We start from the raw sequence: 55888 nt of genomic DNA on the forward strand, positions 1-55888 counted from the left end.
AGCCCGTACGAGGCGCCCTGCGCGGCCAGCAGACCGTACGTGCCCGCGCACATCCCGAGCAGGCCGCCCAGGGTGAGGACGGTGGTGGTGTGCCGGACGGCCGGCGGTACCTGCGCCGTACGGCCGTAGCCGCGGGCGTCCATCGACGCCGCGACGGAGACCGAACGCTCCAGGGCGCCCTCCAGGACCGGCAGGCCGATCTGGAGGACCGCCTTGATCCCGCCCGTGGGGCGTCCGCGCAGGCGGCGGGCGGTGCGCAGGCGCATCACGTCGGCGACCATGTTCGGCGCGAAGGTCATGGCGACGACGACGGCGACCCCGGCCTCGTACAGGGCGGCCGGCAGGGACTTCAGGAGCCGGGCCGGATTGGCGAGGGCGTTCGCGGCGCCGACGCAGACGAGGAGCGCGGCGAGCTTCGCGCCGTCGTAGAAGGCGAAGACGAGCTGCTCGGCGGTGACCCTGCCGCCGAAGCGGATGCCCTGCGCCCAGGCGGGCAGCGGCACCTCGGGGAGGACGAAGAGGACGTGCGTACCCGGGATGGGCGAGCCCAGGAGCATCGAGAAGAGCAGGCGCAGGCCGACGACGACCAGGCCGAGCTTGAGGAAGGCCCCGTAGGAACGGGCCCAGGGCGCGTCCGTGCGGCGGGCCGCGACCACGAAACCGGCGACGCCGACGATCAGCCCGAGGACGAGCGGGTTGGTGGTGCGCGACGCGGCGGTGGCGAGCCCGAGGGCCCACAGCCACCAGGCCCCCGCGTGCAGGGCGGTGGCGCGGCTGCCCTGCGGCGCCTTCCATCGTTCGTACGACGACCGGCGCGGGGAGTCCGCCGCCCCGGGCCCGCTCCGGCGGGGCGGGGGCACGGGGGCGGGTGCGGCTCCGGTGGGTCCTCCGGCAGGTCCGCCGGCGGGTCCTGCGGTCGGTTTTCCGGCGGGTCCTGCGGTGGGGCCGGTCGCGGGGTGCGTCATCGGCCCCGGCGGCGGGACTGCCAGACGCCCGCGGCGGCCAGGACCGCCACCAGGGCGATGCCCGCCAGCAGTCCGGCGGACGGGCCGCCGCCACCGCCGCCCGGGGCGGACCCGGACGGTGCGGCGGACGGCTGCGCCGCACCGGTGTCGGCCATCTGCTCACCACAGCCGTGCTGCGGGTAGCCCGCGATCGCGCACAACAGCGCCGCGCTGTTGTAGCGCAGTGGCTTCGCGACCGCCGCCAGCGCCTCGGCCGTCGTGGCCTCCGGCGCCACCTGCGCGCATGCCGTGCGCGGGGCCTCCTGCGGTGCGACCTCGCCCGACGGGGCGTCCGCCTGCACACCGAAGTCGATGACGAGGGCCACCCGCTTGCGGCCCTCCACCGCAGCGGTGGCCCCGCACACGGCCTGGAAGTCGGCCGCGACCCGCGGCTTGGCCGCCTCGGCCGCCGCGTCCTTGCTCACCGCGAAGCGGAACCCCTGGACGGAGCCGTCCGCGGGGCGGGCCAGCGACGGCCCCTGCGTGGCGTACGACCACTGGCCGCCCGCCGCGCCGTCCCAGAATGACCAGTAGCGGTAGCCGGCCGCCAGGGCCGGAGCGGCGGCCAGCAGGGCCAGGACGGTGCCGAGGGCGAGGGCGAGGGCGAGGGCGAGGGCGAGGGTCGCGGCGGGCAGGCGGCGGCGCATCAGAGCCGGTTCTTCTTCCGGCGGCCGCTCAGCAGGATGCCGATGCCCACGCCGGCCGCGGCGCCCGCACCGATGATCCACCACAGGTTCTGGCCGCCGGAGGGCTCGGCCTTCTCGCTCTCCACCTCGGTCGCACCGGTGTCCGCGCCCTGCGGGGCCGGGCCCGTCGCGTTCAGCGCGGCCACGAGGTCGGTGCCGCCGAAGGACTTCGGGTCGGTGCCCGTGGCGTGCGCGGCCAGGATCAGAGTGCCCAGACCCGCCGGGGAGTCCTTGGACCACTCGGCGGAGTTCGACTTCAGCCACTCCAGCGCGCCCGCCGCCGACTGCTTGTGCCCGGCCGCGGCCAGGGCGATCACCGCGTCGACGGTGTTGCCGGTGTCCGCCGTCGGCTGGTCCGCACCCGGGGTCACGGCCGTCAGGTGGCCGTCCTTCTTGAGGGCCTCGGCCAGGTAGCCCGCCGCGCCCTGGGCGGCGGCCGCGACGCCGGCCGCCGGGTCGGCGCCGGCCGCTGCCGGGCAGGTCAGCGGGGTCGCGGGGGTGTCCGTACCGGACGGGACGACGGCCGTGCCCGTGCCGAGACCGGCCAGCGTCGCCGCTGCCGTGGCATCGGCGTTCGCGAGCAGCTTGCCGTCGACCGGCTGGAACGCGAAGGCGCCCCGGTCGGCGGCCGGCTCGGCGTCGCAGCCCAGCTGGAAGGAGAGCAGCGCCTCGTACGGGGACTTGCCCGCCTTCGACTTCGTCTCGGCCGGCTTCTCGCCGGCCGCGGTCAGGGCGCTGATCACGATGGCGGTCGAGTTGGCGTCGGTGCCGCTGTCCATGGCGCCGCCGGGGTTGGAGCTCCAGCCGCCGTCCTCGTTCTGGACGGACTTCAGCCAGCCGACGGCCTTCTTCACCGTGTCGTCGTGGCCGCCGAGCGCGGTCAGCGCCTGAACGGCCGCGGCCGTCGCGTTGGAGTCGATGTACGCCGTCGCGTCGCAGTCCTTGGTGGTGTCCGCGCGGAAGGCGGCGAAGGAACCGTTCGCGCACTGCTGGCCGACCAGCCAGTCCACGGCCTGCGCGGCGGGCTTCACGCCGACGGTGTCCTGGGCGAGCAGGGCGAAGGACTGCCGCCACACGCCGTCGAAGCCGGGGTCCTTCTTGCCGTAGAGCCCGGAGGGGATGACCGGGGGTGCGGAGGGGGAGGGCGGAGCGGTGTCGGCGAGGGCTGCGGGGGCGGCACCCACGCAGAGCACGGCGGAGGCGGCGAGCGCGGCGGCGCTGCGGCGGACGGTCATGGGGAGGGTGCCTCTCCTGCTGGGGAGACCGGGGCAGGCACGCACAGGCACCGGGCTCCGGCTCCGTTTTCCTCGACGGTGCCGGCCGCCGGGAGAACCGGCGGCACGAGCCGCGCACTCCGGTACGGGGCATTCCGGCTTCCCGCCCGGATGGTGCCGGGGGCGGGTCACGGTTGCGGGTCAGCGCCGGAATCGCACCGGCTTCCCCCCGTACGGGGTGTGGACGACCGCCTCACTCTACCGGCCCGTAGCCCCCGGGCCCGGGGGGTGTCGGCCGGATCACGGCCGGGCCCGGTGCCCGGCCGTGCCGCGCCGGCGGCCCCGGCCCCGGGGGCCTCTCCTCCGGTCATGCCGGGCCCGGCGTGACATGCCGGCGGACCGGCAGGATCCCGCTCAGACCGCGCGGTACGTCACCGGGTCGGTTCCCGGGACCGCCTCGGCGCGGCCCTGCTTCACCAGCCGCCGCAGATGCGCCTCCGCTTCCGAGACGGCGATGTTGCGGGAGCCGTACGGGATCTGCTCCCAGGGCCGGTTCCACTCCATCCGCTCCGCGAGCCCCCACGGGGTCAGCGGCTCGGCCAGCAGCGCCCACAGCCCCGACAGGCGTTCGTCGTGGTGGTCCAGCAGTTCCCGGACGCGGGCGGGCGCGTCGGTGAAGGCGTGCTGGTGGGCCGGCAGCACCTCGGCGGGCGCCAGGCGGCCGATGCGTTCGAGGGAGTCGAGGTAGTCGCCGAGGGGGTCGGTGACGCGGGGGTCCTCGGGCGCCTCGTAGAGGCCGATGTGCGGGGAGATCCCGGGCAGCAGGTGGTCGCCGGAGAAGAGGCGGCCGTTGCCGGGGAGGTTCGCCGGATGCTCTTCCTCCAGGTGCAGGCAGACGTGTCCGGGGGTGTGGCCGGGGGTCCAGATCGCCCGCAGCCGGCGTCCGGCGAGGGGGAGCAGCTCGGCTGGGACTATCTCCCGGTCGGGGACGGCGGCGCGCAGTCCGGGCAGGGTCCGTGCGCGGCCGCTCGCGCGGGCGGCGCGCAGCGGGGCGATGTGCTCCTCGGGGGCTCCGGCGGCGGCGAGTTTCGTGCTCATGTAGTCGAACCACACCCCGGGCTCGGAGGATCGGGTGCGTACGACGACCTCGGTGTCGGCGGCGTGCATGGCGATCCAGGCGCCGGACGCCTCGCGGACCTGGCCGGACAGCCCGTGGTGGTCGGGGTGGTGGTGGGTGATGACGACGCCGTGGACGTCGGCGATCGCGATGCCGAGTGCGGCGAGGCCGGCGACGAGGGTGTCCCAGGACTCGGGGTCGTCCCAGCCGGTGTCGACGAGGACCGGGCCGCGGTCGGTGTCGAGGACGTGGACGAGGGTGTGTCCGAGAGGGTTGTCGGGGATGGGCACCTTGATCCCCCACACGCCTCCGCCGTGATCGGTGACCTGTGACGTGTCCTGCGGCATGAGCCCTCCGCCTGTCGACCGCCGTCCTCCGACGAGAACGCGTTCCAGTAGTAGCCCAAGTCGACCATCTCCACGGGATTCTGGCCAGTCGTTGGATCTTTTCGCTCTTCCGTCCTGGCCGTGGACTCCTGGAACTAGAACTGGTATCAGTTCGGGAACGCCAAGCCGCAGGAGGCCTCAGCCATGACGGAGCTCGTGGAACACGGAAAACTGTTCATCGGCGGTGAGTGGACGGATCCGCTGGGCACCGACAGGATCCGGATCGTCTCCCCCCACACCGAGCAGGTCATCGGCTCCGTCCCGCACGCGTCGAAGGCGGACGTCGACCGCGCCGTCGCCGTCGCCCGCCAAGCCTTCGACGAAGGGCCCTGGCCGCGGATGACGCTGGAGGAGCGCATCGCGGTCGTCTCCCGCATCAAGGACGCCATCGCCGTCCGCCACGAGGAGATCGCCCGCTCGATCAGCTCCCAGAACGGCTCCCCCTACTCCTGGAGCGTCCTGGCCCAGGCCCTCGGCCCGATGATGGTCTACGACGCCGCGATCACCGTCGCCCGCGACTACCCCTACGAGGAGCACCGCCAGGGCGTGCTCGGCCCGATCCTGGTGCGCCGCGAGCCCGTGGGCGTCGTCGCCGCCGTCATCCCGTGGAACGTCCCGCAGTTCGTCGCGGCCGCCAAGCTGGCGCCGGCGCTGCTCTCCGGCTCCACGGTGGTCCTCAAGCCCTCCCCGGAGGCGCCGCTGGACTCCTACATCCTCGCCGACATCGCGCGCGAGGCCGGGGTGCCCGAAGGCGTGCTGTCGATCCTCCCCGCCGACCGCGAGGTCAGCGAGTACCTCGTCGGCCACCCCGGCGTAGACAAGGTCGCCTTCACCGGCTCGGTCGCCGCCGGCAAGCGCGTGATGGAGGTCGCCGCCCGCAACCTCACCCGGGTCACCCTCGAACTCGGAGGCAAGTCCGCCGCCGTCGTCCTCCCCGACGCCGACGTCGAGACCGCGGTTGCCGGGATCGTGCCCGCCGCCTGGATGAACAACGGCCAGGCGTGCGTGGCCCAGACCCGCATCCTCGCCCCCCGCAGCCGCTACGAGGAGGTCGCCGAGGCCCTCGCGGCCGCGGCCGGCGCCCTCGTCGTCGGAGACCCGCTCGACCCGGCGACGCAGCTCGGCCCGCTCGTCGCCCGGCGGCAGCAGGAGCGCTCCCTGGACTACATCCGCATCGGCCAGGAGGAGGGCGCGAAGGTCCTGGCGGGCGGCGGCCGCCCGGCGGGACTCGACCAGGGCTGGTACGTGGAGCCCACGCTCTTCGGCGACGTCGACAACACCATGCGGATCGCCCGCGAGGAGATCTTCGGCCCGGTCGTCTGCCTGATCCCGTACGGGGACGAGGCGGAGGCCGTACGGGTCGCCAACGACTCCGACTTCGGCCTCAGCGGCAGCGTCTGGACCGGCGACGTCGAGCACGGCATCGACTTCGCCCGGCGGATCCGCACCGGCACCTTCAACGTGAACACCTTCAGCCTGGACATGCTGGGACCGTTCGGCGGCTACAAGAACAGCGGGCTGGGGCGGGAGTTCGGCCCGGAGGGCCTGAGCGAGTACCTGGAGCACAAGATGATCCACCTGCCCGCGGGCTACGAGGCCGGTGCCTGATGGGCGACCGCTGGCAGGTCGAGGTCGACCGGGGAGTGTGCATCGGCTCGGGCATGTGCGTGAACCACGCCCCGGACGGCTTCGTCCTGGACTCGGCCCGCCAGTCCCACCCGCGCCGCCCGCAGTCGGACGCGAGCGAACCGGTGCTCACGGCGGCGGAGGGCTGCCCGGTCGAAGCCATCATGATCACCCTGGCCGGCACCGGCGAACCGGTCTTCCCGCCGGAGGAGTAGCGTGGCCGTGGGGCGGGGGCGGGGGCGGGGCCCACGCCCCACGGCCGGGGCCGTCAGAGCCCGTACGGGTACACCTCAAGCCGGGGCGGCACGAAGGAGATGCGCCGGCCGATTCTCAACCCGGCGCCACGGCAGGTGACTTCGACCAGCACCACGTCCGAACCGACCCTGAGTACCACCGCGGGGTCCCCGTGCCCGCCGACGCTCAGCACCTCACCGGTGACGACCACGCCGGCCGGACCGAGCTGCAGGTCGTACGCGGCCGTCGGCGGCGCGGGACCCCACTCGGTGAGGGGGCCGGGGACCGTGAGCTCCACGAAGGCGTCGGTGCCGGGTGCGGGAAGCCGGTCGCCCATCCAGTGGGCGACCGCGCTTCCGTGCCCGTCAGTGCAGCGGAAAGCGACCCGCCCGTCCTCGAAGACCCGGTTCACGAAGACGCGCACGCGGGGTCACTTCCGCTCCGCGGCGCTCCGCTCGACGCAGAACTCGTTGCCCTCGGGGTCGGCGAGCGTCACCCACCCGGTCCCGTCCGGCCTGCGGTGGTCGCCGACGACGGTGGCGCCCAGGGCGACGATGCGCTCCACCTCCTCGTCGCGCGTGCGGTCCTGCGGCTGGAGGTCCACGTGCACACGGTTCTTGGCGCTCTTGGCGTCGGGAACCGTCACGAAGAGCAGCGTCGATCCGGGAGCCGTGACCAGCGCCTCGGGGTCCCCGGGGAAGTCGTCGTCGGCGAGAGAACCGTCCAGGACGGCGGCCCAGAACCGCCCGAGGCCGTAGGCGTCGGAGCAGTCAACTGTTATGTGTCGTACGAGAGAAGCCATGGGCGGGACTATCGAACAGCCCGCCGACCCCTGTCCACCGAGATAGCCGCTCGGCGCGCGAAGCCCCACCCTCTCCCGGCGGACCAGGGGTCAGAGACGCCGGACGGGCGCGGCGGCTTCTGCCGACCCGTCGGCTCGGCCGTGCCGGGCGCGCCGGCTCCACACCGTGTGTCCGACGAGAGCCACGGCGGCGACGCATGCCCCGACGCGAGTCACGTTCCAGCTCAGAGCGAATACCGCCCCCTCCGAGTCGGCCTCCACCCTCAACCGCTGAGTCGCCTCGAAGAAGGCGGTGAGAGGAACAACCAGACGGAACAGAAGGCCACCGACTCCGGGCGTTCGCGCTACGTTCCCCATGAGTCCCACGGGCGCGCCGAACACGAAGGCTGCTGTTCCCCACAGAAGAATCTTCCCCTGGCCGGAGGTGTCAGGCTCCATTCCGGCCGGAACGGAGGTGGCTGCTTCCATTCCCGCAGGAATGGTGGGATTCATATCCTTGAAAACGTAGTACGTGACCACGCCGATGGCCAACCCCAAAGAGGCCAGCAATGCCGACTCGATCTTGGATCGACGGGAATAGCCCACCATCAATGCGTAGCAGGCCCACGGCCAGCCGCTGGAAAAAACAATACTCACGGCGACGCAAAATGGATTGTCCCATTTCCCGGCAACGGGGCCCGCGAGGCCAAGTAGAAGGCCTGCTCCGAGAGACGCGGCGACAGGCGCGACGCGAGCACGGGTCAAGGGTGTGATTGTTCTTCCCCCGTTCGATGGGTGAGCCCGACGTGGAGGTGGCGTCACTCCGGGCTGCACGGGCAGCCGGACAGCCCCGGAGTGACTCACCAACCTATCGCACACTCCGAAGAGTTGCTGCTTGGTGCGGCGATCGGAACCTCTGCCCGGGCGTGACGCGTACCGCCCGTGAGCTTCACCGTGGCGAGCGCCTTCGTCTGCTGGTAGTAATTCAAGTAGCATTACTTGTCGATTACCCCGGGACTGACCCCTTTCGAGTGCCAGCCGTAACGCAGGTGCCACCGTTGGACGGGCTGAGGCGTTCCTGCGACTGCCGGCCTATGCCCAGCCACAGGGGCCCGCGCGCGCCGTCTGACAGGAGCGCGTAGCGATTGACGGCGGCTTATGGCCAGCCACACGGGCTCGCTGACGCCGTTGTCGAGGAGCGCGTAGCGATTAGTGGCGCCCTGGGCTCTGCCCGCGCATCGCTGGCCGCCCCGTCTCCTGCTCGATCCCCCGGCCCGTTCCTTTGGGGGTTTGCCGGCAGTCTTTCGTATTTCCGGGGGGACGGTCGGTCAAGGGTGGAGCGCAGCGACATCACGTAGTGACGCGACGAAGGGGCGCCCTTGGGGGACGACACGGAGAGACGATGGGACTGACGGGAAACCCCCAGGACATCTCTGATCCCGACCGACGCGGACACCGACCCCCACAACCGCCGCCGCGCCTTCCACCCCCGTCCGGCCGGAGCCTCCGCCCCCGCCCCGCCGACAGCGGTCGGTTCAGGACTTTTCCGGGGACGTCAGGTCGATCAGGCGGCAGACCGTTTCGATGTCGATCTTGACCTGGGCGATCGAGGCGCGGCCCGACAGCCAGGTGATCAGCGCCGAGTGCCAGGTGTGCTCGATGACCCGGACCGCCGAGAGCTGCTGCGCCGTCGGCGGGTGCTCAAGGCCCATGGCGTCCAGGATGATCGCCGTGGTCAGGCGGGACACGGTGTCGACCTCGGGGCTCACGCTGCGGTCCGCGAAGGTCAGTGCCCGCACCATCGCGTCGGCCAGCTGCGGCTCCCGCTGGAGCGCGCGGAAGGCGCGCATCAGGGTCTCCGCGACCCGGGCCGCCGGTTCGTCACCGGCCGGCGGGCGCTTGCGCAGCGTGGTGTGCATGTGCTGGAGCTGGTCCTGCATGGTGGCGACCAGCAGGTGCACCTTGGACGGGAAGTAGCGGTAGAGCGTGCCCAGCGCCACGCCGGCCGCCTCCGCGACCTCGCGCATCTGGACGGCGTCGAAGCCGCCCCGGCTGGCCAGCTGGGCACTCGCGTGCAGGATCCGGCGGCGGCGTGCCTCCTGGCGCTCCGTCAGGGGAGGCGACGCCGGTGTGGTGACGGCCTTCACTTCCGCTGTCATGTGTCCCGTTCCGTGTCGTTGCGCGGGCTGTCTCCGGGGTGATCCGCAGCCAGCATGGCAGGCGCCGCAGTCGTGGCGTGAATCACCTGCTCCACCTCTTACGGTGTGGTTTCCGGCCGGTAGATTCAATGCTCTCGGACGGATCAAGTCTGAAACTTGTTCTACATTATCCGAGCGGTTACGCTCCGGCGAAAGTGCAGCGAGAAGGGGGCCGAGAGTGACCGCTGAGGCCGTGGTGACGAGCCCTTTCGCGGGTTCCGCCGACGACGGCGAGCGTCCGCTGCGCATCGCCCTCCTCACCTATAAGGGGAACCCGTTCTGCGGCGGTCAGGGCGTCTACGTCCGGCACCTCTCGCGCGAGCTGGTCCGCCTGGGGCACTCCGTCGAGGTCATCGGCGCACAGCCCTACCCGGTGCTCGACACGGGCGCCACGCTCACCGAGCTCCCGAGCCTCGACCTGTACCGCAGCCCCGACCCCTTCCGTACGCCGGGACGCGACGAGTACCGGGATTGGATCGACGCCCTGGAGGTCGCGACGATGTGGACCGGCGGCTTCCCCGAGCCGCTGACCTTCTCGCTGCGCGCCCGCCGCCATCTGCGCGAGCGGGCGGGACAGTTCGATGTCGTCCACGACAACCAGACCCTCGGCTACGGCCTGCTCGGCGACCTCGGCGCGCCGCTGGTGACGACGATCCACCACCCCATCACCGTCGACCGCAAGCTCGACCTCGACGCCGCGCAGGGCCGCGTCAAGCGAGCCTCCGTACGCCGCTGGTACGCCTTCACCCGCATGCAGGGCCGCGTGGCCCGCAGGCTGCCGTCCGTCCTCACCGTCTCGGGATCCTCCAAGCAGGAGATCGCAGACCACCTCGGCGTCCAGGACGAGCGCATCCACGTCGTGCACATCGGCGCCGACACCGACCTGTGGTCGCCCGACCCGTCGGTGGCCGAGGTCCCCGGCCGCATCGTGACCACCTCCAGCGCCGACGTCCCGCTCAAGGGCCTGGTGTTCCTCGTCGAGGCGCTCGCGAAGCTGCGCACCGAGCAGCCCGACGCCCACCTCGTCGTGGTCGGCAAGCGCGCCGAGCAGGGCCCCGTCGCCCGCGCCATCGAGACGTACGGGCTCCAGGACGCCGTCCGCTTCGTCAAGGGCATCACCGACGCCGAGCTCGTCGACCTGGTGCGCAGCGCGCAGGTCGCGTGCGTGCCGTCGCTGTACGAAGGCTTCTCGCTCCCGGCGGCCGAGGCCATGGCCACCGCCACCCCGCTGGTCGCCACCACCGGTGGTGCGATTCCCGAGGTCACCGGTACCGACGGTGAGACATGCCTCGCCGTGCCGCCCGGCGACGCCGGCGCGCTGGCCGCCGCGCTGGGCCGGATGCTCGGCGACCCGCAGCTGCGGGCCCGTGTCGGCGCCGCCGGACGCGAACGGGTCCTGACCCGTTTCACCTGGGCCGCAGCGGCCAAGGGCACCGCCGCGCACTACCGCGCCGCCATCGAGCAGGCCGCCCGCGCCCGCCGCGCGCGGTGACCTTCCGCCCCATCCACACCGTCCCCACCCCCGTACACCCCCGCGACCGCGAAGGCAGGACCCCGTGCTGACCGTCGATTTCTCCCGGTTCCCGCTCGCCGCAGGCGACCGCGTACTCGACCTTGGCTGCGGCGCAGGCCGGCACGCCTTCGAGTGCTACCGGAGAGGCGCCCAGGTGGTCGCCGTCGACCGCAACGGCGAGGAGATCCGCGAGGTCGCCAAGTGGTTCGCCGCGATGAAGGAGGCCGGTGAGGCCCCGGTCGGCGCCACCGCCACCGCGATGGAGGGCGACGCGCTGGCGCTGCCCTTCCCCGACGAGTCCTTCGACGTCGTCATCATCTCCGAGGTGATGGAGCACATCCCCGACGACAAGGGCGTGCTCGCGGAGATGGTCCGCGTCCTCAGGCCCGGCGGTCGGATCGCCGTGACCGTGCCGCGCTACGGCCCGGAGAAGATCTGCTGGGCGCTGTCCGACGCCTACCACGAGGTCGAGGGCGGCCACATCCGCATCTACAAGGCGGACGAGCTGCTGGGCAAGATGCGGGCGGCGGGCCTCAAGCCGTACGGCACGCACCACGCGCACGGGCTGCACTCGCCGTACTGGTGGCTCAAGTGCGCCTTCGGCGTGGACAACGACAAGGCGCTGCCGGTGAAGGCGTACCACAAGCTCCTGGTCTGGGACATCATGAAGAAGCCGCTGGCGACGCGCCTGGCGGAGCAGGCCCTCAACCCGCTCATCGGCAAGAGCTTCGTGGCGTACGCGACCAAGCCCCACCTCCCCGTCGGCGCGACCCAGTGAGCTCGCCCGGGCGTACCGAACACCTCGTCCTGGACGGCGTACTGACAGCGGAGCAGGCCGCCGAGACGGTCGCGGGCATCCTGGCGGTGCAGCGCGACGACGGTGCCATCCCGTGGTTCCGCGGTCACCACCTCGACCCGTGGGACCACACCGAGGCGGCGATGGCGCTGGACGCGGCCGGCGAGCACGAGGCCGCCGAGCGGGCGTACGCCTGGCTGGCCCGGCACCAGAACGAGGACGGTTCCTGGTACGCGGCCTACGCCGACCGGCCCGACGGTGTGGACACCGCCGAGCCGCAGGACGCGAGCCGCGAGAGCAACTTCACCGCCTACATAGCCGTCGGCGTGTGGCACCACTACCTGTCGACCGGTGACGACACCTTCCTCGACCGGATGTGGCCGTCCGTGTACGCGGCCGTGGAGTGCGTGCTGTCGCTCCAGCAGCCCGGTGGGGAGATCGGCTGGAAGCGTGAGGCGGACGGCACGGCCGTCACCGACGCGCTGCTGACGGGCTCGTCCTCCATCCACCAGGCGCTGCGCTGCGCGCTGGCCGTCGCCGAGCACCGGGAGGAGCCGCAGCCGGACTGGGAGCTCGCCGCGGGCGCGCTGCGGCATGCGATCCGCCGTCACCCGGAGCGGTTCCTGAACAAGGACCACTACTCGATGGACTGGTACTACCCGGTCCTCGGGGGCGCGCTGACGGGCGCGGAGGCGACGGCGCGGATCGAGGCGCGCTGGGACGAGTTCGTGGTCCCGGACCTGGGGGTCCGCTGCGTGCTGCCGAACCCGTGGGTGACGGGCGGCGAGTCCTGCGAGCTGGCGCTCGCGCTGTGGGCGACGGGGGAGTCGGACCGGGCGCTGGAGGTCCTGCGGTCGATCGGGCACCTGCGCGCGGACAACGGCATGTACTGGACGGGGTACGTCTTCCAGGACAGGGCGGTGTGGCCGGTGGAGCAGACGACGTGGACCGCGGGGTCGCTGCTGCTGGCCGTCGCGGCGCTGGGCGGGGACGAGGCCACCACGGAGGTGTTCGGCGGGGGCTCGCTCCCGGCCGGGCTGGAGCCGGACTGCTGCGGCTGAGCCGCGCCCGGACGCGAACGAACGGGGCCCCTCCCGCCGGACGGCGGGGGAGGGCCCCTTTCGTCGCGCGCGTCAGCGGCGGTAGAGCCAGCCGGCGATCGCGTGGCCGACCAGGACGTACACCACGGCGGCCAGGCCGTAGCCGATGACGACCTGGACCCATTCGCGGCTGAAGGTGAACAGGTCGTAGGACCAGCCGGCCAGCCAGCTCGCGGTGTCGTGGATGAAGTTGACGAGCTCGTTGCCCTGGTTGGCGTCCAGGAAATAGAGCAGGATCCACAGGACGATCACGAAGGCAAGCACGTCCGCCACCAGAGCGACGGCCCGGCCTGCCTGACTGCTTCCTCGGGTGCGTACTCGCGTGTGTGAGGTCATGCTGCGCGTGTTGCCGCCCGGGCGCGTCGCAAACCCGAACGGGTCTGCCGGGTGGCGGGCCCGCGGGGGCGGGGTGAGGCTGCGGGGGACGCCTGAGTCCCCGGAGGAAACCGTGTCCGTACCCACGACCGTCCGATTCCGTCGCGCCCTCACGGCGGTGGTCCTGTCGACCGCGCTGCTGGCCGGTGTTACCGCCTGTGGCAGTGGCGGCGGTGGTAGCCAACGGGAGGAGCTGTCCGCCGCCTCGATGGGGGAGCTGGCCGCGCTCGCCGCGGCGGAGCCGGCGGCGGCGGAGGCCGACGAGCTGGCCGCCGCCACGCCTTCGCCGAGCACGTCCGCCGAGAAGCAGAAGTTCGCCAAGACGCGTTTCGTCGCCAACGCGGGTCTCGCGGCGGGCGCGACGTACCAGTGGATCGTCAAGCCGTACCAGGCGGGCAAGTTCAAGAAGGGCGCGAAGGGCCGCACCTTCGCGCTCATCAAGGCGGGCCTGGCGGGCGCGTTCGCGTACAACCGGCTCAAGGCGGCCGCCGACAACGCCAAGGGCGACCCGCTGCTGTCGAAGGCGATGGCGCCGCTGACGGCGGGCATCGAGTCGCTGAAGGGGCTCGGCAGCAAGCTGCGCAAGGGCCAGGCGGGTGACGCCGACATCTCGTCCTTCGACGACGTCATCGGCAGTGTGAAGGAGGCCGGCAAGAGCGCGGGCGCCACGGTGACCGACAAGGTCCCCAGCACCTCCCAGCTCGGCGGCTAGCCCCGCCTCTCGGTCGACGGCTCCATGGTCGGGGCGGGCGTCACGGCCCGCTCGACCGTGGTGCTGTTTCAATGGGGCGTGTGATCGAGTACGTGTTGCTTGCCGGTGGGGTGGTCGGGATCGGGTGGCTGGTGCGGCGCAAGCATCTGGCGCGCGTCGGGGCCGGGCCCGTGCCGGGGATTCCCGGGATGGCGCGGATGCCGGCCGGGCAGGGGCGGTGGCGGCCGGGGCGGGTGTACGCCGACGGGGGCGCGGCCCGGTGGGTTCCGGAGCGCGGGGAGGCCGTGGCGCTGCCCGGCGGGCGGGCCACCGGAGTGCGGGTGCCGTCGATGAAGGAGGGCATCTCCATCAATCCCGCTTCGCGGATCGTGACCTGCTCCTACGACGGCGGGGGGAGCATCGAGATCGCCGTGATGCCGCTGGACGTGCGGGAGTTGCTGGAGGCCGTGCCGCAGGCGGACTGACTCGCCCGGCGTGGCGCCGCCCGCCGCCCTCAGCTGTTGAGTTCCGCCAGGACGCGCAGGGTGTGCGGGTCGGGGGCCGTGACGAGGAGGTCGGTGACCGGGCCCTTGCGCCAGAGGTCGAGGCGTTCCGCGATCCGCTCCCGCGGGCCCACCAGCGAGATCTCGTCGGCGAAGGCGTCCGGGACGGCGAGTACCGCCTCCTCCTTGCGTCCCGCGAGGAAGAGCTGCTGGATACGGCGGGCCTCGTCCTCGTAGCCCATCCGGGCCATCAGGTCGGCGTGGAAGTTGCGGGCCGCGTGGCCCATGCCGCCGATGTAGAAGCCGAGCATTGCCTTGACGGGGAGGAGTCCCTCGGCGACGTCGTCGCAGACCTTGGCCCGGGCCATCGGCGCGATCATGAAGCCGTCGGGGAGGTCCGTGAGCGAGGCCCGGTAGACGTCGGTGCGGGTCGGCGACCAGTACAGGGGCAGCCAGCCGTCTGCGATCCGCGTGGTCTGGGCGATGTTCTTCGGGCCTTCCGCACCGAGGAGGAGCGGCAGGTCCGCGCGGAGCGGGTGGGTGATGGGCTTGAGGGGCTTGCCGATCCCGGCCGCGTCCTCGCCCCGGTACGGGTGGCTGTGGAAGCGGCCGTCCAGTGCGACCGGGCCCTCGCGGCGCAGGACCTGGCGGATGACGTCGACGTACTCGCGGGTGGCGGTCAGCGGGCTCGCGGGGAACGGGCGCCCGTACCAGCCCTCGACCACCTGCGGGCCGGACAGGCCCAGGCCGAGCATCATCCGGCCGCCGGAGAGGTGGTCCAGGGTCAGGGCGTGCATGGCGGTCGCGGTGGGGGTGCGGGCTGCCATCTGCGCGATGGCGGTGCCCAGGCGGATTCGCGAGGTGTGCGCGGCGATCCAGGTGAGTGGGGTGAAGGCGTCGGAACCCCAGGCCTCGGCGGTCCACACCGAGTCGTAGCCGAGGTTCTCTGCCTCGGTGGCGAGGTCGAGGTGGGCCGGGGAGGGGTCGCGGCCCCAGTATCCGAGTGCGAGTCCGAGGCGCATGAGCGGGTCCCTCCAGCCGGAAGTGACGATGCGTCAGGTGACTGTAGGGCAACGGCCCCCCGCCGGGAAGGGCGGGGGGCCGCGGCTCTCGGGCCCGGCTACTTGCTGAAGTAGCCGGTGATGTCGGCGATGAGGTCGACGCTGCCGGCGTTGTTGTAGAAGCTGACCTTGCCGTCCACCACGGGGACGATGACCAGGTTGGGGATGGTCTGGCCGGCGGTGAAGTTGAGGTTCGAGGCGCTGGTGCGGGTCGTGCCGCTCGGGTAGACCGACACGTGGCTGGACGTGGTCGGGTTGGTCGCCGTCACGTTCAGGATCACCGCGGTGACACCGGTGGCCGGCACGCCCTCGACGCCCGCGACGGTCAGGGTGACGACACCGCCCTGGCCGACCGGCGCCTTGGCGACGCCGAGTCCTGCGCGGGTGTCCATCAGGCGCTTCGGGCCGAGGCTGGAGTGCTTGGCGCCCACGCCCGACGCGGTGAAGTAGCCGGTGATGTCGGCGATGAGGTCGACGCTGCCGGCGTTGTTGTAGAAGCTGACCTTCCCGTTCACCACGGGGACGATGACCAGGTTGGGGATGGTCTGGCCGGCGGTGAAGTTGAGGTTCGAGGCGCTGGTGCGGGTCGTGCCGCTCGGGTAGACCGACACGTGGCTGGACGTGGTCGGGTTGGTCGCCGTCACATTGAGCACCACCGCGGTGAGGCTGTCCGGCGCGGGGAGCCCGTCGACGGCCGAGAGGTCGAGGTCCAGGACCCCGCCCGCGCCGACGGGTGCGGTCGACACGCCGCCCGTGCCGTCGCGCGTGTCCAGGACCCGCTTCGGGCCGAGGTTCATGTGGGTGCCGCCCTCGCCGCTCGCGAGGAAGTAGCCGGTGATGTCCGCGATCAGGTCGACACTGCCCGCGCTGTTGTAGAACTGGACGATCCCGTCCTGGACGGGCACGACGACCAGGTTCGGGATGGTCTGCCCGGGGGCGAAGTTGAGGTTCGACGCGCTCGTGCGGACCGTGCCGTTCGGGTAGACCGACACGTGGCCGGCCTCCGTCGGGCCGGTCGCCGTCACGTTCAGCACCACGGAGGTCACCCCGTAGGCCGGGACGCCCTGGACGCCCGCGACCTTCAGGGCCACCGTGCCGCCCGGGCCGACCTTGGCCTGCGGCACGCCCAGGCCCTCGCGCGTGTCCATCAGGCGCTTGGGCTGGACCGGGACGTACTTGACGTCCGAGACATCCGCTTCGACGGTGACCGGGAGGCTCGTGGACACCTTGCCGTTCGTCGCGGTCGCCCGGATCTGGATCCGGTGGCTGCCCAGGCTCAGCAAGGTGGCGGCGCTCGTGGCGCCACCCGCGACCGTCGCGACCGGAGCACCGTCCACCAGCAGCTCGAAGGAGCTCACCAGCTGGGCGGCCGTGCTGGTGGAGAAGCCGACCACGAGCTGCCCCGGGGTCTTCGCCGTTCCGCCCGGCGCGACGGGCTTCTCGTTCACCGAAACGATCTTCAGCTGGGCCGCGGGCCCCGACTTCCGGATCGTGTCCAGCTGCGGGTACAGCTGGTGGCCCGGGCACTCGGTGTTGAAGCCGTCCCGGTGGCCGGAGACCGTCCGGAACTGGTACGGCTGACCGGCGGTGAAGCTGGTGCCGGCGTAGTTCTTCTGGGTGGCACCCGCCGTCAGCGTCGTCGTGCCGTTCATGTCGGCGTCGTACTGGCCCAGCTTGTACGCCGCCATCCTGGAGATGCCTTCGAGCGCCTCGGGCGACGCCCCGGCGTTCGTGTAGTCGCCGAGGACCGCGACGCTCGTCGACTCCGAGTTGAAGCCGTAGGTGTGGGCGCCCATCACGGGCTGGTCCATGCCGCCCTGACGGCCCTCGAAGAGGGTGCCGCACTTGTCGACGAGGAAGTTGTAGCCGAGGTCGCGCCAGCCGTTGGTCTTCACGTGGTAGACGTGCAGACCGCGGACGATGGCCGCGGAGTCGGTGCACTCGTACGGGGCGGTCGCCGCCGTGTGGTGCACGAACAGGGCCTTGATCCTGCCACCCGCGAGGTAGATCGGGCCCTCGTTGTTCAGGGACTCGTCGGCACCCCACTGGGCGCGCGAGACGACGTCCGGTCGCGGAGCCGTGGACTCCGGGCCGGGCGCCACCGCGGCGGCCGCCGCCCGTGCGCCCGAGGCCGGCGCGCCCGAGGCCGACTCGGACTTCGCCGCCCCGTCACGGCGGCCGGCCGTACCCGGGTCCACCAGGTCCAGCTCCAGGCCGGCGGGCAGCGCGGCCGAGCCGCCGCTCACCCGTACCTCGGCCCCGTCCGCGGCACCGACCCACACGGGCTCCGTGGCACCGCGCGCTCCCGGACGGTCGCCGTCGAGACCGGCCTTGAGGGGCTCCAGCGCGACCCACTGCGTCCACGCGCCCGTAGCGGCGTTCCGGCTGCGGGCCTCGATCTTCCCCGGCGCATCGGCGGCGGCGTCCTTCCAGGACACGCCCATGAGGCCGAACCGCGCGGTGCCGTGCGCGGAGACGGCCGCCTCCGTGGCGCTCTTCGGCTCCAGCGCGATCCTGCGGACGGTGCCCTCGACCGGGCCGCCCGTCCCGGCGGAAGCGCCGGACGCGCTGCTGCCCGCCCGCTCCGGACCGGGTCCGGCGGCCACGGCCACCCCCGGCAGGCACAGCGTCGCGACGACGCCGAGCGCGGCGGCGAGAGCCGTTCCGCGCATGCGACTTGCTATCACGTAGTTCCCCACCCGTTTTTCAACTCATCGAATATGAGTACTGGTTGGGGCTGATGCTACTGACCCGGACCGACAGAACCGAACGAGTTCGAACGCACGACGCCCCACCGGCGGACCGGTGGGGCGTCGTGGGTGGAACGCAAGGGTGAAGCGGGAGGGCGTACGCGGATCAGCCGCGCTGGATCCCCGAGGTGTCGCTCAGGATGCCGCGACGGCCGTCCTGGGTCTGCGCGACGAGCGCGGCCCCGCCGCGCTGCTCGACCGCCAGGTACCAGGTGCCCGGGGCGAGTTCGGCGATCTGCGTGGGCGAGCCGTCCTCCGCGAAGAGAGGACGGGCCACCGGAACCGCGAACCAGAACGGGCTGAAGTCCGCCGCCGGGGCGGGCGTCGCGGCCGCCTGGTGGCCGGCGCCGGAGTCCTGCGGACCGGGCGCCGGAGTCGGCGTACCGCCGTACGGCGGGACCGGCTGCGGGGTGGAACCGTAGGGCTGCTGCCCGCCCGGGTAGCCGTACCCGGCACCCGGCTGCGGCTGGCCGCCGTACGGCTGCGGGGCGGCGGGCCGTGCCTCCGGCACCAGGGACCCGGCGAGCGCCGGAACCTTCGCGCCGAAGACGGCCACACCGGCCAGGGCCAGGGTGGCGAGGAAGGCGATGACGGCGCCCGCGCCCAGGTCGAGCGTGCTCGGGCAGGTGATCAGCGACCACAGCGCGGACCAGGCGGCCGAGACGGCGAGCACGGTGCCCCACGCCGACATCGGGATGCCCATGACCTTGCGGCTCTCCGGCTGGAAGCGGCCGGCGACGAGCAGACCCGCGGCGATGAACCCGAGCAGGAAGACGCTGGGGAGCACCAGGCGGTAGGCGTCGGTGTCCCAGGCGCTCGGCAGGTCGCCACCCGTGGTGGAGTAGAAATCGAAGAACGAGGCGATGAACAGCAGCGCCGCTGCTCCGATCACCACGCCGTCGCCTCGAGTGAGGGAGCGGATGTTCACGTCTTAGGTGTCCTTCTCGGTCTCGGTCGTCTCGTGGTGCCGCGGTCGCAGCGCAGATCGTGCCTGCAGCAGGGCGGGCGGCACCATGGTACGGAGGTTCCCCGCGGCCGAGAGGATCGGGGCGGCGGGCGTCCCGGCGGGACGCCCGAGAGGGACTACCCGCCGAGGAAGCCGACGATGCCGTCAGCGATGCCCTGGGCCGCCTTCTGCCGCCACTCCGGACTCGTCAGCTGCGCCGCGTCCTTGGCGTCACGCATGTTGCCGCATTCGATGAACACCTTGGGCCGAGTTGACAGGTTCAGTCCGCCCAGATCGTCGCGGACCACCAAACCGGTGCCGGCTCCCAGGTAGTTGGCGGGCGCCGAGCCGGTGGTGCGGGCGAAGTTGCCGGCGATGCGTTCGCCCAGCTCGCGCGAAGGTTCGACGATCTTCGCGGTGTCGGCGGCGCCGCCCTTGACCTTCGCCGGGAGGATGACGTGGAAGCCGCGGCTGCCGGCCGAGACCCCGTCGGCGTGGACGGACACGACCGCGTCGGCCTTCGCGTCGTTGCCGATGCGGGCGCGTTCGGTGATGCAGGGACCCCAGGCGCGGTCGCCCGTCTCGTGGGTGAGGACCACCTTCGCGCCCTGGGCCTCCAGGGCGGCCCGCAGGCGCTTCGACACGTCCATCGTGAACTCGGCCTCCATGTAGCCGGAGTTCGTGGTGGTCCCGGTGGTGTCGCACTCCTTGCGGTTGGTGCCGATGTCGACCTGCTGGTCGATCTCGGCGGTGTGCTTGAAGTTCCCGGTGTTGTGCCCGGGGTCGACGACCACGGTCCTGCCGGCCAGCGGGCCCTTGGCGGGCGCCGGTACGGGGGCCGCCGCGGGCGTGCCCGCCCCCGTACCCGGGCTGCCGCTCGGTGTGGAGCCCGGCTTCGCGTCCCGCTGGCCCGGCGAGACGGTCGAGTGCGAGGCCGGCTGCGGGGCCGAGCGGGGCCGGCTCTCGTCCGGCCCGGCGCCGGACAGCGCCTGGGTCAGGACCCAGCCGGCGAGGCAGGCCGGGGCGAGCGCGGCGAGCCCGACCACGAGCGTGGAGCGTCGGGTGAACCAGTGCCGGTCCGGATTCGCCGAGGAGCCGGACTCGGGGGGCGGGGGGCTGTCGTCGTAGCGCACGTCCGCGATGCTAGACCGCCGCCCGGCCGCCCGACCGGTACTGAGCCATCCGGGGGCGTGGTGCGCTTATATGAACGGCAGTGTCAGATGCCCGGGCCGGTGCGGCGCAGCACGCGCAGGGAGTCGGTGACGGAGATCTCCTCGAAGGCGCCGGAGGCGAGGGCGCGCAGGTAGATCCGGTACGGGGCCTGGCCGCCGTCGGCCGGGTCCGGGAACACGTCGTGGATGACGAGCGTGCCGCCCTCCGCGACGTGCGGGGCCCAGCCCTCGTAGTCGCCGGTGGCGTGCTCGTCGGTGTGGCCGCCGTCGATGAAGACGAAGCCGAGCTTGCCGCCCCAGGTGGCGGCGACCTGCGGGGAACGGCCGACGATCGCGATCACGTGCTCTTCCAGCCCGGCCCTGTGCAGGGTGCGACGGAAGGTGGGGAGGGTGTCCATCAGCCCGATCTCCGGGTCCACGACCGTCGGGTCGTGGTACTCCCAGCCCGGCTGCTGCTCCTCGCTGCCCCGGTGGTGGTCCACGGTGATCGCGGCCACGCCGGCCTCGCGCGCCGCGTCGGCCAGCAGGATCGTCGAGCGCCCGCAGTACGTGCCGACCTCCAGCAGCGGCAGCCCGAGCGCCCCGGCCGCGGCGGCCGCCCCGTACAGGGCGAGGCCCTCCCGTACGGGCATGAACCCCTTGGCCGTCTCGAAGGCGGCGAGGGTCTCCGGCTTGGGGCTGGCCATGTCGTTCCTCCTGCTGAGCTGCGTGTGGCGGCCCATGCTGCCCTACCCGCCGGTAGGACGCCATGGGCGGGGTCCCGGCAGGTGCGCGGCGCTCGGGCGACGCCCGGGAACGTCGCCCGCCCTCGCCGGCTACGCCAGTGGTCCGAGGTCGCCTTCGAGGACCGTCTGGATGATCTGGGGCCGGCCCCAGAGGCGCAGGATCTCGTTCGCGATGGCCACGATCGGCAAGGGGTCGTGATCGCCGTGCGCCCTGATGGCCGCGGCTGAGAGGCCGCGCGGTACGGCTCCGGCGTCCAGCAGCACGAGCCATTCCTGCGGACCGAGTTCGAGGTATTCCAGCCCGGTGAGCTTCGCGATCTCCAGCGGGTCGGCCAGGGTGCCGGGGTACGCGGTCAGGGTGCGCAGGCGGGGCAGGCCGACGACGGGGGCGAGGCTGAGCGGTGCGTCGTCCCACACGCCGATGGACAGGACCTCCAGGCCGGGATGCACGGCGGCCTCGACGCTCCTCAGGCTCGCGACATTGACCCGGGCGACGGCAGGCGGCGGCTGCTCGCCGGATCCCCCACGCTCCGCGCCGAGCCGGCCCAGCACGAGATCGGTGAGGGAGTCGGCGACCAATTCGGCGCCGACGTTCTCCTCGTGGGACAGCATGATGATCTGGCCCCTGTGACCGCGCGGGCCGGGTGTCAGATCGACGGCCAGCCGGTCCCCGCCGCCGTTGTCACCGAAGGCGATCCAGCCGGGTGAGCCGGCGAGGCCCTGCACCATGGCGTCGGGCGAGGTGGCGACCGCCTCCGTCGCCGCGAACTCCCAACGGCAGTGCCGTGACGCCGCATCCGCGATGTACAGGCCGTCGAGATCGAACAGCTCGCAGCCGACAGCCGCGCACTCGCTCATCGCCGCCTCGTAGTCGTCACCCAGGTCCTCCCACCGCGCCCTTGTCACCCGGTAGAGGACCTTGAGCTCGTCGGGCAGGGCGACGCCCAGGCGCGCCTCGGCCGCGGCGATCTCCTCCTCCGTCGCGCCGATGGCGTGCGGCAGGCGTTCACGCAGCGTCCGCTCCAGCAGCTCCAGGTCCGCCGAAGGAGCCGGCGCCGCCCCGGGGGCCGGTTCGGGGAGCCGGCGCCAGGGCTCGGGGAGAGCGCCGTCGACCAGGATGAGCGCCCCCGGGTGCGGGGTGCCGATGCCGGGTTCCACGGCGGGGCTGGGACCCAGCAGGCGCAGCTCGGTCTTCCCGCTCGGTGCTATGTCCGCGGTGAACGAGAGGTCGTCGACCCCGGCGTCCGCGAGTGCGCTCCGCACCCGCTCCACCGCGTCGAACTCCTCCTGCATGTCCTCCACCTGTGCGGCCCTGCCAGGGGACGGCATCCGGCGGGTGAGAGCCAGACTCCAGCCATGCCTGCCTATGCGCCCCGCGACGCGGACAGCCCTGGCAGCGGGCCCCCGCGCCTGTTCGGCCCGTAGGAGTCGCAGCACCGGTGCCCAGGTCGCGAAGTCGTTCATCGACGCGTCGGAGAACATCTGATCAGCCATGGCCAGACCGTAAGCGGGGCCGCTGACATCGACGTCGTGCGGGGGGTTCCACGCGAACCGGGTCACCAAGAGGTGTGCACATGGCTACGCTCGGCCACGGAACCGGCAACTGGCTTGGGGGTGACCGTCCATGGTCGGCGTGCGCGATCTCGATCCCAGCGCCTCACCGCTGGACTACTACGGCTCCGAACTGCGCCGCCTCAGAGAGGACGCGGGGCTCAACCAGGCGCAGCTCGGCAGCATCGTCTTCTGCACGGGCTCGCTGATCGGCCAGGTCGAGACCACGCGCAGGGTCCCGACGCGGGACTTCTCGGAACGGGTGGACGCGGCGCTGGGCACGGGCGGGGTGTTCTCGCGGCTGGTCGGGCTCGTGCTGCGGCATCAGCTGCCGACGTGGTTCCAGGCGTACGCGGAGATGGAGGCGCGGGCGACTTACATCTCCTCGTTTCAGCCGCAGTTGGTGCACGGCCTGCTGCAGACAGAGGCTTACGCTCGCGCGGTCCTGGGCGTATGGATTGAAGATGGTCTCGACGCCAAGGTGGCTGCTCGGTTGGAGCGCCAGCGCATCCTCGACCGCCAGAACCCGCCACTGATGTGGGTGGTGATGAGTGAGGCCGTACTGCACCAGGAGATCGGTGGCCGCGAGGTCATGCAAGACCAACTCGCCCACCTGGCAGCGATGCGGAGGCGGGAGTGGGTACACGTGCAGATCCTGCCGTACGAGGCGGGCGCTCACGCGGGATTGCCGGGTGAGTTCAACCTCCTGCGCTTCGAGGACAACCCGGACCTCGTCTATACCGAAGACTTTGTGCAGGGCCACATGACGGCCAATCCGCAAGCCTTCAAGGAGGGTTCGCTCCGATACGATCATTTGCAGGCTGCTGCGCTCTCCTTGGAGGACTCGGCGGCGCTGATCGCCCGAGTAATGGAGGAGCGTTATGGAGACCATCCAGAACCTGACGGGCACGCGGTGGCGTAAGTCCTCGTACAGCGCGGAAGGCAACTGCGTTGAGGTGGCCGTTCAGCCCCGCCTCGTCGCCGTCCGGGACTCCAAGGACCCCGAGGGGCCCGTCTTCACCGTCCGCCCCGCCGCTTTCGCCGCGTTCGTGAAGGCCGTCTCTGTATGATCCGCTCCCGACTCGGGGAGTAGGGGGCGGGGGACATGGAGCAGGTGGGGCCGGGCGGCCCGACGCGTGTGGGGCCGTTCGAGGTCGTCGGCGTGCTCGGGCAGGGCGGGATGGGACGGGTGCTGCTGGCGGCCGGTCCGGACGGGCGGCTCGTCGCCGTCAAGCAGGTCCTCGCCCACTTCGCCGACGACAAGGGCTTCCGGGCCCGTTTCCGTCGGGAGATCACCGCCTCGCGCAAGGTCTCGGCCGCCTACACGGCGGCCGTGATCGACGCCGACCCGGACGCGCCGATGCCCTGGCTCGCCTCGGTCTTCATCGCCGGACCCTCCCTCGGCGCCGTGGTCAAGGCGGTCGGGGTGCTGCCCGAGGACGTCGTACGCCGCCTCGCCGCGGGCCTGACGTCCGCCCTGGCCGAGATCCACCGGGCCGGGCTCGTCCACCGGGACCTCAAGCCCGACAACGTGCTCCTCGCCGAGGACGGCGTCCGCGTCATCGACCTCGGCATCGCACGGGCCACCGAAGGCGACTCCGACGGCGAGACCGGGCTGACGCGTACGGGCTGGGTCGTCGGATCACCCGCGTACATGTCGCCCGAGCAGGCCGAGGGCAAGCCGCTCACGCCCGCCAGTGACGTCTTCTCCCTCGGGTCCGTGCTGGTCCTGGCACTGACGGGCCGCAGCCCCTTCGCCGGGACCTCCACGCTCAAGACGCTGTACGACGTGGCGCACGGCGAACCGGACCTCAGCGCGGTACCGGCGGGGCTGCGCGACCTCGTCGCCCGCTGCCTGGCCAAGGACCCGGAGGCCAGGCCGTCCCCGGCGGAGCTGCACGAGTTGATCGGCCCGGTGGCCGCGGCGGGACGCCAGTGGCCCTCCGCCGTGTACGGGATGCTCACCGCCCAACGGGCTCGGATCGACGAGCTGCTGGCCGGCCCTCCGGCGGCCGGCGACCCGGAGCCGGGACCGGCCCCTGAACCCAAGGGCGCTCCGGAAGCCGTGCCCGCTCCGGAGCCGGGGCCCGTCCGGTCTCCCGCGCCCGAGTCCGTGCCGGTCCTCCGGTCGGAGGCCGATCCGGTCACGGTGCCGACGCAGGACACGCCGGCGCTCGTCCCGAAGGTGCCGCCGCTGCCGCCCGTGCCCCCGGAGACCCGCCGCGCCGGTCCGCTGCGCACCCGGCGACGCCGGATCGCGGCGCTGGTGGCCAGCGGAGTCCTCCTGGTGGCCGGTACCGGCGGTGCGCTCTACGTACGGGACCGCATGAACGCCCCCGTCGTCTACACGGCTGTCGCCAGTTGTGAGGTGGCGCGCGAGAAACTGCCGCTGGAGTTGCGGCCGTCGACCCTGGACACCTGGTCCGGGACGGTCGACGGTGTGCAGACGAGCTGCAACGGGGGCGGCGGTACCGCCGCGTCGCCGACGGCAACGGTCCGGTGGAACGTGAGTCTCGGCGGCGACGCGGACGCCAACGCGGTCACGCGCAGGCGCCATTTTCAGTCGGAGGCGGCCGGTCAGCGCACGGCGTCCCGTCTCGGGTTCGGCACCGAGGGCTATTGGGAGGCCTCCAGTGCCGACTGGACCTGCGTCCTTGCCGTGCGTGAGGGCAATCTCTCCGTCCGCGTGGGTCTGCGGGCGGCGCCGTACTCCAAGGGTGCCTGCGAGACGAAGGCGAAGGACGTCGCCCGCGCCGCGCTGAAGGCCGCCCCGCGCCGCTGACCCGCGCCGCCCCGCCCGCCCGTCACCCCCAGCGGGCAGCGGTGAGCACGGCGGAGGCGATCTCCCGAGGTCGCGTCGACGGTGAAGTCGTCGACGCCGGCGCCCGGCCGAGGATGCCCGCCCACTCGCCGGAGCGGTCCGGATGCCACTGCGGCGACGCGGCGTCGTGTCCCTCGCGCCTGCCCAGCCGTCGGTGGAGCACCGCCGGTTCGGCGCGGAGCCGGCACACCGACGCTTCGGCCGTGATCGTACGGCGCGGTTCGGGCGGGCCGAGAAGAACACCAGCATCTGACCTTCCGTCAGATTGGAACGTGTTCTAGTCTGCCGCGCATGGGCATCGGAATCACACAGGAGCAGCGGGAGTTGGCCGAGGCCGTGCGCGGCTGGGTGGCGCGGGTCTCGCCTCCCGAAGAGGTGCGCAAGCTGCTCGACTCCCCGCCGCGGACCGGGGTGCGGCCCGGCTACTGGGACGCGCTGACCGCGTCGGGGCTCCTGGAGCCGCATCTGGAGGGCGGGACCCTGCTCGATCTGGCCGTCGTCGTCGAGGAGGCGGCCCGGGGGGCGCTGCCCGGCGCGTACCTGCCGAGCGCGCTGGCCTCCGTACTGCTGGACCGGGCCAGCGCCGAGCCGCTCTCCGGCCGGGTCGGGGCGGTCGCGCTGGGCCCGGGGACCCTGACCGCCGTGGCCACCGAGGGCGGCGGGCACCTGATCGACGGGCTCGCGCCGCCCGTGCTCGGCGCCGGGGAGGCCGACCTCGTGCTGCTCGCCGCGGAGGCCGCGCACGGCACCCGCTGGTTCGCCGTGGACGCCGCCGCGCTGGACATCCGTACGCACGAGAGCGCCGACCCGACCCGTCCCACCGCCGAAGTGCGGGCGCGCGGCACGGTCGTCCCCGCCGGGCGGCTGCTGGAGCTCGACGCGGCCCTCGTCCGCGACCTCGCCTGCACGCTGTTCGCCGCCGACGCCTGCGGCACCGCCGCCTGGGCCCTGCACACGGCCGCCGAGTACGCCAAGGTGCGCGAGCAGTTCGGCCGGCCCATCGGGCAGTTCCAGGGCGTCAAGCACCTGTGCGCCGACATGCTCGTACGCCTGGAACAGGCCCGCGCGCTGGCCTGGGACGCAGCTCAAGCCATGGACGAGCCCGCCGGCGTGCGCTCGCTCGTGGCGGCCCTCGCCGCCGGGACCGCACTGGACGCCGCGTACTCCTGCGCCAAGGACTGCATCCAGATCCTCGGCGGGATCGGCTTCACCTGGGAGCACGACGCCCACATCCACCTGCGGCGGGCGATCGTCGCCCGCCAGCTGCTCGGTCCCGGCGACGGGCACCGCGTACGGGCCGTGCGGTGCGCGGCGGGCGGGGCGCGGCGCGAGCTGCGCCTGGAGTTGCCGGCGAAGGCCGAGGAGTACCGCGCGAAGGCCCGGGCCGCCATCGAGGACGCGCGCGGACTCGACCCGGCCGCCGCCCGGCGGATCCTGGCCCCCACCGGCTACGCCGCCCCCCACCTCCCGCCGCCCTACGGACTCGGCGCCGGGCCCGTCGAGCAGCTCGTCGTCCAGCAGGAGCTCGCGGCCGCCGGGGTCAAGGTCTCCGACCTCGGCATCGCCACCTGGATCGTGCCCTCCCTGCTGGCCTACGGGACGCGGGCACAGCGCGACGCCTACGCACTGCCGACCCTGCGCGGGGAGATCACCTGGTGCCAGCTCTTCTCCGAGCCGGGCGCCGGCTCCGACCTGGCCTCGCTGCGGACCCGGGCGGAGCGGCGGGAGGACGGCACCTGGCTGGTCAACGGGCAGAAGGTGTGGACGAGTTCCGCGCACAGCGCCGACTTCGGGATCCTGCTGGCCCGCACCGATCCGGACGCGCCCAAGCACAAGGGGCTCGGCTACTTCGTCGTCGACATGAAGAACACCCCCGGCATCGACGTCCGGCCGCTGAAGGAGATCACCGGCGAGGCCCTCTTCAACGAGGTGTACCTCGACGACGTCGAGCTCCCGGCGGACGCACTGGTGGGCGCGGCCGACGGCGGCTGGAAGGTGGCCCGCAACACCCTCGGCAACGAACGGGTGCACATGGCGGACCGGATGACCTTCGACACCGGACTGGAGGCGCTCCTCGCCCGCGCCGCCGACCTCGACGGCGCCCACCGGGCCCGGATCGGCGCGCTGGCCGCCGAGGCGCACGCCCTCGCCTGCATCGGGCTGCGCACCACGCTCCAGCAGGTGTCGGGGCTGGAGCCGGGCGCGGGGGCTTCCGTACGCAAACTCGTCCAGACCCCGCACCAGCAGCGGACCGCCGAGCTCGCGCTCGAACTGCTGGGGCCGGCGGGCGCGGCGCGGGAGGGGGCGGGGGAGCGGGCGGTGCACGGGATGCTCATGTCCCGCTGCCTGACCATCGCCGGGGGCACCACGCAGGTCCAGCTCAACGTCGTCGCCGAGCGGATTCTCGGCCTTCCCAGGGACTAGGAGTCATCGGGCATGAAGTCGTACATCGTGGGCGTGGGCATGACGAAGTTCGAGAAGCCCGAGTCACGGGACCGGCCGTACTGGGACATGGCGAAGGAGGCCGGGTCCGCGGCGCTCGGGGACGCGGGCGTGGCCTACGGGCTGGTGCAGCAGGTGCCGGTGGGCTACTGCTTCCAGGCCTCCACCGCCGGCCAGCGCGCGGTGTACGAGCTGGGGCTGAGCGGGGTGCCGGTCTACAACGTCAACAACAACTGCGCGACCGGGTCGACGGCGCTGATGATGGCGCGGCAGTTCGTGGAGGGCGGACTGAGCGACTGCGTGCTGGCGCTGGGCTTCGAGAAGATGAAGCGCGGCGCGCTGGGCGGGGGTGCCGATGGCGGCGCCCGCGGCGGAGCCGCTGGTGAATCCTTCACGACCTCGCCGGTGGCCCGGCACTACGGGATCATGGCCGAGGGCCACGGCTTCGAGATGTCCCCGCCCACGGCGCAGATCTTCGGCAACGCGGCGCGGGAGCACATGGAGCGCTACGGGACCACGCCCGCACAGCTGGCGGCGGTCGGCGCGAAGAACCACCGGCACTCGGCGGACAACCCGAACGCGCAGTTCCAGGACGTGTACTCGGTGGAGGAGGTCCTCGCGGCGAAGGAGATCCACGCACCGCTGACGAAGCTCCAGTGCTCGCCGACCTCGGACGGCGCGGCGGCGGCCCTGGTGGTGTCCGAGCGGTTCCTGGTGGCGCACGGGCTGCACGACAAGGCGGTGGAGATCGTCGGGCAGGCGATGACGACGGACACGGAGGAGTCGTTCGCGTCGGGCTCCTGCATCGACGTGGTCGGCAAGCCGATGAGCGCGGCGGCGGCCCGGCAGGTGTACGAGGCGTCCGGGCTCGGTATCGAGGACGTGGACGTGGTGGAGCTGCACGACTGCTTCTCGATCAACGAGCTGCTGACGTACGAGGCGCTGGGCATGTGCGAGGACGGGGCCGCGGGCAAGCTCGTGGAGAGCGGGGCCACGACGTACGGGGGGCGGTGGGTGGTCAACCCCTCGGGCGGGCTCATCTCCAAGGGCCACCCGCTCGGTGCGACGGGGCTGGCGCAGGCGGCGGAACTGGTCTGGCAGCTGCGGGGCGAGGCGGGCCCCCGCCAGGTCGCGGGCGCGCGCACCGGCCTGGCCCACAACATCGGCCTGGGCGGCGCGGCGGTGGTGACGATGCTCAGGCGCTGACCGCGCGGCCCGGCCGCCGGGGGTGCTGCCGCCGTGCCCGGGCCGCCCGCCGGCGCGGCACGGGCTCCCGGGGGCTCCGCCCCCGGACCCCCGCGCCTCAAACGCCGGCGGGTCGTCAGGCCCGCTTCAGCTCGCAGCGGTCGCCCCCGCACTCCCGGCGGAGCCGGCCCCGGGAGACGGTCTCGGCCAGGCCGATCGCCCAGCACATCGGGCAGCCGCGCAGCGCGACCAGACCGGCCGGGGCCAGGAGCAGGGTGGCCGGGCCGAAGACCGGGAGGAGGGCGAAGGCCGCGATCAGCGCGCCGAAGCCCAGCGCGCCGCGCGCCAGATGCCGCGGCACCGACGCGCTCGCGAAACCGGAGGCGGTGTCAGTGGTGGACACGGGTGTCTCCCAGGGTGTGCTGGAGCGCCGCGCGCGCCCGGTGGAGCCGCGACTTCATCGCGGCGGTGCTCAGGCCGAGGGCCTCGGCGGCGGCCCGGCCGCTGTGCCCCTGGACGTCCCGCATGATCAGCACCCGCCGCTGGTCCGCAGGCAGCTCGGCGATGGCCTCCGCCACCCGTCCCGCCTCCAGGCGCCGCAGTACCTCGTCCTCCGCCGACATGACGGCCGTGTCCGGCAGCGGCGGGCGCTCCCGGGGCATCAGCCGGGCCCGGCGCAGGCATTCGTTGCGGACGATGCGGAACATCCACGACGCCAGCGCCCCGGACGCCCTGAGCATGCCGATCCTGCGGTACAGGATGATCAGCGCCTCCTGGGCCGCGTCCTCGGCGTCCTCGCGGGACGCGCACAGGGAGTGCGCGAAGCGCCGTACGTTCGGATGCGATCCGGCGACCAGGGCGGTCAGCGAATCGAGGTCACCGCCCTGCGCGGCGACGATCAGGGCCTCGCCCGGCCAGTCCGTCCGGTCAGCCACGGGCCCGGCCCCGGCGGCGCAGGACGGCGACGGTGCACGCGCAGAGCAGGACGGCCGCGCCGGCAACGATGACAACAGTGATCACGTCAACCTCCAGGTCAGGTGCCGACCTCGGCGTCGGCAACATACACAAGAGGCGCGGGCACCCCGAAAGGATTCACCCCAGGGCCGGATCGACCACCGTCTCGCCCGTCGAGGCGCGGCGGACCGCGTCCGCCAGGTCCTCCACCCGGCCGTCCCGCAGGACCAGCCCCGCCGCGCCGGCGGCGAGCGCCGCCTCCCTCAGACCCGGGTGCGCCGAGCCCGTCATGACGAGGATCCGGCACTCCGGATCGTCCTCCAGCAGGGCGGTCACCGCCGCGAGCTCCTCCACCAGGGCCACGGCCGGGCGGGCCGTCGGGTCCCGTACGACCTCGATGTCCGGCTGGAGGCCGAGCTGGAGCGCGAGGGCCGGATTGTGCGGGTCCAGCAGGACCCGCAGGGCACGGGCGGCCGGGCGGTGTTCCACGGGCATTTCGTCCACCCGTCAAGCCTATCTGACGGCCAGTCAAGAGTCTTCCCAAGTGCGGAGGCGTGCGTTATACATTCCCTCACCGGCCGACCCTAGAACGCGTTCTAGAACCGGCCGCCCCGCATACGACCTCGGTGCGGCCGACGGTGCGGACGACCGCACCGAGGTCTTCCAGGCAGCGATTTTCCAACGACAGGGAGCCGCGTCCTCATGCCGATCGATGCCGCCAGGGCCCTCGCCGCAGACCCCCGCCGGGGGGACATCGGCTGGGACCACAAGGACATCCAGCTCTACCACCTCGGCCTCGGCGCGGGCCTGCCGGCGACCGACCCGGACGAGCTGCGCTACACCCTCGAATCCAAGCTCCACGTCCTCCCCAGCTTCGCGACCGTGGCCGGCGCCGGCATGGCCATGATGGGCGGCCTCGCCGCCCCCGGGATCGACGTCAACCTCGCCCACGTCCTGCACGGCGGCCAGTCCATCGAGCTGCACCGGCCCATCCCCGTCCAGGGCAACGCCACCTCCTCCGCCAAGGTCGCCGCCCTGTACGACAAGGGCAAGGCTGCCGTGATCGTGCTGCGCACCGAGGTCGCGGACGCCGCCGGGCCGCTGTGGACCAGCGACGCGCAGATCTTCGTGCGGGGAGAGGGAGGCTTCGGCGGTGAGCGCGGCCCCTCCGCCCGGGAGGAGTTGCCCGCGCGCGCCCCCGACCGGGTCGAGGAGCGGCACATCCGCGAGGACCAGGCGCTCCTCTACCGCCTCTCCGGCGACTGGAACCCGCTGCACGCCGACCCCGAGTTCGCCAAGCTGGCCGGCTTCGACAAGCCGATCCTGCACGGCCTGTGCTCGTACGGGATGACCCTCAAGGCCGTCGTCGACACGGCCCTCGGCGGGGACGTCTCCCGGGTCCGCGCCTACCGCACTCGCTTCGCCGGGATCGTCTTCCCGGGCGAGACGCTGCGCATCCGGATGTGGCAGGAGTCCGGCCGCGTCCTGGTGTCGGTTACCGCCGTCGAACGGGACGACGCGCCGGTCCTCGCCGACACCGTCGTCGAACACGCGTAACACTCCACACCACCGACAGGAGCCGCACCGTGCGCGCAGCACTGCAGAGCGAGATCGGCCAGGACAAGCTGGAAGTCGTCGACGACATGGAGGCCGTGGGCTTCGGCCCCGGCAAGGTGAAGATCCGGATCAAGGCCACCGGCCTGTGCCACTCGGACCTGTCCGCGATGAGCGGCGTGCTGCCGCAGCCCGCCCCCTTCATCCCCGGCCACGAGGGCTCCGGCGTGATCACCGACGTCGGTGACGGCGTCACCGGCCACGCGATCGGCGACCGCGTCCTCGTCTGCTGGCTGCCGCCGTGCGGCCACTGTCCGTCCTGCAGGCGCGGCCAGGGCCACCTGTGCCTGGAGGCCTTCGGGAACGTCGCCACCCCCAACTTCAAGCGGGGCGACGGCGACATCTTCGGCTTCGCCGGCACCGGCACCTTCTCCGAGGAGATGGCCGTCCCCGCCGCCTGCGCCATCCCGATCCCCGACGACCTCCCCTTCGACATCGCGGCGCTGATCGGCTGCGGCGTCACCACCGGCCTCGGCGCGGCCATCAACACCGCCGAGGTGGAGGCCGGTTCCTCGGTGGCTGTCATCGGCTGCGGCGGCGTCGGCATATCCGTCATCCAGGGCGCCAAGGTGCAGGGCGCGGCCCAGATCGTCGCCGTGGACCCCGTCGAGTCCCGCCGCGAGGCGGCCCTGCGGTTCGGGGCCACCGAGGCGGTCTCCCCGGAGGGGTTCGCCGACGCCAAGAACCGGATCACCGCCGGCGAGGGCTTCGACTACGTCTTCGAGGTCGTCGGCACGTCCGCGACCGCGCAGAAGGCCTACGAGATGACCCGGCGCGGCGGCTCCGTCGTCGTGGTCGGGGCGGGCGCGCTCGACGACAACTTCCAGATCAACATGTTCTCGCTGTTCTTCGACGAGAAGAAGATCCTGCCCTCGATGTACGGAGGCGGCGACGTGCTGCGCTCCTACGAGCGCACCATCGCGCTGTGGCGGGCCGGCCGGATCGACCTCGCCAACCTGATCACGCACCGGGTGAGCCTGGCCGAGGTCAACGACGCCCTCGACCAGATGCGCACGGGCGTCGCCCTGCGCACCTGCATCGAACTCTGACCGCTCCGCCGGATCCGACCTGCTCTGAGAGGAACGCTACGGATGTCACTCCCACTGGAAGGGCTCAGCGCCATCGTCACGGGCGCGGGCCGCGGGCTCGGCCGGGCCGAGGCGATCGAGCTCGCGCGGCTGGGCGCGAGCGTTGTCGTCAACGACTTCGGCCAGCCCGGCCGGGACGGCTCGGGCGAGGCCTCGGCCGCCCCGGCACAGCAGGTGGCCGAGGAGATCCGCGCCGCGGGCGGGCAGGCCGTCGCGCACCTCGGCGACGTCGCCGACTTCGGGCAGGCGCGCGAGCTGGTCGAGCTGGCGGTGAGCACGTACGGGAAGCTCGACGTCCTGGTCAACAACGCGGGCATCCTGCGCGACCGGATGATCTTCTCGATGTCGGAGGAGGAGTGGGACTCGGTGATCCGCGTCCACCTCAAGGGCCACTTCAACACCACCCACTTCGCCTCCGCGCACTGGCGCGACCGGTCGAAGGCCGCGGGCGGCCCGGTCTACGGCCGGATCGTCAACACCTCCTCCGAGGCCTTCCTCGGCGGCTCGGCCGGCCAGCCGAACTACGCGGCGGCCAAGGGCGGCATCGTGGGCCTGACGACCTCGACCGCCCTGGCCCTGGCGAAGTACGGGGTGACGGCCAATGCCATCTGCCCGCGCGCCCGCACCCGTATGACGCAGGACGTCTTCGCCGGCTTCGAGGTGCCGGAGGACGGCAGGCTCGACGCCCTCGCCCCCGAGCACGTCGCCCCGCTCGTCGGCTACCTGGCCTCACCCGCCTCAGCGAAGGCCAACGGGCAGCTCTTCGTCGTCCACGGCGGCATCGTGGTCGTCATGGAACGCCCGAAGGTCGCCGCCAAGTTCGACACGGGCAAGGAGTCCTTCTCCTACGAGGAGCTCGACGAGGTCCTCACGCCGCACTACGACTCCCGCCCGGCGAACGAGACCTTCGCCGCGCCGGAGGTCCTGGGCCTCAAGCACGGCTGACCCGCCGGGGCACGCCCTTCGGGCGGCCGGCGCCGCTTCACGGACACGCCCTACCGCCCCGCCAGCGGAGCCTGCTGCAGGGGGACCGGCCGCGGTGAGGGCGGGGGCGGCGGTTCCACAGGGACCTGCGGGTCCACGCGGACCTGCGGGTCCATGTGGACCTGCGGGTCCCCGTGGACCTGCGGGTCCACGCGGACCTGCGGGGGAGGGCACGCGGGAAGGGTCATCCCGACGATTCCGCAGGGCACCTCCGGGACCGCGTACGGGAGGTGCAGGCGGCCCTGCGGGCTCCACAGGCCCGCACCGCCGAGCCACCCCGCCGGGGCGGGCAGCCGGAAGACGCGACGGTCGGCGGGACGCCACAGGCCGATGTCCCCCTCGGGCAGCCGCAGTGCCACCCCGCAGGTCTCCGGCATCAGGGCCTGGCCCGGCTGGACGGCGAAGGGCACGGCGTCCCCCAGCCGCAGGCACTCGGGGAAGCGGACCGGACGCGAGCTGCCCAGCACGCCCCAGCCCAGGCGCGGTTCGCCCGGGGCGTCGGAGCGGATCAGCAGCAGCCCGCTGTCCGGGTCGGCCAGCAGCAGCCGGTCGTCGCTGTCCTCGGTGATCTGCAGCAGCGGGGTGACCCTGCCGTCGCCGCCCAGGTCCACGGCGACGGCCTTGGTGGTGTCCTCCAGCTCGCGGTCCAGGGCCAGCAGCCGGCCCGTCCGGTCCAGCCACACCCCGCCGGAGCAGCGCCCCGGGATCCGGGCCACCCGCTGCGGCCCGAAGGCGCACCCGGCCACCTGCCACAGCGTGCTCACGGTGTCCGACGCGGCCACCGCGAAGGCACCGGAGCCGTCCGGGGCCGGCGGGAGCAGGAAGACCCGTACGCCCTCCTCCGCCTCCACTCCGCCCAGCTGGAGCTCCCCGGTGCGCGGCCCGGCCGCGGCGCCCGTCGGGTAGAGCAGGGCGAAGGCGTGCCGGTCCGCGACCCGGCGGTGGATCAGCACGCGCCCGTCGGTCAGCGGGAGGAGCTCGCTGTCCGCCTCCTCGGGCTGTGCGAGGGGCAGCGGCACCGCGTAGGGCTCGGGACCGGCGAGGGTCCAGCGTTCCGCGTAGCGCGCTTCGCCGTCCCCGGCGAGGCGGGCGGCGTACGACCCGTCCGCGGAGATCGTGAACGGGGCCGTGGTCGTCATCTCGATGGCACAGACAGTCATCCGGGCCGTCACCTCCGGTGAGGAAGCTAGTTTTCGGGATTCCTGCCGAACAACACCACCAAGGCGGCTTCACACGTAAGGGTGTCCGGGCGGCGATTCGTCTGTGATGGGCGGTGCGATTGTGCTGTGCGGCATCGAAAGGCAGGCGCCGCGGGCGGACGGCGGACCGCTTCGCAGGTACCGGTGCTGACCGGGCCGGCCGCCACGGACGGTAGCCTTGGCCCGTGCCCCGTCTCTCTGAAGTCATCGCCGCGCTGGACGCTCTCTGGCCCCCCTCGCGGGCCGAGCAGTGGGACGCGGTCGGAACCGTATGCGGCGACCCCGACGCCGAGGTCGGCCGGGTCCTCTTCGCGGTGGACCCCGTCCAGGAGATCGCCGACGAAGCCGTGGAACTGGGTGCCGACCTGATCGTCACCCACCACCCCCTCTATCTCAGGGGCACCACCACGGTCGAGGCCGGCACCTTCAAGGGCCGCGTCGTGCACACGCTGATCAAGAACGACATCGCGCTGCACGTCGCCCACACCAACGCCGACACCGCCGACCCCGGCGTCTCCGACGCCCTCGCCGGCGCCCTGGACCTGCGGATCACCGGCCCGCTGGTGCCGGACCCGAGCGACCCCGAAGGCCGCCGCGGCCTCGGCCGGATCTGCGAGCTGGACCGCCCCGAGCCCCTGCGGGAGTTCGCCGCCCGCTGTGCGGCCTGGCTGCCGCCGACCGCCCAGGGCATCCGCGTCGCCGGCGACCCGGACGCGATGATCCGGCGCGTCGCCGTCAGCGGCGGCTCCGGCGACAGCCTCCTCGCCGAGGTCCGCGCCGCGGGCGTGGACGCGTTCGTCACCGCCGACCTGCGTCACCACCCGGTGTCCGAGGCCCGCGAGCAGAGCCCGCTGGCCCTCGTCGACGCCGCCCACTGGGCCACCGAATGGCCTTGGTGCGAGCAGGCCGCCGCGCAGCTCGACGCGATCTCCGAGCGCCACGGCTGGGGTCTGCGCACCCACGTCTCGCGCACGGTCACCGACCCGTGGACGGTGCACGCGCCGTCCGTACCCTCCCCTTCTATCTCTGGAGCCCCCAACTGAACGCCGAGCCCGCCGACCAGATCCGACTTCTCGATGTCCAGGCCCTGGACGTCCGGCTGTCTCAGCTCGCCCACAAGCGCAAGTCGCTGCCCGAGCACGCCGAGCTCGACACGCTCACCAAGGACCTGACGCAGCAGCGCGACCTGCTGGTCGCCGCCCAGACCCAGGCGAGCGACACGGCCCGCGAGCAGACCAAGGCGGAGCAGGACGTCGACCAGGTGCGCCAGCGCGCGGTCCGCGACCAGCAGCGGCTCGACTCCGGCGTGGGCATCTCGGCCCGCGACCTGGCGAACCTGCAGAGCGAGGTCGTCTCCCTCGCCAAGCGCCAGGGCGACCTGGAGGACGTGGTCCTCGAAGTCATGGAGCGCCTGGAGGCCGCGCAGGAACGCGTGTCGGAGCTGACCGAGCGCGTCTCCGGCCTGGAGACGAAGGTCGCGGACGCCACCACCCGCCGTGACGCGGCCACCGCCGAGATCGACGCCGAGGTCGCGAAGGTCACCAAGGACCGCGAGGTGATCGTCACCTCCATGCCGGCCGACCTGATGGCCCTGTACGAGAAGATCCGCGTCAAGCAGGGCGGGGTCGGCGCGGCGCGCCTCTACCAGCGCCGCTGCGAGGGCTGCCGGCTGGAGCTGGACATGGCCGAGGTCAACGAGATCAAGGCCACGGCCCGCGACCAGGTCGTCCGTCACGAGAACTGCGGCCGCATCCTGGTCCGTACGGCCGACTCGGGCATCTGATGCCGCGTTTCGTCGTGGAGGCGGACGGCGGGTCCCGGGGCAACCCGGGACCCGCGGGCTACGGCGCCGTCGTCCTCGACCCGGCCTCTGGCGAGACGCTGGCCGAACGCGCCGAGTACATCGGCGTCGCGACGAACAACGTGGCGGAGTACAAGGGCCTGATCGCCGGGCTCACGGCGGCCCGTGACCTCGCGCCCGACGCGGTGGTCCTGGTCCGGATGGACTCCAAGCTCGTCGTCGAGCAGATGTCGGGCCGCTGGAAGATCAAGCACGCGGACATGAAGCCGCTCGCGGCCGAGGCCGCGCGCATCCTGCCGCGCGCGCAGGTCACGTACGAGTGGATCCCGCGCGAGCGGAACAAGCACGCGGACCGGCTCGCCAACGAGGCGATGGACGCGGGCAAGCGCGGCGAGCAGTGGGAGCCGTCGGCCTCCTCGGCCGCCTTCACGACCCCGTCGGCCCGCCCGGCCCCGTCGGGTCCGCCCGGTGACGCCGCCGCGGGTGCGGCGGCGGCGCGGGCGGCCCTGGCCGCCGCCCGGTCCGGCCCGGACACCGCGGCCGCCCGCGGCATCGCCCGCGCCGACACGCCGACCGGGATGCCACCTCGTACGTCGGCCACCGCGCCGGTGTCCGCGGAGGCAGGGGCCGACACCCTCTTCGCCGAGGCAGGGGCCGACACCCTCTTCGCGGAGCCCGGCCCCGGTACGGCCGGACCGGTCCCGTCGGCGGCACCGGCGCCCGGCCGGGCCGATCAGGCCGATCAGGAGCGGACGGCCACCGCCCCCGCGGGCGGGCAGGGCTGGGCCCCCGACATGGGGGCGCCGGCCACGTTCGTGCTGCTGCGCCACGGCGAGACCGCGCTCACCCCGCAGAAGCGGTTCTCCGGAAGCGGCGGCAGCGACCCCGAGCTGTCCCCGGCCGGCCGCCGCCAGGCGGCGGCCGTCGCCGAGGCGCTCGCCGCGCGCGGCACCGTCCAGACGGTCATCAGCTCCCCGCTGCTGCGCTGCCGGGAGACCGCGCAGGCCGTCGCCGACCGCCTCGGCCTCGACGTGACGGTCGAACAGGGCCTGCGCGAGGTGGACTTCGGCGCCTGGGAGGGCCTGACCTTCGCCGAGGTGCAGGAGCGCTTCCCGGACGACCTGCAGGCCTGGCTGGACTCCCCGAAGGCCGCCCCCACCGGCGGTGGGGAGAGCTTCGCGGCCGCCACCCGCCGGATCTCGGCGACCCGCGACCGGCTGCTGGCCGCACACGCGGGCCGCACGGTCCTGCTGGTCACCCACGTGACCCCGGTCAAGATCCTGGTCCGCCTCGCGCTCGGGGCCCCGCCGGAGTCCCTGTTCCGCATGGAACTCTCGGCGGCGTCCCTCTCGGCGGTGGCCTACTACGCGGACGGCAACGCCTCGGTCCGTCTCCTGAACGACACCTCGCACCTGCGGTAGGCCCCGCCGACGGCGGTCAGGGCGCGGGCTCGGGGCGGCCGAGGGCCTCCACCGCCCGGTCCAGGGAGCGGACCATGTTCCGGGCCTGGGCCTGGGCGGACTGGACGGCGCCGCGCGCCTGCCGCGGGTTGGGGCGGGGCCGTGCTCCGTCCGGGGCGGCCCAGTCACCGTCGTCGGTCCGCCCGATGTGGCGCTCCAGATGGCTCAGCACGTCCTGGAGGTGGCGGGCGACGTCGAGCAGGCTCCCGGTCACGGAAGCGATCTCGGCGGGGCTCGCGTAGGCGTCGCGCGGACCGGCGGTCGCTTCGGCCAGGTCGCGCATGCGCGCGGCAGCCGCGGCCGCGCTGGCGGGGTGGTCGCTCATGAGCTGAGAGTGCCGCATCATGCGGACCACCGACAGGTGTCGGCACCGACCGACGGAAATCCGGCGGACGGTACGGCGACGCCCCGGACCGGAGGAGCCCGGTTCGGGGCGGGGGATGGACAGACGAGCCGGCCTGTACGCCGGGTTCTGTCGCCCGGTGACCTCGCGGTCGCCGGGGAGACGGCCATCCATCTAGGACCGGCGTTGCCGCCGGCCTCGTGCGGTCTACCCGCGAACTCGGGCGGGCAGCCCTCAAGCGTTCGCGCAGACCCGTCCGGGGACGGATCCTCTTGACCTTGCTCCGGGTGGGGTTTACCTAGCCGCCTGGGTCACCCCAGGCGCTGGTGGTCTCTTACACCACCGTTTCACCCTTACCGGAGGCCGAAGCCCCCGGCGGTCTGTTTTCTGTGGCACTGTCCCGCGGGTCACCCCGGGTGGGCGTTACCCACCACCCTGCCCTGTGGAGCCCGGACGTTCCTCGGCGGGACCCTGGGGTCCCGACGCGGCCGCCCGGCCGACTCGTCTGCCGTGGCGCCCATGTTACCGGCTGTGCCGTCGCCGCTTGACCTTGCCGCAACGGCAGGGCTTCTACGCTCGGCGCCCGCGCGACGGCCCGCACCGTCCGCTTCCGCGCCGACGACCCCCGCACCCTGGTCCCGGCCCTGCGCCGGCGGGCGTAGCCGGGCGGGGCCGGGCGGGCGTCTAGGCTGGCCGGGGGGCCGCATCCCCTGCGTCGTGTCGTATTGAAGGAGAACCACCGTGCTCGTGCTGCTGCCGCCCTCCGAGGGAAAGGCCGCCGGCGGTTCCGGCGCACCGCTGGAGCCGCGGGAGCTGTCGCTGCCCGGGCTGGCGCCGGCCCGGGCGGCGGTGCTGGAGGAGCTGGTCGAGCTGTGCGCGGGCGACGAGCTCACGGCCCGTGAGGTACTGGGTCTGAGCGAGGGCCTGCGCGGCGAGGTCGCCAAGAACGCGGAGCTGCGCTCGGCGGCCGCCCGCCCGGCGGGGGAGATCTACACCGGCGTGCTCTACGACGCGCTGGGCCTGGCCGATCTGCCCGAGGCGGCGCGGGCGACCGCCGAGGATGCGCTCCTGGTCTTCTCGGGGCTGTGGGGTGCGGTGCGGGTCACCGACCGGATCCCCTCGTACCGCTGCTCGATGGGCGTGAAGCTTCCGGGGCTGGGCGCGCTCGGCGCGTACTGGCGCGGGCCGATGGCCGAGGTGCTGCCCGCGGCCGCCGCGGACGGGCTGGTACTGGACCTTCGTTCGGCGGCGTACGCGACCGCGTGGAAGCCGAAGGGTGAGGTCGCGGGCCGGACCGCGACCGTACGGGTGCTGCACTCGCAGCTGGTGGACGGCGTGGAGAAGCGGTCCGTGGTGAGCCACTTCAACAAGGCGACCAAGGGCCGCCTGGTCCGGGACCTGCTGGTGGCGGGGGCCGTGCCCGGCTCGCCGGCCGAGCTGGTGACGGCCCTGCGGGACCTGGGCTACGCCGTCGAGACGGAAGCCCCCGCGAAGGCGGGGCGGGCCTGGTCCCTCGACGTGGTCGTGACGCAGATCCACCACTGACGCGCCGTGGCCGTGGCCGGGGGCACGGCCCTCGGCGCCCCGCGCCTCAACGTCCCAGCGGCCAGGCCACCGTGGCAGGGGCGCGGTCGGAGGTGTCCGCATACGCGGCGCAGGCGTCGGTCAGGGTTTCCAGGAGGGTGAGCGGGTCCGGGAGGGGGTGCTCCATGCCGCGGATCCAGGTCACCGCCTGGTCGCCGGGGAGGGCCGCCGGTGGGACCAGGACGTAGCTGCCGCGGCAGTGCCAGCGCAGGCCCGGGTGTTCGTCCATCGTCTCGGGGTGGCAGTCCAGCGCGCACGGCCACCACTCGTCCTCGTCCTCGGGAGTGCCGCGGGTGGCGGTGAAGAAGAGCATCCGGGCCTGGTCGCCGTTGCCGCCCGATTCGGCGACGGGGCCGACCTTGATGCCGGCCTCCAGGAGCCGCGCGAGGGCGGCGGCGCCGGCTTCCAGCGGGACGTCGAGCACGTCGTGGACCATGCCGGTCGCGGTGATGAAGTTGGCGTCGGGCTCGTTGCGCGCCCACCGCTCGATCTGCGCGCGGTCGGTGGTCGACTGCGTCTGCCAGGCGAAGGAGACCGGATGTCGGGCCGGGGTCGGACAGCCGATGCGGTCGCACGAACATCGGTAGCCGGCGGGATGGGCGGCGGGGGCGAGCGGCAGACCGGCGGCGGAGACGGCCAGGAGGAGCGCCTCGCGTTCTCGTGCGGGGTCCTCGGCGGTGGGTTTCTGCCGCCGGCGCAGCCACTGGGAAATCCTGCTCTGCTCGCCGCGTTTGACGCGGCCGGACTCAGACCCCATCTATCCCCTCACCTCACCGTTGCCCCGGCAGACCTTCACATGGTCCCACCATCCTGGGCCCCGGGTGACCGCTCTCGATGACCGGGGGGCCGGGGTTGGGTGAGTGCCAACGCCAACATACCCACCGAATCGGGGCAAACATTCCCGGGTGAACGCAGGTTGTCGGGCGGCTAGCGGGCGGTGACGTTTGCCACCCCGCCGAGCACCCCGTCCACCAGTGAGTCGGTGTACGCGTGCGTGAGGGGCGCGGTGCGCAGCAGCCAGCGGTACGTCAGCGGCCCGAGCAGCATCTCGACCGTCAGCCGCAGATCCGTGTCGGGCGCGAGCTGGCCGGCTTCGCGCGCCGTGCGCAACCGGGCTTCGTACAGGGCGAGCTGCGGCTCCAGCAACTGCTCGGTGAAGCGGGCGCCGAGCTCGGGGTCGGTGGCTCCGGCCGCGGTCAGGGCGCGTGCGGGGGCCTCGTACTTCTCGTCGTTGAACTCGTCGACCGTCGCCCGCAGTACGTACTTCAGGTCGGCGGCGAGGTCCCCGGTGTCGGGGAAGCCGGTCCACTCGGCGTCCGCCTCCGCGTCCCCGGCGAGGGCGAGGGAGGCTTCGAGGAGGACGGCCGCCTTCGAGGGCCACCAGCGGTAGATGGTCTGCTTGCCGACGCCGGCGCGGGCGGCGATGGCCTCGATGGTCAGCTTGTTGTAGCCGACCTCTCCGACCAGGGCGAGCGCGGCGTCGAGGATGGCGCGCCGGGAACGGTCGCTGCGGCGCGTGGCGTCAGGGGTCTTGGTCATGCCCGCAAGTATCGCAGCGAGACGTCTCGTCTCCTCGGCTTCCGCGGCGTCCCTCATTTTCGTAAACCACCCCATCGGTCCACTGCGCCGTACCGGTCCAGGAGAGACGATTCCTTCCAGCACTCGTCCCGAGTCGTGAAAGTCGTGAGGAGCCTTCTTTGCGCAGAGACGCCACACCCCGGCGCTATCTGATGTGCCCACCCGCACACTTCAAGGTCACGTACTCCATCAACCCGTGGATGGATCCCACGAAACCGGTTGACCTGCCCCTCGCCCAGGCCCAGTGGGAAGACCTCAGGGACCGGTACCTGTCCCTGGGCCACACCGTCGAGACCCTCGTACCCGATCCCGCACTGCCCGACATGGTGTTCGCGGCGAACGGGGCGCTGGTGGTCGACGGCCGGGTCCTCGGGGCCCGGTTCGCCTACCCGGAACGGGCCCCGGAGGCCCGGATCCACCTCGAATGGTTCCGCGACCACGGCTACCAGGACGTCCACGAGCCCGCCCACGTCAACGAGGGCGAGGGCGACTTCGCCGTCACGGCGAGCTTCGTCCTCGCCGGCCGCGGCTTCCGCTCCAGCCCGCTCTCGCACTCCGAGGCCCAGGAGTTCTTCGGCCGCCCCGTGATCGGGCTCGACCTGGTCGACCCGCGCTACTACCACCTGGACACCGCGCTCAGCGTCCTCGACGGCGACGAGGTCATGTACTACCCCGACGCCTTCTCGCCCGGCAGCCAGGGCGTGCTGCGGCGGCTCTTCCCCGACGCGCTGATCGCCGACGGCCGGGACGCGGCCGCCCTCGGCCTGAACGCGGTGTCCGACGGCCGGCACGTGCTGCTCCCGCAGGCGGCCACCGGGCTGTTCGGCCCGCTGCGGGACCGGGGCTTCGAACCGGTCCCGATGGACCTCGGGGAACTGCTCAAGGGCGGCGGCAGCGTGAAGTGCTGCACCCAGGAGTTGCGGCCCCAGGAAGTGTCGTCGAAGTAGCGCCGGCCGCCCGAAGGGCGGGGCAGGCCCCGCCGGCCGGGCGGGACCCTCACGACACGACCTAAGGCGTCTCCGCAGGGCGTGCCCGGATCCGGCCCTCCGGGGGCGGCGGCCAGGCCTGGCCCCAGTCGGCGTCCCGAGCGGCCTTGTAGAGGCCGCCGTGGCGCTTGGTCACGTTGACCCGGGTCAGGCCTGCCCCGTCGCCCTCCTCGGGGCCGCACAGCTCCAGCAGGACGAGACCCTTGCGGATCTGCGGCTTGCGCGTGATCCGGGAGGCGGCCGGCTCCACCGGGAAGCGGGTCGCGGCGACGTAGCTGAACTTCTCGTCCTCGTACGGGAGCGAGCCGCCCTTGACCTGCCGGTGCAGGGAGGAGCGGCTGACCCGCGCCGAGAAGTGGCACCAGTCCTGGCCGACCTCGATGGGGCAGGTCCCGTCGTGCGGGCAGGGCGCGGCGACCCGCAGTCCGGCCGCGATCAGCTGGTCGCGGGCCTCGCGGATGCGCAGGTACCCCTCCGGCGTGCCCGGCTCGATCAGCACCACCGCCCGGCCGGCCCGCGCCGCCTCGGCGACGACGGCCGTGCGGGCCTGCCCGGTCAGCTCGCCGAGTACGTACGACACCGTCACCAGGTCGGCGTCGGGGACGGCCATCCCGGCGCCGATGACGGCCCGCCGCCACTGGGCGCCGCGCAGCACGGGCGAGCCGGAGGCCGCCGCCAGCTCCCGGCCGAGGGCCAGCGCCGGCTCCGCCCAGTCCAGCACCGTGGTCTGCCGGGGGCCGTCCCAGGTGGCGTCCACCGCCCAGGTCGCGGCGCCGGTGCCGCCGCCCACGTCCACGTGCGAGGCCGGCGCCCAGCCGGGCGCCGCCTCGGCCAGGGCGTCCAGGGCGGCCCGTACCGCCTCGAAGGTGGCCGGCATGCGGTAGGCCGCGTACGCCACGACGTCCGAGCGGTCGCGCAGTACGGGCGCGTCGGTGGGGGTCCGCCCCCGGTAGCTGGCGATGAGCCGCTCGACGGCGGCCGAGGCCTGCTTGGGCGGGAGTCCGTCGAGCAGCCCGCCGAGCGTGCTGCGGAGGGTCTCGGCGGTGGTGGGGGCGGAGGCGTTCACCTGCGAAGTTTACGCCGCGGGCGAATGCGCCCCCGCCGCCCGGGCCGCGCCGGACCCGCGCCCCGCGTCTGTGCGCCTCAGAGGCCGGCGGGGCGGGAGGCGCCCTGCCACGGCCGGCACAGGGCCAGGAAGCAGCTCGTCGAGAGCACCGCGCACACCAGCTGCACCACTGCCATCGGAACGGCGGTGTCCTCGCCCGCGATGCCCACCAGCGGCGAGGCGATCGCGCCGATCAGGAACGAGGAGGTGCCGAGCAGCGCGGAGGCCGATCCGGCCGCGTGCGGGGTCCGCATCAGCGCCTGCGCGTTGGTGTTCGGCAGCACGACGCCCATCGCCGACATGAGGACGAACAGCGCGGTGGCGACGGGGATCAGCCCGACCTCACCGAAGAGGCCCGTGGTCATCAGCAGCAGGGACACCGCGGAGGCCAGGACGACCGCGAGGCCGACGGCCAGCACCCTGTCCAGGCGCACCCGGCCGACCAGCAGCTTGCCGTTGATCTGCCCGACGAGGATCAGGCCGACGGAGTTCAGCCCGAAGAGCAGGGAGAAGGTCTGGGGCGAGGCCCCGTAGATCTCCTGCACCACGAAGGGGGAGGCGGAGATGTAGGAGAAGAGGACGGCGAAGGCGAAGCCGCCGGTCAGGGTGTAGCCGGTGAAGACCCGGTCGCCGAGCAGCCCGCGCATGGTCCGCAGCGCGGAACCGACGCCGCCGGTGTGCCTCCGCTCGGGCGGCAGGGTCTCGCCGAGGCCGCGCCAGACCATCAGGGTGAGGACCGTGCCGACGCCGGTCAGGACGACGAAGACGCCCCGCCAGTCGGCGAAGCGCAGCACCTGGCCGCCTATGAGCGGCGCGACGATCGGGGCGGCCCCGGATATGAGCATCAGGGTGGAGAAGAAGCGGGCCATCTCCTCGCCGTCGTACAGGTCGCGTACGACGGCGCGCGCGATGACGACACCCGCGGCCCCGGCCAGTCCCTGGAGCAGCCGGAAGGAGATCAGCAGCTCGGCGGTCGGGGCGAGGGCGCAGATCGCGGTGGCCAGGACGTAGACGGCCATGCCGGCGAGCAGGGGGCGGCGGCGGCCCCACCTGTCGCTCATCGGGCCGATGACGAGCTGGCCGAGCGCCATGCCGGCGAGGCAGGCGGTGAGGGTCAGCTGGATCGTCGCGGCGGGGCTCTTCAGGGCGTCGGTGACCTGCGGCAGGGCCGGCAGGTACATGTCCATGGAGAGCGGGGGGAGGGCGGTGAGCCCGCCGAGTATGAAGGTGACGAGCAGGCTCGTACGGCGTGCTGCCTTCAGGGGCGCGGTGGTGGACGCGGAGGGCGATTCGGGCGACGAGTCGTGCGAGGGTGCCGTCGCGGGGCCTCTCTCCGACATGCGGTACTCCAGTCTTCTCATCTGCTCTTATGCACCCCTGGCCGACCCATGCTCTCAGCAATCGGAACGTCCGGGGACCGGAGCGCGCTGTGACGTACCCTGCGGCCCCATGGACGAACGTACGAAGAAGATCGCCGTGGTGACCGGCGCCGGCTCCGGAATCGGCCGCTCCGTGGCCCTGACCCTGGCCGGGGCGGGATGGGCCGTGGCCTTGGCCGGCCGCCGGGCCGAACCGCTGGAGGAGACCGCCGCCGCGGCCGGGGCCGACGCCGACGTGCTGTGCGTGCGGGCCGACGTGAGCGACCCGGACGACGTGACTCGGCTGTTCGAGTCAGTGCGCGCCCGGTACGGGCGCCTCGACCTGCTCTTCAACAACGCGGGCACCTTCGGGCCCGGCGGCGTCCCGCTGGAGGACATCACCTACGAGGCCTGGCGCTCCGTCGTGGACGTCAACCTGACCGGCTCCTTCCTGTGCGCGCAGGCCGCCTTCCGGCAGATGAAGCGGCAGGACCCGCAGGGCGGCCGCATCATCAACAACGGGTCCGTCTCCGCCCACGTGCCCCGGCCGAACTCGATCGCCTACACCGCGACCAAGCACGCGATGACCGGCCTGACGAAGTCCCTGTCGCTGGACGGGCGGCCGTACCGGATCGCCTGCGGCCAGATCGACATCGGCAACGCGGCGACCGAGATGACCGAGCGGATGCAGACCGGAATCCTCCAGGCCAACGGGCAGCTGGCCGTCGAACCGGTCATGGACGCCGCCGACGTGGCCCGCACGGTCCTGCACATGGCCGAGCTGCCGCTGGAGGCGAACGTGCAGTTCGCGACGGTGATGGCCACGTCCATGCCGTACATCGGCCGCGGTTGAGCCCTTCCCGGATCTCCACAGCCCCGGACCTCCGCAGCCCCGGATGGGCCTCCGCAGCCCCGGGCCTCCGCCGCCCCTGGATCTCCGTTGCCACCGCGTGGGGCGGGCGTCGATCATGACCGTATGACCGATACCGACGTACTGCGCTACACCGCCTTCTCCAGTGACCCGGACGGCGGCAACCCCGCCGGGGTCGTGCTCGACGCCTCCGGGCTGGACGACGCCGCGATGCTGGAGATCGCCGCCGGGCTGGGCTACAGCGAGACGGCCTTCCTCACCGGCCCGCCGGAGGGGCTCGGAGGGCAGGAGGGCCGCTCCTTCACCGTGCGCTACTTCAGCCCGAAGGCGGAGGTCCCCTTCTGCGGACACGCCACCATCGCCACCGCCGTCGCGCTGGCGGAGCGGATCGGGCCCGGTGACCTCCTCCTCGCCACCCGGGCGGGCACCGTTCCGGTGTCGGTCACCGCCGAGGACGGCCGCCTGCGGGCCACGCTGACCAGCGTCGAGCCGCACACCGAGGAGATCGGCGCCGCCGACCTCGCCGAGGCCCTCGCCGCGCTGGACTGGCCGCGGGCCGACCTCGACCCGGCGTTCCCGCCGAGGATCGCCTACGCCGGAGCCCGCCACCTGGTGCTCGGCGCCGCCACCCGGGCCCGCCTCGCGGACCTCGACTACGACTTCGCCCGCCTGGAGGCGCTGATGCGGCGCCTGGACCTCACCACGGTCCAGCTGGTGCACCGCGCGGGCCCGGCGGAGTTCCACGTTCGCGACCCGTTCCCGGTCGGCGGAGTCGTCGAGGACCCGGCGACGGGGGCCGCGGCGGCCGCCTTCGGCGCGTACGCCCGGGAGCTCGGCCTGGTTCCGGACGAGGCCGAGCTGACCCTCCACCAGGGCGCGGACATGGGCCGCCCGGGCGTCCTCACGGTCGCACTGCACGCGGGCGACCCCCGCGTCCGCGTCGGCGGCACGGCCGTTCGCATGGCGTGAGCGCACCCGTCCGGCACGAGGCCCTGCACGGCGCGAAGGCCGGGGGCTCTGCCCTCGAACCCCCGCGCCTCAATCGCCGGCAGGACTGGTTCCGCCGCGAGGAAGGCGCCCGCCCTTCTCCGCCCCGCCGGCGTTCGAGGCGCGGGGTCCGGCGCGGAGCCGCGGCGGCGGCGCGTCCGCCCGCCATGCGTGGAGCCGCAGGGTGAGCGCGGAGCTGCGGGTGGTCGGCTTCGCCGAGGCCGACGTGCCCGCCGCGCCGGCCGTCCAGGTCGCCGACCTGGAAGCGGAGGCCTGGCCAGGCTGCACCCCGGGTCATGATCGCGCTCGAACCCCGCGCCCTGCTGCTGGTGGACCGGCACGGGACGGTTGCCGCCGCCCTGGCGCTGCTGTACAAGGAGATCCCGCTGGCGGGGCGCACGTACCGCGCCGCCGGGCTGAGCTCCGTCGTGACGCGGACCGCGGTGCGCGGCCAGGGGCTCGGGGGCGGCTGGTGGCCGCCGCCCTGGCGGAACTGGCGGCGGACCGGGCCGCGGACCTGGCGCTGTTCAGCTGCGACCGGCCCCTCGCGCCGTTCTACGAGGCGGCCGGCTTCGCGCCGCTGCCCGGCACGTCCTCGTCGACAGGCACCCCCGAGGAGCCGCTGGCCACCGACGCCCCCGGCTTCGACAAGGCGGTGATGGCGGCCTTCTTCACCGACGCCCCGGGCCGGGGACCGCGAGGCCTTCACCGGCGTGCGGGTCCCGCTCCACCCCGGGAGCGTCTACCGGCTCTGATGAACCGTCAGGCGGCGGGGGCGGCGTTCGGGGCGTCGGAGGGCGTGGGGGTGCTCGCCGGGCGGCGGCCGCCGCGTTCGGCGAAGAACAGCACCAGCACCGGGACCACGTACAGCGCCCACACGGCCAGCTGGAGGACGGTCGGGTCCGGCTGGAAGTTGAAGACCCCCTTGAGCAGGGTCCCGTACCAGCTGTCCGGCGGGACGGCCGTGCTGATGTCGAAGGCCCTGTCGTTCAGGCCGCCCAGGAAGCGGGCCTCCTGGAGGTCGTGGACGCCGTACGCGAGCACGCCCGCGGCCACGACCACCAGCATCGCGCCGGTCCACCGGAAGAACTTCGCCAGGTTGATCCGCACGGCGCCCCGGTAGAACAGGTACCCCAGCACGATCGCCGTCGCGATGCCCAGCAGCACCCCGGCCAGCGGCGCCGAAGAGCCCTCGCCGCTGGCCCGTACCGACGCCCACACGAACAGCGCGGTCTCCAGGCCCTCCCGGCCGACCGCCAGGAAGGCGGTCGCGACCAGGGCGCCGGTGCCCATGGCGAGCGCCGAGTCGAGCTTGCCGTGCAGCTCGGCCTTCAGGTGCCGCGCGGTGCGCTTCATCCAGAAGACCATCCACGTCACCAGCCCCACCGAGATGATCGACAGGCTGCCGCCCAGCAGCTCCTGCGCCTCGAACGTCAGCTCCTGGGAGCCGAATTCGAGCAGCGCGCCGAAGGTGAGCGAGAGCGCGCACGCGATCCCGATGCCGAGCCACACCGGACGCAGGGCGTCCCGGCGGTCCGTCTTCACCAGGTACGCGACGAGGATGCAGACGACCAGGCCGGCCTCCAGCCCCTCGCGCAGGCCGATCAGATAGTTGCCGAACACGTTGGTTCTTCCTCTCCGGCGGATTTAGGCGAACAGCGTCCGGCCCCACCAGTCGTCCTTGTCGCGGACCCCCGGCGGGACGGCGAAGACGGCCGAACCCACGTGCTGGATGTATTCGTTGAGGACGTCGGACTTCGCCAGGTTCCGCTGGATCGGGACGAAGCCCGTGCGGACGTCACGCTGGTAGGCGAGGAAGAACAGGCCCGCGTCGAGGCGGCCGAGGCCGTCGGTGCCGTCGGTGAAGGAGTAGCCGCGCCGCAGGATCGTCGCACCGTTGTTGGTGTCCGGGTGCGCGAGGCGGACGTGTGCCTCCGGCTTCATCGCCTTCAGGAAGGGCTCGTCGCGCTCCTTGGACTTGCCCACGGGGGCGCCCTCGCCCTTGTCGCGACCGAAGATGTCCTCCTGCTCCTGCAGCGGGGTCCGGTCCCAGGTCTCGATGTTCATCCGGATCCGGCGCGCCACCAGGTAGGAACCGCCCGTCAGCCAGTCGCTGCCGTCGCCCGCGCCGACCCACACGTGCTTGTCCAGGGCCGCCCGGTCGGTACCGGAGATGTTCCGGGTGCCGTCCTTGAAGCCCATCATGTTGCGCGGGGTCTGCTCGTCCGGCGTCGTCGAGGAGGTCTTGCCGAAGCCGAGCTGCGACCAGCGCACCGCGACCCGGCCGAAGCCGATCCGGGCCAGCTGGCGGATGGCGTGCACGGCGACCTGCGGGTCGTCGGCACAGGCCTGGACGCACAGGTCGCCGCCGGAGCGGGCCGGGTCCAGGTTGTCACCGGGGAAGAGCTCCAGGTCCACCAGCGCCTCGGGGCGCCTGCCCTCCAGCCCGAACCGGTCCTTGGCGAACAGCCCGGGCCCGAAACCGACGGTCAGGGTGAGCCGGGAGGGCTTCAGGCCCAGGGCCTCGCCGGTGTCGGTCGGCGGGGCTTCCGGCAGGCCCTCGTACACGTCGCCGACCGGGAGGCCCGCCGTCATCAGGCGGGCCGCCGCGGTCCACTCCTTCAGGAGCTTGACCAGCTCCGCGCGGTCCTTCGTCTTCACGTCGAAGGCCGCGAAGTGCAGGCGGTCCTGCACGGCGCTCGCGATACCGGCCTGGTGCTCGCCGTGGAAGGGCACGGCCGCGCCGGCGGCCGCCGCCGACACCATGTCCGAGCCGCCGCCGAAGGCCGCGGCCGCACCGCCGGCAGCGGCGGCACCGAGCGCGAGCCCGGCCCCGCCCCAGCCGAGCACCGCACGTCGGGAGGGGGCGGCCCCGCGGGCCGCGGCGGGGCCGCCGCCGTCCTGCTGGGGCTGTCCGGAGGCCGCGTCCGGCTCGGTCATCGTCTACTCCCGTCTGATTCCGTCTGCTTCCCGGTGGGCCGCTACTTGGCGACCGCGGCGGCGAGCTTGGAGAGCGGCTCGGCGAGCGCGTTCACGCCGTCCGAGAGCTCCTTGCGCTCGGCCTCGCCGACCTTGTCGTACGAGGTGAACTCGTAGGAGGCCTTGTCGGCGCGGTACTTGTCCAGAAGGGTGTTCAGGGCGGCGAACTGGGTGTCCAGCTGCTTGGACAGCTCCGGGTCGTTCTTCTCGGCGATCGGCTTGAGCAGCTCGTACGCCTTCTGCGCGCCCTCGACGTTGGCCTTGAAGTCGACCAGGTCGGTGTGGGAGTAACGCTCCTCCTCACCGGTGACCTTGCCGGTGGCGACCTCGTCGAGGAGTTCCTTGGCGCCGTTGGCGATCGAGGTGGGGGTGATCTCCGCCTGGCCGACCTTCTTCTGCCAGTCGGTCAGGTCCGTGATCAGGGTGTCGGCGAGCTTCTTGTCGTTGTCGTCGATCTTGTTGTCGGCCCACAGGGACTTCTCCAGGCGGTGCCAGCCCGTCCAGTCCTTCGCCGGGTCCTGGCCGGCCTCCAGGCCGTCCTCGCGGACGTCGACCTTCGGGTCGATGTCGCCGAAGGACTCGGCGACCGGCTCGGTGCGCTCCCAGCCGATGCGGGAGGGCGCGTACGCCTTCTTCGCGGCCTCGACGTCGCCGGCCTTGACCGCGTCCGCGAAGGCCTGCGCCTTGGGGAGGGTCTCCTCGGCCTGCGCGACGACGTACGCGCGGTAGGCGGCCACGGCGGCGTCCGCTTCGGGGCTGCGCTTCACGCCGCCGTCCTGGGCGCCGGTCGCCTTGACCTTCTTGGCGATGCCGTCGCCCTTCATGCCGGGCTTGCAGACGATCTCGTAGTCGCCCGCCTTGATCTCGGCGGTGATGGACGCCTTGGTCCCCGGGCCGATGTTCTCGCGCTCGGTGACGATGCGGGCGTCCGGGAAGAGGACGTAGACCTCGGTGACCTTGGAGCCCTTGTTCTCGACGTCGATCTGCACCTTGCCGGCCGGGAACTCCGTCTTCGACACGTCGCAGGCGTTGTCGGAAGCCGCCACGCGGATCGCGTCGTCGCCCTTGTCGCTCTTCTCGGAGCAGCCGGTGACGACGGTCAGGGCGGCCACCACGGAGGTGGCGACGACGGTGAGGCGGGCGGGGCGCATAGGGGGCTCCTGGGCGTCGGGCGAGGGCCGTCCCATGGGGGAGAGGCCGGTGAGGCGGACCTAACTTAACCGAGCCTTACTTGACCCATACCCCCTCGTGCAGTGATTCAGCTCTCACGTTCCGGCCCCGGACACAGAGGCGTCACGGACCCCACACGACGAGCCCATGGGGCGGTCAAGCGGGGGTCAAGAGGGCAGACCGTCCGGCATGCGGTTGGCGTGCGCGGCGCGTACGGGGACCACCAGCGGGGCCCCCGTGCGCGGATGAGGGAGCACCTCGACGGGCTGGCGGTAGACGCGGCTGAGGAGGGCGTCCTCGAACACCTCGGCGGGCGGGCCGTCCGCGGCGATCCGCCCGTCGTGCAGGACGGCGGCCCGGTCCGCGTAGGCGGCGGCCAGCCCCAGGTCGTGCAGGACGACGACGACCGCGTCCCCGGCCGCGGCCCGCTCCCGGCAGATGCGCAGCACGAGTTCCTGGTGGCGCAGGTCGAGGGCGGCGGTCGGCTCGTCGAGCAGGAGCAGCGGGGCCCGCTGGGCCAGTACGCGGGCCAGCGCGACCCGGGCCCGCTCGCCGCCGGAGAGCGCGGAGAAGGGGCGCCCGGCGAACCCGGTGACCTCGGCGGCGGACATCGCGGTGGCCACGGCCTCCTCGTCCGCGTCGGCGAAGGGGGTGCCGGCCCAGGGCGCGCGGCCCATCCGTACGACGTCCTCCACCGGGAAGGGGAAGGACAGCGCGGCCGACTGGGGCAGGACGGAGCGCCGCAGCGCCAGGTCGGCGGCGCTCCAGTCACCGACCGGGCGGCCGTCGATCCGCACCTCGCCGCAGGCGGCGGGCAGGTCGGCGGCGAGTGCACCCAGCAGGGTGGACTTGCCCGCGCCGTTGGGGCCGACCAGGGCCAGCACCTCCCCCGCGCGGGCGGTCAGTTCGATGCCGGCGAGCACGTCGCGCTGCCCGAGCCGGACGTGCAGGCCGACGGCTTCGGCGAGGGCCGTGCCGGGGAGCGGCCGGGCCGGGACGGTGCGGCGGCCGCGGGAGAGGAAACGGGCCGGCGTGGCCGCGGTGCGGGTGGTGGGGGTGGGGGGTGTACGGGTCACGCCCAGCCTCCTTGCTTGCGGCGGGTGCGACGCAGCAGCCAGAAGAAGAAGGGGCTGCCGATCAGGGCGGTCAGAACGCCGAGGGGGAGCTCGGCGGGATGGGCGAGGTTCCGGGCGGCGAGGTCGCCGGCGACCAGGACCACAGCGCCGGCGAGGGCGCTGCCGGGGACCAGGAAGCGGTGGCCGGGACCGTTGGCCATGCGCAGCAGGTGCGGGACGAGCAGGCCGATGAAGGTGATGACGCCGGCGACGGCCACGGCGGCCGCCGTCAGCAGCGCGACGACCAGGATCAGGGCGAGGCGCAGGCGTTCGACGTCGATGCCGAGGTGGCGGGCGGGCCGCTCGCCGAGGGAGAGGAGGTCGAGCCGGCGGGCGTAGAAGGGGGCGATGAGCAGGCCGGCGGCGGCGCAGGGGAGGACCGCGAGCACCCTGGGCCAGGTGGCCTGGGCGAGGGAGCCCAGCTGCCAGAAGGTGATCTGGTTGACCTGGCCGCTGTCCGCGAAGAACACGAACAGGCCGATGAGGGCGCCGGCGAAGGCGTTGACGGCGATGCCGGTGAGGATGAGCGTGACGACCTCGGTCTTCCCGCCGCTGCGGGAGAGGAGGTAGACCGCGCTGACGGTGATCAGCCCGGCGACGAACGCGCAGACGGTGACGGTCCAGTTGCCGAAGAAGCGGAGGCCCAGACCGATGGCGGCGACCGCGCCGACGGCGGCGCCCGCCGAGATGCCGATGACGCCGGGCTCGGCGAGGGGGTTGCCGAAGACGCCCTGCATGAGCGCGCCCGCGCAGCCGAGGCCGGCGCCCACGAGCAGCGCGAGCACGACGCGGGGGAGGCGGACGTTCCACAGCACGCTCTCGCCGACGCGGTCGAGCGGTGCACCGCCGAGGCCCAGGCGGTGCTGGGCGGAGGCGAGTACGTCGGCGGTGGGGATGCGGTAGGCGCCGGTGCCGGCCGAGATCAGGGCGAGGAGGAGCAGGGTGGTGAGGAGGGCGAGGGTGAGGCAGAGCGCCTTCCGGCTGCGCCGTACGCCTGCGGCGGGCTTGGCCGGCCGGGCGGGCTTGGCGGGGTCGTGCGTGGTCGCGGGGGCTTCGCCGGGGGCGGTGGCTTTGGTGGGGCCGGGCGCGCGCCGGGGCGTCTCCTGGGGCGCCGAACGGTGCTCGGGGTCGGACCGTGCGTCGGCGGTGCGTTCGGCGCCCTGCGGGGATCGCCCCGACACCCTCCCGGCCCCGGCGGATTCCTGCGAGAGGGCCACCTCAGGCTCCCTTGCCGTAGAGCTGGGTGATCAGGGAGGAGAGGACCTGGTCCGTGCGGGGGCCGTAGTTGAGGAGGACGCCGTCGTCGACCGTGACCACGCGGCGGTCCATGCCCGCCGGGGTCTGGGCGACGCCCGGGATCTTCACCAGGCCGTCGATGCCGCCGACCGATTCGAGGCCCTTGGACATGACCAGGATCGCGTCGGGGGCGGCGGCCGCCAGGGCCTCGCTGGTGATGGGGGTGAAGTCCTTGCCGAGGCCGGACTCCTTGCCGGTGTCGACCGCGCCGGCCGCTTCGAGGAGTGAGGCAGCTCCGGAGTCCGAGCCGCCCAGCAGGTAGACGGAGGCGGTGCCGCGGAGGTAGAGGAAGGCCACCCGGGGCTGTTTGCCCGTGGCGGCGGGAACGTTCCCGCGGGCGGCGGCGATTCGCTCCGCGGTGCGCTGGTTCAGCTGCGTGCCGGCGTCCTTGACGCCGAGTGCGGCGGCCACGGTGTCGATCCGCTTCGGTACGTCGTCCAGCCCCTTGGCGGGAGCGACGACGAGGACCGGGATGCCGGCGTCGCGGATCTGCTGGACCGCTTCGGCGGGGCCCGTGGTGGTCTCCGCCAGGACGAGCGTGGGGCGGAGGGAGAGCACGCTCTCGGCGGAGACGTCGTGGCCGCGTGTCACCACCGGCAGCACGGCGGCCTGTTCGAACGTGGCGGTGATGTCCCGGGCCACGACCTGCTTGCCGAGGCCGAGGGTGTGGACGATCTCGTTGAGGCTGCCGGTCAGCGGGATCACCCGGTCGGCGGACGCGACGGTGACCCGCGTGCCGTCGGCCGAGGCCACGGTCGCCGGCAGGTCGGGCTGTGGCGTCGCGGCGAGTGGCTCCACCCGGTCCGGGGCGGCGGCGGGCGCGGGGGCGGATGAGCCCGAAGGGGTGGCCGTACCTCCGCAGGCCGTCAGCGCGAATGCCAGTGCTGCCACGGCAACTGCGAGGCGGGGAAAGCGGTGTGACGCGGCGGTCGTAGGCACGAAGCACCGTCCTGATCGTCCGACTGGGGTTTTGGGGCCGGGGGTTTTCATCCGGTCCCGGTTAGCTTAGGTTAGCCTAACCTTACTTGGCAGATCTGGAGGGGGCATTCATGCCCGCGAGACCCGTCCGTACGCTCACCCTCGCCCTGCTGGCGGGCCTGTTGTGGGCCCTGCTGCCGGCGAGTGCCGCTCACGCGGGCGCCGTACAGGGGGGCCGGCTGGACTGGGGCGTCAAGTCGTCCTTCCAGAGTTATGTCACCGGCCCGGTGGCAAAAGGCGGTTTCAAGCTGAAGAGCGGAGCCGCCACGGTCGGCGGAAGCCTGTTCCGCTTCCATTCGGCGACCGGCTCCTACGACCCGGGGACGGGCACGTTCGAAGCCTCGTACACGGGCGGAGTCACGTTCCAGGGTCATCAGAAGTCCGACGGCGTGTACGAGCTGGACATGACCGTCAGCCGCCCCACTGTCAAGATCGGCGATGGCGGCGGGACGCTGTACGTGGACGTTTCCAGCAAGGCCAAGGACACCGGCACGGTCAGCAACCAGAGCCAGGTGCCCTTCGCGACGCTGGGCGTCGGCGGGATCAACATGAAGGGCGGCGCCACCCCGCTGACCCTCACGAACATCCCGGTCACCCTCACCGCCCAGGGCGCCCGGGCGTTCGCCGGCTACTACCCGGCCGGTGCACAGCTCGATCCCCTCTCCCTGTCCGCATCCCTGTCCGCCGACGTGAAGACGGCCCCGGCCGCGGAGTCCTCGCCGCCGGTGGCCCCGCGGCCGAGCGCCACGGCCCAGGCGTCGCAGGCGCCGGGCACCTTCACCGACGCCGCCGTCGACTGGGGGGTGCGCCGCACCTTCCGGGAGTACGTCACCGGCTCGATCGGCCGGGGCAAGTGGACCCTGGCCGAGGGGGCCCGGGACGGCGGCGCGCTGTTCCGATTCCCGCAGGGCAAGGGTGCGTACGACGGCCAGAAAGGCACTCTTGAGGCCGCTTTCGCCGGCACCGTCCGGTTCACCGGCACCCACCTGGACCTGACGCTCGGCAAAGTGGGCGTGAAGGTGGAGAACGGCAAGGGCGTGCTGTCCGCGGACGTCACGACCGCGGGCACGACGAAGAACGCCGTCGCGCTGGTGGAGTTCGATGCCAAGGGCCTCAAGAGCGAGGGCGCGCTGGTGACTTTGACCGAGGCCCCGGCCACCCTCACCGAGGGCGGCTCCCACGCCTTCAACTCCCTGTACAAGGCGGGAACCGAGATGGACCCCGTCTCGCTCGCCGTCGCCCTCGACGCGACCGCGAAGCTGCCGGCCCTGCCCGACCTGGGCTCCACGGCCTCGCCGTCGACCGCGCCCGCTCCCGCACCGTCGGCGGGCGAACCCGCCCCCGCCGCGGAGTCGGGCTCGTCCTCGAGCACCGGCCTCTACGCCGGCCTGGCCGCGGCCGTCCTGCTGCCGGCCGGCGCCGGAGCCCTCCTGATGTCCCGCAAGCGCCGTACGGCAGCCCCAACGGCCGCTGTCTCCGCCCCCGCTGCCGGTGCGGCTCCCGCCGCCCCGGTGCCCACCCCGACCCCGGCCTCCGGCTCCGCCGCCGGGGCCCCTGCCAC

Annotated in this window: 52 protein-coding genes, 1 other RNA gene, 1 pseudogene and 1 riboswitch (2 of these 55 only partly in view); of the genes and pseudogenes, 23 read left to right on the plus strand and 31 right to left on the minus strand. The window is 73.1% G+C overall.

What is annotated here, in order from left to right:
* The 4 genes from ACZ3X1_RS06125 to ACZ3X1_RS06140 form a co-directional block, all read right to left on the minus strand.
* Window positions 1-860: the 5' portion of an energy-coupling factor transporter transmembrane component T gene (locus ACZ3X1_RS06125; RefSeq protein WP_467277093.1), read on the minus strand. It extends 301 nt beyond the left edge of the window; 860 of the gene's 1161 nt are visible here — the first part of the coding sequence; the start codon lies at window positions 858-860; its stop codon lies off the left edge, out of view.
* A 101-nt stretch (window positions 861-961) separates the two neighbouring features.
* Entirely contained in the window at window positions 962-1651 is a 690-nt protein-coding gene (locus ACZ3X1_RS06130) for an SCO2322 family protein (protein WP_467277095.1), read from the minus strand.
* Entirely contained in the window at window positions 1651-2925 is a 1275-nt protein-coding gene (locus tag ACZ3X1_RS06135) for a prenyltransferase/squalene oxidase repeat-containing protein (protein ID WP_467277097.1), read from the minus strand. Before ACZ3X1_RS06135 ends, ACZ3X1_RS06130 begins: the two co-directional genes overlap by 1 nt.
* A 156-nt stretch (window positions 2926-3081) precedes the next feature.
* Window positions 3082-3183: riboswitch (cobalamin riboswitch) on the minus strand.
* A 135-nt stretch (window positions 3184-3318) separates the two neighbouring features.
* Window positions 3319-4368 carry an MBL fold metallo-hydrolase gene (locus tag ACZ3X1_RS06140; RefSeq protein WP_467277100.1) on the minus strand — a complete coding sequence of 350 codons (1050 nt, stop codon included), beginning with the start codon at window positions 4366-4368 and terminating at the stop codon, window positions 3319-3321.
* A 183-nt stretch (window positions 4369-4551) separates the two neighbouring features.
* Here ACZ3X1_RS06140 and ACZ3X1_RS06145 point away from each other — a divergent pair, with 183 nt between their 5' ends.
* Both ACZ3X1_RS06145 and ACZ3X1_RS06150 read left to right on the plus strand, forming a co-directional pair.
* Window positions 4552-6015: an aldehyde dehydrogenase gene (locus ACZ3X1_RS06145; RefSeq protein ID WP_467277102.1), complete on the plus strand. Its 1464-nt coding sequence runs from the start codon at window positions 4552-4554 to the stop codon at window positions 6013-6015.
* Window positions 6015-6248, plus strand: coding sequence for a ferredoxin (locus ACZ3X1_RS06150; protein WP_467277104.1), 234 nt, complete (start codon window positions 6015-6017; stop codon window positions 6246-6248). The genes ACZ3X1_RS06145 and ACZ3X1_RS06150 overlap by 1 nt, the downstream gene beginning before the upstream one ends.
* A 53-nt stretch (window positions 6249-6301) precedes the next feature.
* On the opposite strand, the gene ACZ3X1_RS06155 is transcribed toward ACZ3X1_RS06150, so the two are convergent.
* The 4 genes from ACZ3X1_RS06155 to ACZ3X1_RS06170 form a co-directional block, all read right to left on the minus strand.
* Complete coding sequence (locus ACZ3X1_RS06155) at window positions 6302-6691, minus strand: hypothetical protein (RefSeq protein ID WP_467277106.1); 390 nt, start codon at window positions 6689-6691, stop codon at window positions 6302-6304.
* A gap of 6 nt (window positions 6692-6697) precedes the next feature.
* Window positions 6698-7069 (minus strand): VOC family protein, encoded by a 372-nt coding sequence (locus ACZ3X1_RS06160; RefSeq protein WP_390074800.1) that lies wholly within the window; start codon window positions 7067-7069, stop codon window positions 6698-6700.
* 90 nt (window positions 7070-7159) lie between these two features.
* The gene (locus tag ACZ3X1_RS06165; protein ID WP_467277108.1) at window positions 7160-7705 is read right to left on the minus strand and encodes a hypothetical protein; all 546 of its coding nucleotides are present in this window, start codon (window positions 7703-7705) and stop codon (window positions 7160-7162) included.
* Between the two features lie 878 nt (window positions 7706-8583).
* On the minus strand, window positions 8584-9207 hold the full coding sequence (locus ACZ3X1_RS06170) for a TetR family transcriptional regulator (protein WP_356810290.1): 624 nt from the start codon (window positions 9205-9207) through the stop codon (window positions 8584-8586).
* Window positions 9208-9424: 217 nt separating this feature from the next.
* On the opposite strand from ACZ3X1_RS06170, the gene ACZ3X1_RS06175 reads away from it, so the two are divergent.
* The 3 genes from ACZ3X1_RS06175 (at window position 9425) to ACZ3X1_RS06185 (ending at window position 12616) form a co-directional block, all read left to right on the plus strand.
* A complete protein-coding gene (locus tag ACZ3X1_RS06175) occupies window positions 9425-10738 on the plus strand; it encodes a glycosyltransferase family 4 protein (protein ID WP_356810289.1) in 1314 nt (437 codons plus the stop codon).
* Between the two features lie 64 nt (window positions 10739-10802).
* Window positions 10803-11537, plus strand: a complete 735-nt coding sequence (locus tag ACZ3X1_RS06180; protein ID WP_356810288.1) for a class I SAM-dependent methyltransferase — start codon at window positions 10803-10805, stop codon at window positions 11535-11537.
* Entirely contained in the window at window positions 11534-12616 is a 1083-nt protein-coding gene (locus tag ACZ3X1_RS06185; RefSeq protein ID WP_356810287.1) for a prenyltransferase/squalene oxidase repeat-containing protein, read from the plus strand. The genes ACZ3X1_RS06180 and ACZ3X1_RS06185 overlap by 4 nt, the downstream gene beginning before the upstream one ends.
* 72 nt (window positions 12617-12688) lie before the next feature.
* Here the strand turns inward: ACZ3X1_RS06185 and ACZ3X1_RS06190 are convergent, their stop codons facing one another.
* The gene (locus ACZ3X1_RS06190; protein ID WP_078658826.1) at window positions 12689-12991 is read right to left on the minus strand and encodes a hypothetical protein; all 303 of its coding nucleotides are present in this window, start codon (window positions 12989-12991) and stop codon (window positions 12689-12691) included.
* Between the two features lie 112 nt (window positions 12992-13103).
* Between ACZ3X1_RS06190 and ACZ3X1_RS06195 the strand changes: the two genes are divergently transcribed.
* Both ACZ3X1_RS06195 and ACZ3X1_RS06200 read left to right on the plus strand, forming a co-directional pair.
* Window positions 13104-13742: a hypothetical protein gene (locus ACZ3X1_RS06195; protein WP_467277112.1), complete on the plus strand. Its 639-nt coding sequence runs from the start codon at window positions 13104-13106 to the stop codon at window positions 13740-13742.
* 80 nt (window positions 13743-13822) lie between these two features.
* Window positions 13823-14206, plus strand: coding sequence for a hypothetical protein (locus ACZ3X1_RS06200; protein ID WP_356810285.1), 384 nt, complete (start codon window positions 13823-13825; stop codon window positions 14204-14206).
* A gap of 29 nt (window positions 14207-14235) precedes the next feature.
* On the opposite strand, the gene ACZ3X1_RS06205 is transcribed toward ACZ3X1_RS06200, so the two are convergent.
* From ACZ3X1_RS06205 to ACZ3X1_RS06230, 6 genes are all read right to left on the minus strand, one after another.
* A complete protein-coding gene (locus ACZ3X1_RS06205; RefSeq protein WP_467277114.1) occupies window positions 14236-15246 on the minus strand; it encodes an LLM class F420-dependent oxidoreductase in 1011 nt (336 codons plus the stop codon).
* 98 nt (window positions 15247-15344) lie between these two features.
* Complete coding sequence (locus ACZ3X1_RS06210) at window positions 15345-17957, minus strand: peptidoglycan recognition protein family protein (protein ID WP_467277116.1); 2613 nt, start codon at window positions 17955-17957, stop codon at window positions 15345-15347.
* A 184-nt stretch (window positions 17958-18141) separates the two neighbouring features.
* Window positions 18142-18963 (minus strand): DUF5336 domain-containing protein, encoded by an 822-nt coding sequence (locus ACZ3X1_RS06215; protein WP_467277118.1) that lies wholly within the window; start codon window positions 18961-18963, stop codon window positions 18142-18144.
* A gap of 155 nt (window positions 18964-19118) precedes the next feature.
* The gene (locus ACZ3X1_RS06220; RefSeq protein ID WP_467277120.1) at window positions 19119-20114 is read right to left on the minus strand and encodes an N-acetylmuramoyl-L-alanine amidase; all 996 of its coding nucleotides are present in this window, start codon (window positions 20112-20114) and stop codon (window positions 19119-19121) included.
* Window positions 20115-20197: 83 nt separating this feature from the next.
* On the minus strand, window positions 20198-20839 hold the full coding sequence (locus tag ACZ3X1_RS06225) for a class I SAM-dependent methyltransferase (protein WP_356810280.1): 642 nt from the start codon (window positions 20837-20839) through the stop codon (window positions 20198-20200).
* Window positions 20840-20968: 129 nt separating this feature from the next.
* Window positions 20969-22372, minus strand: a complete 1404-nt coding sequence (locus tag ACZ3X1_RS06230) for an SMI1/KNR4 family protein (protein WP_467277122.1) — start codon at window positions 22370-22372, stop codon at window positions 20969-20971.
* Window positions 22373-22502: 130 nt separating this feature from the next.
* On the opposite strand from ACZ3X1_RS06230, the gene ACZ3X1_RS06235 reads away from it, so the two are divergent.
* The 5 genes from ACZ3X1_RS06235 (at window position 22503) to ACZ3X1_RS06255 (ending at window position 28898) form a co-directional block, all read left to right on the plus strand.
* The gene (locus ACZ3X1_RS06235; protein ID WP_467277124.1) at window positions 22503-23351 is read left to right on the plus strand and encodes a helix-turn-helix domain-containing protein; all 849 of its coding nucleotides are present in this window, start codon (window positions 22503-22505) and stop codon (window positions 23349-23351) included.
* Window positions 23311-23499 (plus strand): DUF397 domain-containing protein, encoded by a 189-nt coding sequence (locus ACZ3X1_RS06240; RefSeq protein WP_467277126.1) that lies wholly within the window; start codon window positions 23311-23313, stop codon window positions 23497-23499. The genes ACZ3X1_RS06235 and ACZ3X1_RS06240 overlap by 41 nt, the downstream gene beginning before the upstream one ends.
* A gap of 35 nt (window positions 23500-23534) precedes the next feature.
* Window positions 23535-25211 (plus strand): serine/threonine-protein kinase, encoded by a 1677-nt coding sequence (locus tag ACZ3X1_RS06245; protein WP_467277128.1) that lies wholly within the window; start codon window positions 23535-23537, stop codon window positions 25209-25211.
* Between the two features lie 330 nt (window positions 25212-25541).
* Window positions 25542-27674, plus strand: coding sequence for an acyl-CoA dehydrogenase (locus ACZ3X1_RS06250; RefSeq protein ID WP_467277130.1), 2133 nt, complete (start codon window positions 25542-25544; stop codon window positions 27672-27674).
* A 12-nt stretch (window positions 27675-27686) separates the two neighbouring features.
* Window positions 27687-28898, plus strand: a complete 1212-nt coding sequence (locus ACZ3X1_RS06255; RefSeq protein WP_467277132.1) for a lipid-transfer protein — start codon at window positions 27687-27689, stop codon at window positions 28896-28898.
* Window positions 28899-29013: 115 nt separating this feature from the next.
* Here the strand turns inward: ACZ3X1_RS06255 and ACZ3X1_RS06260 are convergent, their stop codons facing one another.
* The 3 genes from ACZ3X1_RS06260 to ACZ3X1_RS06270 all read right to left on the minus strand — a co-directional run bounded on the left by ACZ3X1_RS06260 (window position 29014) and on the right by ACZ3X1_RS06270 (window position 30326).
* Window positions 29014-29280, minus strand: a complete 267-nt coding sequence (locus tag ACZ3X1_RS06260; protein WP_356814001.1) for a hypothetical protein — start codon at window positions 29278-29280, stop codon at window positions 29014-29016.
* The gene (locus tag ACZ3X1_RS06265; RefSeq protein ID WP_356814002.1) at window positions 29267-29812 is read right to left on the minus strand and encodes an RNA polymerase sigma factor; all 546 of its coding nucleotides are present in this window, start codon (window positions 29810-29812) and stop codon (window positions 29267-29269) included. The genes ACZ3X1_RS06260 and ACZ3X1_RS06265 overlap by 14 nt, the downstream gene beginning before the upstream one ends.
* Before the next feature lie 157 nt (window positions 29813-29969).
* Window positions 29970-30326, minus strand: coding sequence for a response regulator (locus ACZ3X1_RS06270; protein WP_356814047.1), 357 nt, complete (start codon window positions 30324-30326; stop codon window positions 29970-29972).
* Window positions 30327-30533: 207 nt separating this feature from the next.
* Between ACZ3X1_RS06270 and ACZ3X1_RS06275 the strand changes: the two genes are divergently transcribed.
* From ACZ3X1_RS06275 to ACZ3X1_RS06285, 3 genes are read left to right on the plus strand one after another with little or no spacing between them, the layout of a single operon-like run.
* Window positions 30534-31388 (plus strand): MaoC/PaaZ C-terminal domain-containing protein, encoded by an 855-nt coding sequence (locus tag ACZ3X1_RS06275; protein ID WP_467277134.1) that lies wholly within the window; start codon window positions 30534-30536, stop codon window positions 31386-31388.
* A 29-nt stretch (window positions 31389-31417) separates the two neighbouring features.
* A complete protein-coding gene (locus ACZ3X1_RS06280) occupies window positions 31418-32494 on the plus strand; it encodes a Zn-dependent alcohol dehydrogenase (protein WP_467277136.1) in 1077 nt (358 codons plus the stop codon).
* 42 nt (window positions 32495-32536) lie between these two features.
* Entirely contained in the window at window positions 32537-33478 is a 942-nt protein-coding gene (locus ACZ3X1_RS06285; protein ID WP_390074811.1) for a 3-oxoacyl-ACP reductase, read from the plus strand.
* A 50-nt stretch (window positions 33479-33528) separates the two neighbouring features.
* Here the strand turns inward: ACZ3X1_RS06285 and ACZ3X1_RS06290 are convergent, their stop codons facing one another.
* A complete protein-coding gene (locus ACZ3X1_RS06290; RefSeq protein WP_467277139.1) occupies window positions 33529-34677 on the minus strand; it encodes a hypothetical protein in 1149 nt (382 codons plus the stop codon).
* Window positions 34678-34901: 224 nt separating this feature from the next.
* On the opposite strand from ACZ3X1_RS06290, the gene ACZ3X1_RS06295 reads away from it, so the two are divergent.
* Genes ACZ3X1_RS06295 through ACZ3X1_RS06305 form a run of 3 tightly spaced genes read left to right on the plus strand, consistent with a single transcriptional unit; the run spans window position 34902 to window position 37938 of the window.
* On the plus strand, window positions 34902-35759 hold the full coding sequence (locus tag ACZ3X1_RS06295; protein ID WP_467277141.1) for a Nif3-like dinuclear metal center hexameric protein: 858 nt from the start codon (window positions 34902-34904) through the stop codon (window positions 35757-35759).
* Window positions 35756-36499, plus strand: coding sequence for a zinc ribbon domain-containing protein (locus ACZ3X1_RS06300; RefSeq protein ID WP_356814048.1), 744 nt, complete (start codon window positions 35756-35758; stop codon window positions 36497-36499). The genes ACZ3X1_RS06295 and ACZ3X1_RS06300 overlap by 4 nt, the downstream gene beginning before the upstream one ends.
* A complete protein-coding gene (locus ACZ3X1_RS06305; protein WP_467277143.1) occupies window positions 36499-37938 on the plus strand; it encodes a bifunctional RNase H/acid phosphatase in 1440 nt (479 codons plus the stop codon). Before ACZ3X1_RS06300 ends, ACZ3X1_RS06305 begins: the two co-directional genes overlap by 1 nt.
* A 16-nt stretch (window positions 37939-37954) precedes the next feature.
* Here the strand turns inward: ACZ3X1_RS06305 and ACZ3X1_RS06310 are convergent, their stop codons facing one another.
* Window positions 37955-38302: a hypothetical protein gene (locus tag ACZ3X1_RS06310; RefSeq protein ID WP_356814241.1), complete on the minus strand. Its 348-nt coding sequence runs from the start codon at window positions 38300-38302 to the stop codon at window positions 37955-37957.
* A 120-nt stretch (window positions 38303-38422) separates the two neighbouring features.
* An RNA gene (gene rnpB / locus ACZ3X1_RS06315) (RNase P RNA component class A) lies at window positions 38423-38824 on the minus strand.
* A gap of 237 nt (window positions 38825-39061) precedes the next feature.
* On the opposite strand from rnpB, the gene yaaA reads away from it, so the two are divergent.
* Window positions 39062-39865: a peroxide stress protein YaaA gene (gene yaaA, locus ACZ3X1_RS06320; RefSeq protein WP_467277146.1), complete on the plus strand. Its 804-nt coding sequence runs from the start codon at window positions 39062-39064 to the stop codon at window positions 39863-39865.
* A 46-nt stretch (window positions 39866-39911) separates the two neighbouring features.
* On the opposite strand, the gene ACZ3X1_RS06325 is transcribed toward yaaA, so the two are convergent.
* A complete protein-coding gene (locus ACZ3X1_RS06325) occupies window positions 39912-40661 on the minus strand; it encodes a bifunctional DNA primase/polymerase (RefSeq protein WP_467277149.1) in 750 nt (249 codons plus the stop codon).
* A gap of 170 nt (window positions 40662-40831) precedes the next feature.
* Window positions 40832-41443, minus strand: coding sequence for a TetR/AcrR family transcriptional regulator (locus tag ACZ3X1_RS06330; RefSeq protein ID WP_391696885.1), 612 nt, complete (start codon window positions 41441-41443; stop codon window positions 40832-40834).
* A gap of 140 nt (window positions 41444-41583) precedes the next feature.
* On the opposite strand from ACZ3X1_RS06330, the pseudogene ddaH reads away from it, so the two are divergent.
* Window positions 41584-42429, plus strand: a pseudogene (ddaH, locus tag ACZ3X1_RS06335) (dimethylargininase); the annotation flags it as partial.
* A gap of 61 nt (window positions 42430-42490) precedes the next feature.
* On the opposite strand, the gene ACZ3X1_RS06340 reads toward ddaH, so the two are convergent.
* Both ACZ3X1_RS06340 and ACZ3X1_RS06345 read right to left on the minus strand, forming a co-directional pair.
* Window positions 42491-43534 (minus strand): small ribosomal subunit Rsm22 family protein, encoded by a 1044-nt coding sequence (locus ACZ3X1_RS06340; protein ID WP_467277152.1) that lies wholly within the window; start codon window positions 43532-43534, stop codon window positions 42491-42493.
* 77 nt (window positions 43535-43611) lie between these two features.
* Window positions 43612-44913: a Bcr/CflA family multidrug efflux MFS transporter gene (locus tag ACZ3X1_RS06345; protein WP_467277154.1), complete on the minus strand. Its 1302-nt coding sequence runs from the start codon at window positions 44911-44913 to the stop codon at window positions 43612-43614.
* Window positions 44914-45022: 109 nt separating this feature from the next.
* Between ACZ3X1_RS06345 and ACZ3X1_RS06350 the strand changes: the two genes are divergently transcribed.
* Entirely contained in the window at window positions 45023-45784 is a 762-nt protein-coding gene (locus tag ACZ3X1_RS06350) for an SDR family oxidoreductase (protein WP_467277158.1), read from the plus strand.
* A 123-nt stretch (window positions 45785-45907) separates the two neighbouring features.
* Entirely contained in the window at window positions 45908-46771 is an 864-nt protein-coding gene (locus ACZ3X1_RS06355) for a PhzF family phenazine biosynthesis protein (RefSeq protein ID WP_390074819.1), read from the plus strand.
* Between the two features lie 780 nt (window positions 46772-47551).
* Here ACZ3X1_RS06355 and efeU read toward each other — a convergent pair.
* From efeU to ACZ3X1_RS06385, 6 genes are all read right to left on the minus strand, one after another.
* Window positions 47552-48412 carry an iron uptake transporter permease EfeU gene (efeU, locus tag ACZ3X1_RS06360; RefSeq protein WP_467277164.1) on the minus strand — a complete coding sequence of 287 codons (861 nt, stop codon included), beginning with the start codon at window positions 48410-48412 and terminating at the stop codon, window positions 47552-47554.
* A gap of 24 nt (window positions 48413-48436) precedes the next feature.
* A complete protein-coding gene (efeB, locus tag ACZ3X1_RS06365; RefSeq protein ID WP_467277167.1) occupies window positions 48437-49729 on the minus strand; it encodes an iron uptake transporter deferrochelatase/peroxidase subunit in 1293 nt (430 codons plus the stop codon).
* A 41-nt stretch (window positions 49730-49770) separates the two neighbouring features.
* Window positions 49771-50919 (minus strand): iron uptake system protein EfeO, encoded by a 1149-nt coding sequence (efeO, locus tag ACZ3X1_RS06370; RefSeq protein ID WP_467277170.1) that lies wholly within the window; start codon window positions 50917-50919, stop codon window positions 49771-49773.
* A 186-nt stretch (window positions 50920-51105) separates the two neighbouring features.
* The gene (locus ACZ3X1_RS06375; RefSeq protein WP_362627355.1) at window positions 51106-52014 is read right to left on the minus strand and encodes a heme ABC transporter ATP-binding protein; all 909 of its coding nucleotides are present in this window, start codon (window positions 52012-52014) and stop codon (window positions 51106-51108) included.
* Window positions 52011-53270 (minus strand): FecCD family ABC transporter permease, encoded by a 1260-nt coding sequence (locus ACZ3X1_RS06380; RefSeq protein WP_356814224.1) that lies wholly within the window; start codon window positions 53268-53270, stop codon window positions 52011-52013. Before ACZ3X1_RS06380 ends, ACZ3X1_RS06375 begins: the two co-directional genes overlap by 4 nt.
* A gap of 1 nt (window position 53271) precedes the next feature.
* Entirely contained in the window at window positions 53272-54288 is a 1017-nt protein-coding gene (locus ACZ3X1_RS06385; protein ID WP_467277175.1) for a heme/hemin ABC transporter substrate-binding protein, read from the minus strand.
* A 110-nt stretch (window positions 54289-54398) separates the two neighbouring features.
* Here ACZ3X1_RS06385 and ACZ3X1_RS06390 point away from each other — a divergent pair, with 110 nt between their 5' ends.
* Window positions 54399-55888, plus strand: the 5' portion of a protein-coding gene (locus tag ACZ3X1_RS06390) for an HtaA domain-containing protein (RefSeq protein ID WP_467277177.1). It continues 205 nt past the right edge of the window; 1490 of the gene's 1695 nt are visible here — the first part of the coding sequence; it begins with the start codon at window positions 54399-54401; its stop codon lies off the right edge, out of view.

This window comes from Streptomyces sp. NPDC023541 (assembly GCF_055559995.1).

Bases quoted from the DNA above. Each gene is read 5' to 3' on its own strand.
- ACZ3X1_RS06130 (WP_467277095.1), bottom strand. From the start codon at position 1,651: ATGCGCCGCCGCCTGCCCGCCGCGACCCTCGCCCTCGCCCTCGCCCTC.
- ACZ3X1_RS06135 (WP_467277097.1), bottom strand. From the start codon at position 2,925: ATGACCGTCCGCCGCAGCGCCGCCGCGCTCGCCGCCTCCGCCGTGCTC.
- ACZ3X1_RS06140 (WP_467277100.1), bottom strand. From the start codon at position 4,368: ATGCCGCAGGACACGTCACAGGTCACCGATCACGGCGGAGGCGTGTGG.
- ACZ3X1_RS06145 (WP_467277102.1), top strand. From the start codon at position 4,552: ATGACGGAGCTCGTGGAACACGGAAAACTGTTCATCGGCGGTGAGTGG.
- ACZ3X1_RS06150 (WP_467277104.1), top strand. From the start codon at position 6,015: ATGGGCGACCGCTGGCAGGTCGAGGTCGACCGGGGAGTGTGCATCGGC.
- ACZ3X1_RS06160 (WP_390074800.1), bottom strand. From the start codon at position 7,069: ATGGCTTCTCTCGTACGACACATAACAGTTGACTGCTCCGACGCCTAC.
- ACZ3X1_RS06170 (WP_356810290.1), bottom strand. From the start codon at position 9,207: ATGACAGCGGAAGTGAAGGCCGTCACCACACCGGCGTCGCCTCCCCTG.
- ACZ3X1_RS06190 (WP_078658826.1), bottom strand. From the start codon at position 12,991: ATGACCTCACACACGCGAGTACGCACCCGAGGAAGCAGTCAGGCAGGC.
- ACZ3X1_RS06205 (WP_467277114.1), bottom strand. From the start codon at position 15,246: ATGCGCCTCGGACTCGCACTCGGATACTGGGGCCGCGACCCCTCCCCG.
- ACZ3X1_RS06210 (WP_467277116.1), bottom strand. From the start codon at position 17,957: ATGCGCGGAACGGCTCTCGCCGCCGCGCTCGGCGTCGTCGCGACGCTG.
- ACZ3X1_RS06225 (WP_356810280.1), bottom strand. From the start codon at position 20,839: ATGGCCAGCCCCAAGCCGGAGACCCTCGCCGCCTTCGAGACGGCCAAG.
- ACZ3X1_RS06230 (WP_467277122.1), bottom strand. From the start codon at position 22,372: ATGGCTGATCAGATGTTCTCCGACGCGTCGATGAACGACTTCGCGACC.
- ACZ3X1_RS06235 (WP_467277124.1), top strand. From the start codon at position 22,503: ATGGTCGGCGTGCGCGATCTCGATCCCAGCGCCTCACCGCTGGACTAC.
- ACZ3X1_RS06240 (WP_467277126.1), top strand. From the start codon at position 23,311: ATGGAGACCATCCAGAACCTGACGGGCACGCGGTGGCGTAAGTCCTCG.
- ACZ3X1_RS06245 (WP_467277128.1), top strand. From the start codon at position 23,535: ATGGAGCAGGTGGGGCCGGGCGGCCCGACGCGTGTGGGGCCGTTCGAG.
- ACZ3X1_RS06250 (WP_467277130.1), top strand. From the start codon at position 25,542: ATGGGCATCGGAATCACACAGGAGCAGCGGGAGTTGGCCGAGGCCGTG.
- ACZ3X1_RS06255 (WP_467277132.1), top strand. From the start codon at position 27,687: ATGAAGTCGTACATCGTGGGCGTGGGCATGACGAAGTTCGAGAAGCCC.
- ACZ3X1_RS06270 (WP_356814047.1), bottom strand. From the start codon at position 30,326: ATGCCCGTGGAACACCGCCCGGCCGCCCGTGCCCTGCGGGTCCTGCTG.
- ACZ3X1_RS06275 (WP_467277134.1), top strand. From the start codon at position 30,534: ATGCCGATCGATGCCGCCAGGGCCCTCGCCGCAGACCCCCGCCGGGGG.
- ACZ3X1_RS06285 (WP_390074811.1), top strand. From the start codon at position 32,537: ATGTCACTCCCACTGGAAGGGCTCAGCGCCATCGTCACGGGCGCGGGC.
- ACZ3X1_RS06290 (WP_467277139.1), bottom strand. From the start codon at position 34,677: ATGACTGTCTGTGCCATCGAGATGACGACCACGGCCCCGTTCACGATC.
- ACZ3X1_RS06305 (WP_467277143.1), top strand. From the start codon at position 36,499: ATGCCGCGTTTCGTCGTGGAGGCGGACGGCGGGTCCCGGGGCAACCCG.
- ACZ3X1_RS06310 (WP_356814241.1), bottom strand. From the start codon at position 38,302: ATGAGCGACCACCCCGCCAGCGCGGCCGCGGCTGCCGCGCGCATGCGC.
- ACZ3X1_RS06325 (WP_467277149.1), bottom strand. From the start codon at position 40,661: ATGGGGTCTGAGTCCGGCCGCGTCAAACGCGGCGAGCAGAGCAGGATT.
- ACZ3X1_RS06330 (WP_391696885.1), bottom strand. From the start codon at position 41,443: ATGACCAAGACCCCTGACGCCACGCGCCGCAGCGACCGTTCCCGGCGC.
- ACZ3X1_RS06345 (WP_467277154.1), bottom strand. From the start codon at position 44,913: ATGTCGGAGAGAGGCCCCGCGACGGCACCCTCGCACGACTCGTCGCCC.
- ACZ3X1_RS06350 (WP_467277158.1), top strand. From the start codon at position 45,023: ATGGACGAACGTACGAAGAAGATCGCCGTGGTGACCGGCGCCGGCTCC.
- ACZ3X1_RS06355 (WP_390074819.1), top strand. From the start codon at position 45,908: ATGACCGATACCGACGTACTGCGCTACACCGCCTTCTCCAGTGACCCG.
- efeB (WP_467277167.1), bottom strand. From the start codon at position 49,729: ATGACCGAGCCGGACGCGGCCTCCGGACAGCCCCAGCAGGACGGCGGC.
- efeO (WP_467277170.1), bottom strand. From the start codon at position 50,919: ATGCGCCCCGCCCGCCTCACCGTCGTCGCCACCTCCGTGGTGGCCGCC.